The sequence below is a fragment of the Borreliella yangtzensis genome (assembly GCF_014201775.1).
In the GTDB taxonomy this organism is placed as follows: domain Bacteria; phylum Spirochaetota; class Spirochaetia; order Borreliales; family Borreliaceae; genus Borreliella; species Borreliella yangtzensis.
Genome location: NZ_JACHFG010000001.1, coordinates 404,898 through 462,568, shown reverse-complemented (window position 1 = coordinate 462,568; position 57,671 = coordinate 404,898). Strand labels below are relative to the sequence as shown.

44 protein-coding genes (2 of these 44 cut by a window edge) are annotated in these 57,671 nt (G+C 27.6%); 13 read left to right on the top strand and 31 right to left on the bottom strand.

Annotated features, from left to right (window positions below):
* From HNP68_RS02180 to arcA, 4 genes are all read right to left on the bottom strand, one after another.
* Positions 1-198, bottom strand: the start of a protein-coding gene (locus HNP68_RS02180) for an SIMPL domain-containing protein (protein ID WP_183219969.1). It extends 498 nt beyond the left edge of the window; 198 of the gene's 696 nt are visible here — the first part of the coding sequence; the start codon lies at positions 196-198; its stop codon lies beyond the left edge, outside the window.
* Positions 199-341: 143 nt separating this feature from the next.
* Positions 342-1,766: a YfcC family protein gene (locus HNP68_RS02175; protein WP_183219967.1), complete on the bottom strand. Its 1,425-nt coding sequence runs from the start codon at positions 1,764-1,766 to the stop codon at positions 342-344.
* Positions 1,767-1,828: 62 nt separating this feature from the next.
* Positions 1,829-2,812: an ornithine carbamoyltransferase gene (gene argF / locus HNP68_RS02170; protein WP_183219965.1), complete on the bottom strand. Its 984-nt coding sequence runs from the start codon at positions 2,810-2,812 to the stop codon at positions 1,829-1,831.
* 68 nt (positions 2,813-2,880) lie between these two features.
* Positions 2,881-4,110, bottom strand: coding sequence for an arginine deiminase (gene arcA / locus HNP68_RS02165; RefSeq protein WP_183219963.1), 1,230 nt, complete (start codon positions 4,108-4,110; stop codon positions 2,881-2,883).
* A gap of 183 nt (positions 4,111-4,293) precedes the next feature.
* Here arcA and HNP68_RS02160 point away from each other — a divergent pair, with 183 nt between their 5' ends.
* From HNP68_RS02160 to HNP68_RS02150, 3 genes are read left to right on the top strand one after another with little or no spacing between them, the layout of a single operon-like run.
* Entirely contained in the window at positions 4,294-5,916 is a 1,623-nt protein-coding gene (locus tag HNP68_RS02160; protein WP_183219961.1) for a hypothetical protein, read from the top strand.
* Between the two features lie 9 nt (positions 5,917-5,925).
* A complete protein-coding gene (locus HNP68_RS02155) occupies positions 5,926-6,525 on the top strand; it encodes a ribonuclease H family protein (protein WP_183219959.1) in 600 nt (199 codons plus the stop codon).
* Complete coding sequence (locus HNP68_RS02150) at positions 6,494-7,045, top strand: hypothetical protein (RefSeq protein ID WP_183219957.1); 552 nt, start codon at positions 6,494-6,496, stop codon at positions 7,043-7,045. The genes HNP68_RS02155 and HNP68_RS02150 overlap by 32 nt, the downstream gene beginning before the upstream one ends.
* Before the next feature lie 8 nt (positions 7,046-7,053).
* On the opposite strand, the gene HNP68_RS02145 is transcribed toward HNP68_RS02150, so the two are convergent.
* The 3 genes from HNP68_RS02145 to uvrB are packed head-to-tail and all read right to left on the bottom strand — an operon-like array spanning position 7,054 to position 15,327.
* Entirely contained in the window at positions 7,054-10,509 is a 3,456-nt protein-coding gene (locus HNP68_RS02145; protein WP_183219955.1) for an LPS-assembly protein LptD, read from the bottom strand.
* A complete protein-coding gene (uvrA, locus tag HNP68_RS02140) occupies positions 10,464-13,316 on the bottom strand; it encodes an excinuclease ABC subunit UvrA (protein WP_183219953.1) in 2,853 nt (950 codons plus the stop codon). Before uvrA ends, HNP68_RS02145 begins: the two co-directional genes overlap by 46 nt.
* A 16-nt stretch (positions 13,317-13,332) precedes the next feature.
* On the bottom strand, positions 13,333-15,327 hold the full coding sequence (uvrB, locus tag HNP68_RS02135) for an excinuclease ABC subunit UvrB (protein ID WP_183219951.1): 1,995 nt from the start codon (positions 15,325-15,327) through the stop codon (positions 13,333-13,335).
* Between the two features lie 137 nt (positions 15,328-15,464).
* On the opposite strand from uvrB, the gene HNP68_RS02130 reads away from it, so the two are divergent.
* Genes HNP68_RS02130 through HNP68_RS02115 form a run of 4 tightly spaced genes read left to right on the top strand, consistent with a single transcriptional unit; the run spans position 15,465 to position 23,386 of the window.
* A complete protein-coding gene (locus tag HNP68_RS02130; RefSeq protein WP_183219949.1) occupies positions 15,465-17,174 on the top strand; it encodes a phospho-sugar mutase in 1,710 nt (569 codons plus the stop codon).
* A 22-nt stretch (positions 17,175-17,196) separates the two neighbouring features.
* Entirely contained in the window at positions 17,197-19,416 is a 2,220-nt protein-coding gene (locus tag HNP68_RS02125) for an AAA family ATPase (RefSeq protein ID WP_183219946.1), read from the top strand.
* Between the two features lie 20 nt (positions 19,417-19,436).
* The gene (ileS, locus tag HNP68_RS02120) at positions 19,437-22,565 is read left to right on the top strand and encodes an isoleucine--tRNA ligase (protein WP_183219944.1); all 3,129 of its coding nucleotides are present in this window, start codon (positions 19,437-19,439) and stop codon (positions 22,563-22,565) included.
* Entirely contained in the window at positions 22,559-23,386 is an 828-nt protein-coding gene (locus tag HNP68_RS02115; RefSeq protein WP_183219942.1) for a hypothetical protein, read from the top strand. Before ileS ends, HNP68_RS02115 begins: the two co-directional genes overlap by 7 nt.
* A 33-nt stretch (positions 23,387-23,419) precedes the next feature.
* Here the strand turns inward: HNP68_RS02115 and HNP68_RS02110 are convergent, their stop codons facing one another.
* Genes HNP68_RS02110 through HNP68_RS02100 form a run of 3 tightly spaced genes read right to left on the bottom strand, consistent with a single transcriptional unit; the run spans position 23,420 to position 28,442 of the window.
* Complete coding sequence (locus HNP68_RS02110; RefSeq protein WP_183219940.1) at positions 23,420-24,337, bottom strand: ROK family protein; 918 nt, start codon at positions 24,335-24,337, stop codon at positions 23,420-23,422.
* A gap of 33 nt (positions 24,338-24,370) precedes the next feature.
* Positions 24,371-27,214 (bottom strand): AAA family ATPase, encoded by a 2,844-nt coding sequence (locus HNP68_RS02105; RefSeq protein WP_183219937.1) that lies wholly within the window; start codon positions 27,212-27,214, stop codon positions 24,371-24,373.
* Positions 27,201-28,442: an exonuclease SbcCD subunit D gene (locus HNP68_RS02100; protein WP_183219935.1), complete on the bottom strand. Its 1,242-nt coding sequence runs from the start codon at positions 28,440-28,442 to the stop codon at positions 27,201-27,203. Before HNP68_RS02100 ends, HNP68_RS02105 begins: the two co-directional genes overlap by 14 nt.
* 75 nt (positions 28,443-28,517) lie before the next feature.
* On the opposite strand from HNP68_RS02100, the gene topA reads away from it, so the two are divergent.
* From topA to HNP68_RS02080, 4 genes are all read left to right on the top strand, one after another.
* On the top strand, positions 28,518-31,067 hold the full coding sequence (gene topA / locus HNP68_RS02095; protein ID WP_183219934.1) for a type I DNA topoisomerase: 2,550 nt from the start codon (positions 28,518-28,520) through the stop codon (positions 31,065-31,067).
* 2 nt (positions 31,068-31,069) lie between these two features.
* Positions 31,070-33,541 (top strand): ATP-dependent RNA helicase, encoded by a 2,472-nt coding sequence (locus HNP68_RS02090; RefSeq protein ID WP_183219932.1) that lies wholly within the window; start codon positions 31,070-31,072, stop codon positions 33,539-33,541.
* Positions 33,542-33,669: 128 nt separating this feature from the next.
* The gene (locus HNP68_RS02085) at positions 33,670-34,185 is read left to right on the top strand and encodes a hypothetical protein (protein WP_183219929.1); all 516 of its coding nucleotides are present in this window, start codon (positions 33,670-33,672) and stop codon (positions 34,183-34,185) included.
* Positions 34,178-34,960: a phosphodiester glycosidase family protein gene (locus tag HNP68_RS02080; RefSeq protein WP_183219927.1), complete on the top strand. Its 783-nt coding sequence runs from the start codon at positions 34,178-34,180 to the stop codon at positions 34,958-34,960. The genes HNP68_RS02085 and HNP68_RS02080 overlap by 8 nt, the downstream gene beginning before the upstream one ends.
* Here the strand turns inward: HNP68_RS02080 and HNP68_RS02075 are convergent.
* Positions 34,953-35,498 (bottom strand): hypothetical protein, encoded by a 546-nt coding sequence (locus HNP68_RS02075; RefSeq protein WP_183219925.1) that lies wholly within the window; start codon positions 35,496-35,498, stop codon positions 34,953-34,955. The genes HNP68_RS02080 and HNP68_RS02075 overlap by 8 nt on opposite strands.
* An 84-nt stretch (positions 35,499-35,582) precedes the next feature.
* On the opposite strand from HNP68_RS02075, the gene HNP68_RS02070 reads away from it, so the two are divergent.
* On the top strand, positions 35,583-35,948 hold the full coding sequence (locus HNP68_RS02070) for a hypothetical protein (RefSeq protein WP_183219923.1): 366 nt from the start codon (positions 35,583-35,585) through the stop codon (positions 35,946-35,948).
* Between the two features lie 154 nt (positions 35,949-36,102).
* Here the strand turns inward: HNP68_RS02070 and miaA are convergent, their stop codons facing one another.
* The 9 genes from miaA to HNP68_RS02025 are packed head-to-tail and all read right to left on the bottom strand — an operon-like array spanning position 36,103 to position 43,483.
* On the bottom strand, positions 36,103-37,023 hold the full coding sequence (gene miaA / locus HNP68_RS02065; protein WP_183219921.1) for a tRNA (adenosine(37)-N6)-dimethylallyltransferase MiaA: 921 nt from the start codon (positions 37,021-37,023) through the stop codon (positions 36,103-36,105).
* Complete coding sequence (locus tag HNP68_RS02060; RefSeq protein WP_183219919.1) at positions 37,010-37,210, bottom strand: DNA-directed RNA polymerase subunit omega; 201 nt, start codon at positions 37,208-37,210, stop codon at positions 37,010-37,012. Before HNP68_RS02060 ends, miaA begins: the two co-directional genes overlap by 14 nt.
* Positions 37,207-37,755, bottom strand: a complete 549-nt coding sequence (gene cmk, locus HNP68_RS02055; protein WP_183219918.1) for a (d)CMP kinase — start codon at positions 37,753-37,755, stop codon at positions 37,207-37,209. The genes HNP68_RS02060 and cmk overlap by 4 nt, the downstream gene beginning before the upstream one ends.
* Positions 37,752-38,618: a YicC/YloC family endoribonuclease gene (locus HNP68_RS02050; RefSeq protein ID WP_183219916.1), complete on the bottom strand. Its 867-nt coding sequence runs from the start codon at positions 38,616-38,618 to the stop codon at positions 37,752-37,754. Before HNP68_RS02050 ends, cmk begins: the two co-directional genes overlap by 4 nt.
* A gap of 10 nt (positions 38,619-38,628) precedes the next feature.
* On the bottom strand, positions 38,629-40,035 hold the full coding sequence (gene murC / locus HNP68_RS02045) for a UDP-N-acetylmuramate--L-alanine ligase (protein WP_183219914.1): 1,407 nt from the start codon (positions 40,033-40,035) through the stop codon (positions 38,629-38,631).
* Complete coding sequence (locus HNP68_RS02040) at positions 40,025-40,972, bottom strand: hypothetical protein (protein WP_183219912.1); 948 nt, start codon at positions 40,970-40,972, stop codon at positions 40,025-40,027. Before HNP68_RS02040 ends, murC begins: the two co-directional genes overlap by 11 nt.
* Positions 40,941-41,888, bottom strand: coding sequence for a pseudouridine synthase family protein (locus HNP68_RS02035; protein WP_183219910.1), 948 nt, complete (start codon positions 41,886-41,888; stop codon positions 40,941-40,943). Before HNP68_RS02035 ends, HNP68_RS02040 begins: the two co-directional genes overlap by 32 nt.
* A 12-nt stretch (positions 41,889-41,900) precedes the next feature.
* Positions 41,901-43,232 carry a sodium/pantothenate symporter gene (gene panF / locus HNP68_RS02030; protein WP_183219908.1) on the bottom strand — a complete coding sequence of 444 codons (1,332 nt, stop codon included), beginning with the start codon at positions 43,230-43,232 and terminating at the stop codon, positions 41,901-41,903.
* A 56-nt stretch (positions 43,233-43,288) separates the two neighbouring features.
* Complete coding sequence (locus HNP68_RS02025) at positions 43,289-43,483, bottom strand: DUF997 family protein (RefSeq protein ID WP_183219906.1); 195 nt, start codon at positions 43,481-43,483, stop codon at positions 43,289-43,291.
* A gap of 71 nt (positions 43,484-43,554) precedes the next feature.
* Here HNP68_RS02025 and coaBC point away from each other — a divergent pair, with 71 nt between their 5' ends.
* Positions 43,555-44,727, top strand: coding sequence for a bifunctional phosphopantothenoylcysteine decarboxylase/phosphopantothenate--cysteine ligase CoaBC (gene coaBC / locus HNP68_RS02020; protein WP_183219904.1), 1,173 nt, complete (start codon positions 43,555-43,557; stop codon positions 44,725-44,727).
* A gap of 24 nt (positions 44,728-44,751) precedes the next feature.
* Here the strand turns inward: coaBC and HNP68_RS02015 are convergent, their stop codons facing one another.
* From HNP68_RS02015 to infB, 11 genes are all read right to left on the bottom strand, one after another.
* Positions 44,752-46,158: a HEAT repeat domain-containing protein gene (locus HNP68_RS02015; RefSeq protein WP_183219902.1), complete on the bottom strand. Its 1,407-nt coding sequence runs from the start codon at positions 46,156-46,158 to the stop codon at positions 44,752-44,754.
* A complete protein-coding gene (murJ, locus tag HNP68_RS02010; protein ID WP_183219900.1) occupies positions 46,155-47,675 on the bottom strand; it encodes a murein biosynthesis integral membrane protein MurJ in 1,521 nt (506 codons plus the stop codon). Before murJ ends, HNP68_RS02015 begins: the two co-directional genes overlap by 4 nt.
* Positions 47,668-48,795 (bottom strand): tRNA guanosine(34) transglycosylase Tgt, encoded by a 1,128-nt coding sequence (gene tgt / locus HNP68_RS02005; RefSeq protein ID WP_183219898.1) that lies wholly within the window; start codon positions 48,793-48,795, stop codon positions 47,668-47,670. The genes murJ and tgt overlap by 8 nt, the downstream gene beginning before the upstream one ends.
* Positions 48,796-48,823: 28 nt before the next feature.
* A complete protein-coding gene (locus HNP68_RS02000; protein WP_183219896.1) occupies positions 48,824-49,891 on the bottom strand; it encodes an LptF/LptG family permease in 1,068 nt (355 codons plus the stop codon).
* The gene (locus HNP68_RS01995) at positions 49,888-51,177 is read right to left on the bottom strand and encodes an LptF/LptG family permease (RefSeq protein ID WP_183219894.1); all 1,290 of its coding nucleotides are present in this window, start codon (positions 51,175-51,177) and stop codon (positions 49,888-49,890) included. Before HNP68_RS01995 ends, HNP68_RS02000 begins: the two co-directional genes overlap by 4 nt.
* Positions 51,152-52,681, bottom strand: a complete 1,530-nt coding sequence (locus HNP68_RS01990; protein ID WP_183219892.1) for a hypothetical protein — start codon at positions 52,679-52,681, stop codon at positions 51,152-51,154. The genes HNP68_RS01995 and HNP68_RS01990 overlap by 26 nt, the downstream gene beginning before the upstream one ends.
* A 6-nt stretch (positions 52,682-52,687) precedes the next feature.
* Positions 52,688-54,856 carry a polyribonucleotide nucleotidyltransferase gene (pnp, locus tag HNP68_RS01985; RefSeq protein WP_183219890.1) on the bottom strand — a complete coding sequence of 723 codons (2,169 nt, stop codon included), beginning with the start codon at positions 54,854-54,856 and terminating at the stop codon, positions 52,688-52,690.
* Between the two features lie 14 nt (positions 54,857-54,870).
* A complete protein-coding gene (gene rpsO, locus HNP68_RS01980) occupies positions 54,871-55,137 on the bottom strand; it encodes a 30S ribosomal protein S15 (protein ID WP_183219888.1) in 267 nt (88 codons plus the stop codon).
* 172 nt (positions 55,138-55,309) lie between these two features.
* Entirely contained in the window at positions 55,310-56,158 is an 849-nt protein-coding gene (gene truB / locus HNP68_RS01975; protein ID WP_183219886.1) for a tRNA pseudouridine(55) synthase TruB, read from the bottom strand.
* 2 nt (positions 56,159-56,160) lie between these two features.
* Positions 56,161-56,523: a 30S ribosome-binding factor RbfA gene (rbfA, locus tag HNP68_RS01970; RefSeq protein ID WP_183219884.1), complete on the bottom strand. Its 363-nt coding sequence runs from the start codon at positions 56,521-56,523 to the stop codon at positions 56,161-56,163.
* 22 nt (positions 56,524-56,545) lie between these two features.
* Positions 56,546-57,671, bottom strand: partial view of a translation initiation factor IF-2 gene (infB, locus tag HNP68_RS01965; RefSeq protein ID WP_183219883.1) — the 3' end only. Its footprint extends 1,391 nt past the window's final position; the window shows 1,126 of its 2,517 coding nt (coding positions 1,392-2,517); the start codon falls outside the window, past its right edge; its stop codon occupies positions 56,546-56,548.

Below are 57,671 nucleotides of genomic sequence, written 5' to 3'. Positions count from 1 at the left end.
AATAGTATTACCAATTAGACTATATCTAAATTCCCAACTAGAAGATGTTGACAAAACTTCCCTTTCACTAAGACCCTTAACTGTAATATAATTTTCATTTTTAATGCCAATGCTTTTTATTCCGTGGGAAATTATAATTGACGATATAAACAAAAGTAACGAAAATAACAAAAAATATATTTCTCTTCTCCTAAACATAGATTATATCTCCTAAAATCAACAATAAATAATATGCTGGAATTGATATATTTAAGTCCATTTTAACATATTGCTTAATATTAATGAATATTAACTTTTTAATACAAAAATATTCTTTAATTAAGCTAAAAAATTTCTCTGGTCTAAACAATTAAATATACATTAGCTATAATAACTAAAACGGAAATAAAGAACTCAATAATAAATAATGGTAAAACAAACTTAAACCAAGTACCATAACTCAATTTAGATATCCCTAATGCAGCCATTATAACTCCGCTTGTAGGTGTTATTAAATTAATAAGCCCAGATGCAGTTTGCATAGCAATAACAACAGAAGACCTTGGCATTGACAAAAAATCAGCAAGTGGAGCCATTATTGGCATAGTTAGACTAGCGTGACCTGATGAAGATGGAACAACAAATCCTATAAATATTTGAATAATTTCATTCAAAATGATAAAAAAAGGTCTTGGAAGATTATATAAAAAATTAGTAGCAGCATTTAATATAGTTGCTGTAATCAAACCATCATCACATACTATCATAACACCTCTAGCAAGCCCAATAACAAGAGCTGCTGTCACCAGGCTTTCAGAACCTTTCACAAAAGCATCCCACATTTCAGATTCACCCAATCTACAAATAAAAGCTGCTATAATAGCAACTCCAAGATATAACATTGTCATTTCTTGCATCCACCAACCAAGCTTTACAATACTAAATATCAAAAACAATATCATAGACCCAAATAAAAGTAAAACTAGTTTATGAGCAAAAGTAAACTCAAGGGCATCCTGAGCATTATCTTTAGTCGATAGCTCACTTTTTTTAACAAAATATTGATAATGTTCATTTCTTTGAGAATACACAAGCGATCTTGAGGGATCTTTTTTAATTCTAGATGCATAAACACAAACATAAATTACAGCAACTATTACTGATACAAAGTAAAGAACAACTCTAAAATAGAATCCATCCTGCAAACTAATAGAGGCTATTGCGGATGCAATTCCTGTAGCAAATGGATTTACAGTAGAAGCCAAAGTACCCACCCCAGCTCCCAAAGCAATAATAGCCGCTCCAACAAGGCTATCATAACCTAAAGCCACTATCAAAGGAATCATAACAAAATAAAAAGGAAGGGTCTCTTCACTCATTCCGGTTACAGTTCCACCAACTGAAAAAATAAACATTAACAAAGGAATAAGCAATTTATCTTTATGCCCCAACTTCTTGATTAAACGATAAATGCCTGCATCTATTGCTCCCGTTTTCATAATAATTCCATAAGCACCCCCAACAATTAAAACAAAAACAATAACTTCAGCTGCATGCTCCATTCCCTTTGACATTGCAGTTAGAATAGTCATAATAGGATGTAAAAATCCTCTAGGACCTCGATCTACAAATTGATAAGTCCCAGCAACGATTATTTCTCTTTTAGACCCATCACCCATTTGCTTAAATTCTTTATCAAACTTACCAGCAGGAATCACATATGTTAATGTGGTAACAAATACAATTAAAGAGAATATTATCGTAAAACTACTCGGCATTTTGATCATAACATTCCTCCTAAATTTCTAAATAATTAAAATTAATATGTTTATGTAAATAAAAAATGCTACTATCCCAAAGTCGATACCATAATAGCTTTAATAGTATGTACTCTATTTTCCGCAACATCAAAAACAACTGAATTTTTACTTTCAAAAATTTCCTCTGTAACTTCAATTCCATCAAGTCCATATTTATCAAAAATATCCTTACCAACCACAGTATTTAAGTCATGAAAAGCGGGTAAACAATGCATAAATATTGCATCATCTTTTGCCATACCCATTATCTCTTTATTAACCTGATAAGGCTTTAGAAGATTTATTCTATCTTCCCAATTACTCTCACCCATAGATACCCACACATCCGTATAAACAACATCAGCACATTTAACAGCCTCTTCTTTAGAATCTGTAATTGTAATTTTACCTCCACTATTTAGAGCCAAAGACCTGGCCTTAAGAATCAAATTGGAATCTGGAAAAAGCTCTTTGGGAGCAAAAATTCTCAAATCAAGCCCCATAATAGCACAGCCTTTCAATAAAGAATTGGCAATATTGCCCCTACCATCACCACAAAACACTATTTTAATCCCTCTTAAACTTCCTTTATGCTCTTCTATTGTCATTAAATCGGCTAGTATTTGGGTTGGGTGAGAAACATCTGTTAATCCATTGTAAACAGGAACATTAGCATAATTCGCTAAACATTCAACAGCTTCTTGAGAAAACCCCCTAAACCCAATGGCATCATACATGCGTCCTAACACTCTAGCAGTATCTATCATAGACTCTTTTATACCTATTTGACTACCTTTAGATCCTAAATACGTAATATTTGCCCCTTGATCATACGCTGCAACCTCAAAAGCACACCGTGTTCTTGTTGAATCTTTCTCAAAGATTATAACTATGTTTTTACCTTTAAGTTTTTGCACTTCAATTCCTGCATATTTTGATTTTTTTAAATCAATCGATAAATCAAGTAAATATTTAATATCTTTGCTTGTAAAATCCAAAAGATTTAAAAAGCTCCTATTTCGTAAATTATACATAATAACCCCCAATCTTTACAATCAGTTTAAAGCCCACTTTAAGTCATTTAATGGCTTTGGCTTAAATATTAAATATCCTCTCTTATTAAAGGCATAGACATGCATCTTGGACCACCACGACCTCTTGAAAGCTCGCTAGACGGAATTCTATGAACTTTAATACCATTTTCTTCAAGTAACTTATTAGTTAAGTGATTTCTAGAATAAGCAATTACTTCTCCCGGAGCTATAGCCAAAATATTAGCACCATCGTTCCATTGCTCTCTTGCACCATGTATTAAATCTCCACCTGCACATTTTATTAGGTCAATCTTTCTACCAAGATAAAAACTCAAAACATCTATAAGTTTGGATTTTTCTTTTTTAATATGAATTTTACCGGAACTTGAATTATAAGTTAAAACATAAATTGAAAAATACATATCATCACTAGTAAAACTTGTAAAAACACTATGATCAATTTGAGTAAAAACTGTATCTAAATGCATATAAATCCTATTTTTTGGAATTTTAAAAGCCAAAATTGTATTAAATGAAGTTTTATTTTTAAAAAGATTAATAGCTAGTTTTTCTACAGATTTAGCTTCTGTTCTTTCAGAAATTCCAATAACCAAAAGATCTTTGTTTAAAACAAGCTCATCCCCACCTTCCAAAGAAGTATCTTCCCATCTATTAAACCAAATTGGAACATTTTCTTTGTAAATGGGATGGTATTTAAAAATATACTCTGCAAATATTGTCTCTCTGCGCCTAACCTTAGTAGCCATTTTGTTTATTGTAATTCCATTCCCAATACTAGCAAAAGGATCTCTAGTAAATAAAACGTTGGGCATAGGATCAATAATAAAAAGACTTGCACCATTAACCAAATCATCAAGAGAATATGCAAAATTTTTAAACTCCTCTCTTGTAATACCCGAAATCATTTTGGAAATCATGTTCTCAATAGTTAAATTGGAAAAATAATCTTTTAAAAAATTAATTGTACTATCCGTTTCTATTTCTGCCTCAAAAATAAATTGGGATATAAATTTATTTTTGAGCTCTAAAGAAGAAACAAGAACCTCACCAAGAAGATCCTCAACATACTCAATTTCAACTGAATTATTCTTCAAGGTACTTACAAAAACTTCATGTTCTTGTTTTGCAACTTTAAGATAAGGAATATCATCAAATAAAAAATTTTTCATAATAACAGGAGTCAAATTTTCTAATTCTTCTCCCGGCCTATGAAGCAAAACTTTTTTTAAACGACCTATTTCCGAAAATATATTTATTGGATTTAAATATTCGTTCATTCATTCCTCCTTTACAAAAATTGCCATATATTAAAATATTATAGTTTACATCAAGAAAGATCAACTATTTATTAACATTTTTAAAAAAATATTATTTTGTAGAAAGCTTACTACAAATAAAAAAAGAAATTAAAACAAAACTCTAATCAAAAACATTGTCAAAAACTATGTTAAAATACTACCATGAAGAAAATTAATAGATTCGTATTCTTATTGATTATGCAAATATTAACATTCTCTTGCGCCTTAATTGGGGATAATGAGTCGAAAAATTTACGCACATCGGAAATCATATTAACACAAAAAACACCACTAGAAAGCTCTTTAATAAGGAATTCCTCTAGTACAGAATATAGAATACCAATATCTAGTATTCAAGAAATCTTAAACAATAACGACAATTCTCTTTTAATAAAAAAAACCGCAGCAAAAATAAAAATAAGTCCACAAAAACTAGAAGAAATAAAAAACTATTTAAATGCTTATAAAAATTATTTAAATAATGAAGCAGAATGGAACAAATTTATAGATCAAAGCAGCGTTAATGGTAATCTAACAATTAAAATTGATACTGCTTTTGAAAAAAAAACAAATTTTAATCATACAAATTCAGATAATAAAAAATTGACAGCATTAATAGAATCACAAATGTACCTAGAAAAAGAGATTTTAAACTTAATTGAACAAACATTCCATGATAAAAATTTAGGATACATACAATTAAGCCATATCAATTCATTCTTTCCTCAAGAAAATATAAACTCAATAACAAAAGAAATAATAGATGGAGAAGAGTATGTTGCACCTCATATAATAGCAAATCAATTATTAAAAATAAAAGACAAAAAATACTTTGAACAATTTATGTACTTTTTAAAAGTTGAAAACAATACAATAAAAACAATAATTGAAAAACAAAAAATTGTAGATATTCACAATGAATTATACTATTCAAAGCAATCACCTTCATCTAGAAGAAGAAGCAAAAGGTCAACAACTGCCGATTCCAGTAATATCAATCAAAATGATCTAATATCAAAAATAATAGATCCAAATACGGGCATTGAAATAACCCCCCAAAAATTAAGGTCTCTTTTATCAAATGGTGACATAATACTTATAAAGCCAAAAATAGACTGGACAGAGTTTTTTTATTTTTGGCAACATGTAGGAATATTTGATGAAGAAAAATATGAGGCTACTAAAAAAATTGCATTCAATGGGAATGACAGCTTTGATATAAAATCAATAATTACAAGCAATCAAATAAAATTTGATACAGCATCTACTCAAGGCTCAGGATATGAAAAACTGTCAACATATGTACAATCAAGAATATTAAAAATATTTTCTCCAATAACAGACACAAGAACAATTCAAAAAGCTATTAATTTTGGAAGAAGCAGATATATTGACAATAACTTTGGGTATATGATTCCATTAATATCTTCTAACTTGTGGACAGATTCATTTAACCTTGAAGAAATTCACAACAAAACCTATTGTTCTTTAGTAGTTGATAGAATATATAAAATAGCCGGACTTAATGTATCAAGAAATTATGAAATTTCGGGAATAATTACTCCTGGAGAAATAAATGCAGCCGCTTACAATTTTTACATGTCTTATACGATTACAGGAATACTCCCAAGCGTACTTCCAAAAAGGATCATTAAACCAAGCCTAAAAGAAAAATTCATTGGTTACAATAAAGAAATAGTAGATGCAATGGAATTTAAAAAATCAGAAGAAAAAATTTTTGGAAGAGCTTGCAATATAACAAACCTTTGGTGCTCAGGAAGTTAACACTAGTATATGGAAAAATATTATGCATGCATTTTGATCAATAGTAATGAAAAAATTATTTTCAAATCCTGGGAAGAATGTAAAGCTACTATTAAAGGAAAAAATAATAAAATAAAAAGTTTTAAAACAATAGAACAAGCTCAAAATTGGCTATTCAATAATGAGGATAAAATTTATCATAACCCAATTGGAATATATTTTGATTCCGGAACAGGAAGGGGAAAGGGCGTAGAAATTAGGGTTGTAAACGAAAAAAGGATTTCAATATTGGATAAAATTCTAGATAAATCCTTGATTAATGAATATGGGAATCACTATGTTAAAAATTTTCAAGGAATTAGCAATAATTTTGGAGAACTACTTGCCCTGTACACAGCGCTTAAAATAGCATTAAAAGAAAATATAACGAACATATTTGGCGACAGTAAATTAATAATTGACTATTGGTCAAAAGGAATTTTTAATGCCAAAAATTTAAAACAAAATACTATCAATTTAATCAAAAAAACAACTGAACTAAGGAAAAAATTTGAAGAACAAGGTGGAAAAATTTCTTTTATTCCGGGAAATGAAAATATTGCAGATCTTGGTTTTCACAAAACTAAGTAAAAATATTACAAAAAAATATATAAAAATAATATTTCTGATGTCAATGATTTATTTTTATTGTTGTACAACAATAAAAATAAATCATGATTATGAAACTGATTTTAAAGTTTTAGCATGTCCCTTCAAATACATTAACATCGATGTAATTAAAGCGACAAATGAATATATTTATATTCAAATTACAAACAATAGCTTAGACATAGTAAAAATAAATTGGCAAAACACTAGCCTTAATAACAATAAAATTGTCTTAAAAAAAGAAGATCTTACAATAAACAATGAAACGAAATACAAAAGTAAATATAGAGAATTTTTTATTGGTCCTAAAACTTCATTTAAATTTAAAGCGTATCCATTAAAAATTTTTTCTAAAAACAAAAATAATAATACCTTAAATGCAACTATTAAATATCCATCTATTTTCAAACTCAACATAACAAAAGCAACGGGGATCGAAACAAAAAAAACAATAAATATTTTAATAACAAGAACCATAAAAACTAATGTTACTAATACATGAACCCGTTATTATTTTTTTGTTTTTCTATTAATGATAAGCTCATAATTTGTATCTTTATTGTTTTCAAATGATGCTTTTACAGGAGCAAAAAAATTCCAAGAAATATAAATTGTAAAATTATTTCTCCAAATAGGAGAATAAATCCCATCAGATCCTTTTAGCAAATCTGGTTCTAAATTATATTCGCCAACAAATCTCCAATCATAAAAATTAAATTTAAAGCCTGATGAAAATTTTTTAATTTTAAAAAGTGAATTTTTTCTATCTTGGGAATTAAAGAAATTAAAAGATTTTAATAAATCAGCGAAAATATTGACAGTATCAACACCAATTTGATCCATATATCCTTTAAAGTATCTAAAAGTTTTAGTATTAATAGAAAAAGTAGAAAAGTAAATTTCTAAAAATTCTGTATATTTAAACTTAAAAGTCAATGCAGACCAAAGTTCATTATCAGTGAATTTCTGCAAATTTATTTTCCAGCCAACATCTATTCCTAAAGTAAAAGAAAGTTTTTTATCAAAAAAATTTAAAACATATAATTCCTTTTTATAACTAGAATCTAAGGAATACGGAACAAGTTTAGTTGTAGTACCAACCTTGAAAAAATCTCCTTTTAAAGAGTCGTAATTATATTCAAAGTCATCTTTCATCGCAAACAAAACCTGAAAATCAAAAATATTAAGCTTAAAAGCAAGTTCAGAAACTCTATTTATCAAAGGATCATAAGCGGCTAAAAAACTAAATTTAAAATAATCTAAATATCTTGGTTCAATTTTATAATACAAAGCAGGAGACATTTCTAAATTTTTATAAGGTGATGATGGTTTTTGGGGCTCCAAAGGATTTAATAAAGATTGAGCAACAGAAATTTTAGAATTTTTCATTTTTATAGTATCTTCTTTAAACTTTTTATGATATTTAATTCCAATCCCAGTTTCTTGCAGCAAATAAGGAAAATCTAAAGAAAGTTTGAGTTCAGAAGAAGCCTTAATATCTTCAAAACTATTTTTTAATTCACCTGAAAGTTCCGCACTAAAATAGTTATAGTCATAAATCAAAGAAGCTGTTAAAGATTGGTAAAAAGTTTCCGGATCAAAGAAAAAAATACTACTATTCTTACTAAGCAAAGATTTTGCATCGGAATCATATTTTTTATTAAATGAATATAAGGTTGACTTATTCTCAAATTTTAAAATACTTCTAGAGAATAAGGGATATCTAATAAAAGGAAGCAAGTTTAATTTTACTTGGTTAATAATAGAATGCTCACTTTTTTTATCTTTATCTTCAACTTTAAAATCTTTATTTAAAGGATTATACTCAATAGTATTAAGATATAATAAATTTTCAAAAGTAATTAAACGATTATAGAAATCAGCATGGATTTTTATATCTGTTTTATTTTTTATATCAAATAAATAATTTTTTATTTCATAATTAAAGTCTTTTGGGCTTGTAATGCCATAATTATTAAAAAAAATATTATTTCTTAAATAAGGATTAATGCCAAACCTAATAAAAAAAGAATCAAATTGATCAATATTTTTTAAAGTTATTGGTTCTGGAGGAATATATAAATTTTTATTTAAATCTTTTACTTTTTCGGTCTTTTTTCCATTCACACTCTTTTTGTCATTATCTTTATCTTCTAAATTTTTAATTTCTGGACGCATTATCATTTCTTTAGTATCAGCTGCAAATGTCCATTGATTATTATAAAGGTCTTTTTGAAAATTTAAATCAATATATGGAACATAAATTCTCTCCAAATAAAACCATTTTCTTGTAGGATCATTAAACTCTTTTGGCTTTTCTAAAGGAGATTTAAAATAAAGATTTTCATATTCTGACAATTTGAATCTAAAGCCCAAATTATTTAATTTATAATCTAAAATTAAATTATTATCAAATGTTCGACTATAAAAAGAAGATAAATTCCAATCAAAAGTGCTAATGCTAGTTTGCTCTTTAACCAAATCTTTATCTAAATTTAGAAGAGAAAAAAATGTAGCACTCTCTATTCTATCTCTAAAATCAATATTGACATATGGATCGGAATAATGCTCTAAAATAACTGAGAAAAGTGCATCTTTTAAAAGAAACTCTGTTTTTAATTTAAATAAATATCTAAAAGGAACTTCAAACCCAAATATATCTCCTTTGTTAAGATTAGAAAAACTAAAAAGAGATTGTTTTAAAGTTCTATTATTAAAAGGATAATATCCTCCATTGTAACTATAAACATTTCTAGTAAAACCTAATCCAAAATTTCCTTCTAAAGTTTTAAAATGACCCAAAGTATTGCCCAAATCAAAATCAATTCCAGAATAAAACCCTAGATTAGCATAAATATCAAAAATTACCTTGACATAATCTTTATTAGGATTAGATGCTAAATTTTCTGCAAAAAAATAAGTTAAATATCCATTTCTTATATAAGGTTTTTTACCCGAATTATAAACAGAATTGAAATCAAAATCCAAAAAAGAAGAATCTTCGCCTGAAGACTTATTGCCAAAAAGATAAATAGTATTAAAAACAGAAAAACCTTTTCTGGGATTTAAACCTAAAGATGGATTAAAAAATAAACTATCTCCCGGTCTGAAAAAAAAAGGAATATAAAATACTGGAACCCTTCCCATGTAAAATATAGCATTTAAAAACCCAAAATCTCCTGAAGGCAATACCCATATTTTAGTAGCTTTAATTGAATAATAAGGCTCTGGAATTTTACTAGTTGTTGCAAAAGCTTGTTCCAAAATAGTAACATCATTGTCTATCTTTTTTAAAACCTTTCCTCCAAACGAAAGAATATGATCTATTTGATTTTTTTGCATTTTTTTTTGCAGAATACCATCTTTTAATAAAAAATTTTGAGAATCAAAATCAACAAAAAATTCATTACCATAAAAATAAAGCTTTTCATTATTATCCATATCAAGAATATATTCGACATTCCCAATAGAATAAAGTTTTTTAGAGCCTCTATTAAGAACTATCCTGTCACCTTTAATATTATGTTTTTTATTCTCTTTAATATCTTCAACTAAGATATTAACCCTTCCTTCAAAAACAATACTTTCATCCTTAGTAAGACCATAAGTGAAATTTTCAAGATTGTCTGTAGTTTCAATTATTATTTTATATCTACCAGATCCAGCAAGTCCTTTTCCTTTGACAAAAAGCTCAGGATCTATCCCAAACTTTTTTAAAAGCAATTCTCGTATTTTTGAAACATCCGTTTCTTTTAGGCCTTCTTGTAAAGCCCATTTTTTCAAATCTTCATCGGTTGAAAGTTCAAGTTCTCTTAAATAAGATTTTTGACTTAAAGTTAGTTTATTTCTTTTTCTAGAATTTTCATCATTTACAGTTTTAGCAAAAATTACATTAGAAAATGTTAAAAAAACTAACAATATTACAAAAAATTTTTTAAAAACATCCCCGTATAGGAATTCTCGCATTTTGAAACCTCTTCAGGAATACCAGAAACAACAATATTCCCCCCTGCCAATCCACCATCAGGACCCAAATCTATTATATAATCTGCTTGTTTGATTACATCCAAATTATGCTCTATGAGTACAACTGTATTACCATTAGAAACTAACCGCTGCAAAACCTCTAACAACTTTTTTATGTCATCAAAATGCAATCCAGTTGTTGGTTCATCAATAATGTAAAAGGTTTTACCCGTGCTCTTCTTGCTTAACTCAAAAGCCAACTTGATGCGTTGAGCTTCTCCTCCCGACAAAGTTGTTGCGGATTGTCCCAATTTAATGTATTCAAGTCCAACTTCAATTAAAAATTTTAAACAATGATGGATTTTTGGGACATTCTCAAAAAATTTTATAGCTTCAAAAACACTCATCTCTAAAACATCGTGTATATTTTTTCCTTTGTACCTAACTTCTAAAGTTTCTTCATTAAATTTTTTACCCTTGCATAAATCACAAGGAACAAAAACATCTGGTAAAAAATGCATTTGAATATTAAGATACCCATCTCCTTGACATTTTTCACACCTTCCACCCTTAACATTAAAAGAAAATCTACCAGCTTTAAAACCCCTTGACTTTGCATCCGGAAGCTTAGCAAAAAGTTCTCTAATTTCTGTAAAAAATCCAACATAAGTTGCTGGGTTTGATCTTGAAGTTCTTCCTATTGGTTTTTGATTTATTTGAATAATTTTATCGACTTTTTCGTACCCAATGATGTCTTTAAAGCCATCACAATACTTTCCATTAAGCTTCAATCTGCTATCAAGAGCTGGATATAATACTTCGTTAAGTAAAGTACTTTTTCCACTACCAGAAACACCTGTTATTACAGTAAAAACTCCCAAAGGTATACTTACGTCTATATTCTTAAGATTGTTTTTATTAGAACCTAAAAGCAAAATTTCTCCCTTATCGGCCTTTCTTCTAGAGCTTGGAACATCTATTTTAAACTTGCCGCTCAAGTATTGCCCAGTTAAACTATTTTTGCTATTTAAAATATCAATTAAAGTTCCTTTTGCAACTATTTCCCCTCCAAGAATTCCAGCACCAGGACCCATATCAATAATATAGTCCGCAGTACGCAAAGTTTGTTCATCATGTTCAACAACAATTACAGTATTGCCAAGATTTTTAAGGTTAACAAGAGTAGAGATTAATTTTTCATTATCTCTTTGATGAAGACCAATACTTGGCTCATCAAGAACATAAATAACACCTGAGAGTGCTGATCCTATTTGGGTAGCAAGCCTAATACGCTGAGCCTCACCCCCAGACAAACTGCCCGATATTCTATTTAAATACAAATAAGAAAGACCAACATCAATTAAAAATTTAAGCCTACTTTTAATTTCCTTCAAAATTTCTTTAGATATTTTTTCATCCACCGAATCAAGTTGCAAATTTTCAAAAAACATATAAGAATCAAATACAGATAAATTACTAAGATCTTGAATGTCTCTTTCATTGATTTTCACAGTTAACGCTCCAACACCTAAACGCTTTCCCTTACATGAATTACAGATTTTTTTAGACATCAAATTTTCATAAAAAATTTTAGTACTCTCTGACTCTGTTGTAAGATACCGTCTTTTTAAAAGAGGCAAAAGTCCTTCAAACTTTTTAGAATAATGGAATCCTCCATCTAGCTCCTTTGCTTCCATTTCTTTAGACTGGTAAACAAAATCTATTTTTTCATTTGAACCGTATAAAATTTGTTTAAGAACTTTATCTGGAATATCTTTTACTGGGGTATTTAATTTAAAATTATAATGTTTTGCAAGTCCTTTAAAAATAGCCACAGACCAAGATGAGCTTGTCTTAAATGTAATAAAAGCATCATCATTAAAAGAAAGACTAATATCAGGACAAATGCTCTCAAAATCAAACTCAAGTGTAACGCCAAGACCAGAACACTCACTGCAAGCACCAAACGGACTATTAAATGAAAAAAGTCTGGGTTCTATTAAAGGAAGTGAAAATCCGCATAAAGGACAACTATTATGCTCTGTAAAAAATTTGTCTACTTTTTCCAAATCATTTTCAATCTCCACTCGCAAATATCCATTAGAAACTGCAAGAGAGGTCTCAACAGACTCTGCAAGTCTAACTCGAACATTATTACCAAGCTTGACTCTATCAACTATAATTTCAATGGTATGTTTTTTATTTTTATGTAAATTTAAATTAAGCGCATCTTCTATTAAATAATCTTCGGAATTTATTCTAACTCTATTGAAACCTTGATTTAATATTTTTTCTAAAACTTTTTTATGAGAACCCTTAGAACCCCTTACAATTGGTGCAAAAAGCATCACTTTAGATCCTTCAGGATAACTTAAAATAGTATTAACTATTTTATCTAAAGATTGCTCTTCTATTAATCTGCCATCATTTGGACAGTATGCTTTACCTATTTTTGCAAATATTAGTCTATAATAATCATAAATTTCAGTAATTGTTCCAACAGTAGAACGGGGATTATTGCTTATTGTTCTCTGCTCAATGGCTATGGAAGGAGAAAGTCCATCTATATAGTCAACATTGGGTTTTTTCATTACACCTAAAAACTGCCTTGCATAAGCTGAAACGGATTCCATATACCTTCTTTGCCCTTCTGCAAAAATAGTATCAAAAGCCAGAGAAGATTTACCAGAGCCACTCTTACCAGATATTACGACTAAACCATCTTTTGGAATATCCACATCAATATTTTTTAAATTATTCTCTTTTGCTCCCCTGACGATAATTTTTTTTTTCAAATTTTTCAACAAAGATTACACCTCTCTTTTATTTATTACGAGCCACACTAATTTTGCCACTAAGCTCTTTTATTTTATCTCTTAAAACAATTGCATCTTCAAACCTTTCATCATTAACAGCTTCTTCTAACTCAAATTTAAGTTTATTAATAATATTCTTTTTAGATAATCTCTTGCCTGAAATATTTTTTTCAAAATCATAGCTAATATTTTTATCTTTATTGTTAAGTTCTTTTTCTAAAATATTTTGAATCTTCTTAACAATTGTTTTAGGAGTAATACTATTTTTTTTATTATAATCAATCTGAATTTGACGTCTTCTATTAGTCTCCTCAATTGCCTCCTGCATAGCTACACTTATTTTGTCGTAATACATTATTACAAGGCCATTAGAATTTCTAGCAGCCCTACCAATTGTTTGTATTAATGAAGTAGTAGATCTTAAAAATCCCACCTTATCAGCATCTAATATTACAACAAGAGATACTTCTGGAATATCCAAACCCTCTCTAAGTAAATTAATACCAACAATAACATCAATTTCAGATTTTCTAAGTAGCGAAATAACTTCTACCCTTTCAAGAGTGTCAAGTTCTGAATGTAAATATTTTGCCTTTATACCAAGACTTACTAAATATTCAGTTAAATCTTCAGACATTTTTTTTGTCAAAGTAGTAATTAAAACCCGCTCTTTAAGAGCTACTCTTTTTTGAATCTCAACATAAAGATCTTCCATTTGACCATCAGAACGCCTAGTAATAATTTCAGGATCAACAAGACCTGTAGGACGAATTATTTGATCAACAACCACACTACTCTTTTCATTTTCTTCAAAACCTGGAGTTGCAGAAACAAATACAGCCTGATTAATTAATGCCTCAAATTCATCATATTTAAGAGGTCTGTTTTCAAGAGCTGCAGGAAGTCTAAATCCAAAGTTAACAAGATTTAATTTTCTAGAATAATCTCCATTATACATTCCTCTAAATTGAGGCAATGTAACATGAGATTCATCTACAAACAATAAGTAATCTTTCGAAAAAAAATCAAAAAGACAATAAGGTCTTCCCATTGTACTTCCACTCAAATATTTAGAATAATTTTCAATGCCCGAGCAAAATCCTGTTTCTCTAAGCATTTCCAAATCATACCCTACCCTCTGTTTAAGTCTCTCGGCTTCTACAAGCTTTCCATTATCTTTAAAATATTGACATTGAAGATCTAGATCATAAGATATTTTGGGTATCGCTTCTAATATATTTTTATAAGGAATTACAAAATAAGATTTAGCAAAAAGAGTAAAACTATTTGTAGTTCCTAAATTTTTTTTAGAAAAAGAACTGATCCTGTATATTTTAACAATTTCATCAAAATCCAAACAAATTCGATAAGCAAACTCTCCATGCTCACTGCTAGGCCAAATTTCAACAATATCCCCCTTAATTGAAAATTTATCTCTCTCTAAATTTATCAAAGTTCTCTCATAATAAAGCTCTACAAAAATATCTGATATTTCTTTAATAGAAATTTTTTGGCCTACAAAAAATTCTCGCGCTGATTTTTTGAAAAAATCTGGAGATCCAAGCGCATAAATTGAAGATACAGTTGCAACAACAATAACATCTCGTCTTTTAGCAAGAGACGTTACCGTCCTTATTCGCTTTATTTCTATCTCATTATTAATAGTAGCTTCTTTTTCAATAAATAAATCTTTTGAAGGAACATAGGATTCTGGCTGATAATAATCATAATAAGAAACAAAATATTCAACGGCATTATTTGGAAAAAAATCTTTAAACTCTCTATAAAGCTGTGCTGCTAATGTTTTGTTATGGCTGACAACTAAAGCAGGCCTGTTTAGATCTTTAATTATATTTGCAATTGTGAAAGTCTTTCCGCTTCCTGTAACGCCTTTTAATGTTTGATACTTATTCCCTAGCAAAATAGAATTTTTAATCTCTTTTATTGCTTTAGGTTGATCACCAGCGGGAAGATATTCTGACTTCAAAAAAAAATCTATCATTAATTTAACGACCAAAATTTAATATACATTCTTATAAATTATCTAATAATAAATTCTATATCAAGTATATAATTCATTATAAATCAATATAATTTAATTAATCTTTGTTTGAAAAAATAAAATAAAAAGGATAATTGATGCAAAAAATAGAAGCCAAAAGAAAATTGGAAAATTACATTCTTCTTGAAGAAGATATATATTTTCAAAAAGAAGCAATAAAAATTCAAAAAACAAATAATGAACCAGAAATTCTAAACAGATTTTACAAAGATCTAGAATTTGGCACTGCTGGAATGAGAGGAATCATTGGAGCTGGAACATGCTACATAAACACATATAATATAAAAAAAATAAGCCAAGGAATATGTAACTATGTACTTAAAATAAATAAAACCCCCAAAGTTGCAATAAGTTATGATTCAAGATATTTTTCAAAAAAATTTGCTTACAGTGCTGCTCAAATTTTTGCCTCAAATAATTTTGAAACATACATATACAAAAGATTGAGGCCCACCCCCCAACTTTCTTACACAATAAGAAAATTTGATTGTGATATTGGTGTTATGATAACAGCAAGTCACAATTCAAAAGAATATAATGGTTACAAAGCATACTGGAAAGGGGGAATCCAAATGATGCCGCCTCATGACGCATTAATAACTAAAGAAATCCAAAAAGTAAAAAACATAATAAAGACAATTACCATAAAAGAAGGCATTGAAAAAAAGATCATCAAAGAACTCGGCAATGAAATAGACAAAGAATACGTAAAAACAATAAACAAAGAATTTTCTGATTTTGAAAAGAACAGTAAAAAAACAAACTTAAAAATAGCCTACACGGCACTACATGGAACCGGTGGAACCATAATAAAAAAACTCTTTGGAAATAGTAAAATACAACTTTTTTTGGAAAAAAGTCAAATAATGCCAAACCCTGAATTTCCAACAATAAAATACCCTAATCCAGAAAAAAAAACATCAATGATTAAAGTAATAGAGCTTGCAAAAAAAGAAGATTGTGACATTGCCCTTGCAACAGATCCAGATGCTGACAGAATAGGAATTGCATTTAAAGACCAAAACGAATGGATATTTTTAAACGGGAATCAAATATCATGCATTTTAATGAATTATATACTTTCAAAAGAAACAAATCCCAAAAATACATTTGTAATATCATCGTTTGTAACAACACAAATGCTAGAAAAAATTGCAAAAAAATATGGTTCTCAAATTTTTAGAACTTACACAGGATTTAAATGGATAGGAAGCTTAATTGATGAAATGGAAAAAAATGAACCAAATAAAAAATTTGCTTTTGCGTGTGAAGAAAGTCATGGATACCTAATAGGAACAACGGTTAGAGACAAAGATGCATTTTCAGCCATAAAAGGAATTTGTTCTTTAGTACTTGATTTAAAAGCTAAGCAACAAACAATTAAAAATTATCTTGAAAAAATATACAAAGAATTTGGATATTATGAAGAATTTAATATAGAAAAAAACTTTGAAGGAGCTAACGGAGAAATTCAAAGAGAAGCAATAATGTTAAAGCTAAGAAAAGAACAAAAAATGCAATTCGCAGGAATTAAAATAATTGAAAAATTAGACTATAAAACTCTTAAAAAAATTAACTTCAAAAAAGAAATTTCAGAAATCAAAGAATATAAATATCCTATAAACGCAATAAAATTTATACTTGAAAACGAAATTGAAATAACCGTAAGACCCTCTGGAACAGAACCAAAAATTAAATTTTACATATCTGTAAAACTCGAATATAAAGAAAAACATAAAATATTTGGTATAATAAATGCAATAAAGATGGAGATAAAAAAATATTAACATAACAGAAAATTTAATAAATTTGGTAGAAATAGATTCAAAAGAAATCGCAAGAAAAAATAAAAATAAAGAAGTTTCAATTTGGCACTTATTAGTATCTATAATTACCACTCCCAAAAAATCTGAAATAAAATTTATAGATACCAAAACTCTTAAATGCATTAAACAAGAAGCTATTTGTGAAATAGATAAATTAGAAAAAATTTTAATAGAAAAAAATGAAATAATTATTCCAAAAATCAATAAAGAAATCTTTACTCTTATAAAAGAAGCTAAAAAGGAGTTTGAATCTAAATCCTTAATAGGATCAAAAGAAATTTTTTATCAAATATTAAAAAATAAAAAACTTCTAAAAAAATATAAACTAAGTAAATCTAGCTTCAATTTTAAAGATCAAAATATATTGGAATACATGGAAAAAAATAAAATAAGATTAATTGAAACTTACAAAGAATTTGATGAAGAAATACGACTTGAAAATGAAAACTTCGAAATCGGAAAGTATGTCAAAAATTTAACAGCACTTGCAAAAGATAAAAAATTAGATCCCCTGATTGGAAGAGAAGAAGAAATTAAAACTCTTACAAATATACTCTTGAGAAGAAACAAGAATAGTGCAATGCTGATAGGTGAGCCTGGGGTAGGGAAAACAGCAATAGTTGAGGGGCTTGCATCAAGTATAGTACAAAAAAAAATAAGTAGCAAACTGCAAGATAAAACAATTTTAATGCTTAAAGTTTCAAACTTAATATCGGGAACAAAATATAGGGGCGAGTTTGAAGACCGTTTAAACAATATAATTAAGTATATTGAAAAAAATAAAAACACAATAATATTTATTGACGAAATACACACTTTAATAGGAGCTGGAAATTCCGAAGGAGCTCTTGATGCATCAAATATATTAAAACCATCACTTTCTAGGGCTGAAATACAAATTATTGGGGCAACTACTTACAATGAATACCGAAAATATATTTCAAAAGACAAAGCATTCGCCAGAAGATTTCAAACAATTAGTGTAAGAGAGCCAAACGAAAAGGATACACTAAAAATAATCAAAAATATTGCAAAAAATTTCGAAGACTACCATGGGGTGATCTATGAAAAAAGTGCACTTACAAATATAGTAAAACTTTCATCTAAATATTTAATAAATAAAAGATTTCCAGATAAAGCAATAGATATAATAGATATTGCCGGTGCAATTAAAAAGGAAGAGCTTACAAAAAACAATATCATAACATCAGATGATATACAAAAAGCAATAAATGAAATACTATCTATTAAAACAGCAAATAACATAAAAGAAGAAATTTTGGAATTAAAAGAAGTGGAGAACAAAATTAATCAAAAAGTGATTGGACAAAAACATGCAGTAAGCGAATTTATTAAAGAAATTATTAAAGCTAAACTTGGACTCAATGACGATTCCAAACCTCTAACTTCAATATTGTTAATAGGATCAAATGGATGTGGAAAAACTACTCTAACTAATGAACTATCTAAAAAAATTATTAAGGACCAAAATTCAATATTAAAACTAGATATGTCAGATTACAGAGAAGAAAACTCTATTTCAAAATTAATTGGCACAAATCCAGGATATGTAGGCTACTCCGATGGAGGAATTCTAACAAACAAATTAAAACATTCATTTGAAACTTTATTATTGTTTGAAAACATTGAAAATGCCCACAACTCTATATTAAACTTAATAAACCAAATGCTTGAAAATGGGGAACTTATTGATAGCAAAGAAGATAAAATACTATTTAAAAACACAATTATAATAATGACTACAAACGTTGGATCTCGAATGCTTCTTGGAGAAAAGAATATTGGGTTTAACAAAAATCAACAAAAAAACGCAGAAACAAAAAATTTTAAAGAAGAAATAAATCAAGATCTTGAAAAAAGATTTAAGTTGTCCTTCTTAGACAAAATTCAAAAAAAAATTATCTTAAATGTTCTTACGAAAGACAATATAGAAGAAATTTGCAAAAACTACTTAAATACAATTAAAACAAAATTTTACTCTAAAGGAATTGAAATAGAAATACAAAAAGATGTTAACAAATTCATAACCACAAAATACTATAAAAAAAATTCAGGAGCAAGAAGCGTGATTGCTGCAATAAAGGAAAAAATAGAAGAAAATATTATCACCAAAATATCTGAAAATCAAAACATAAATAAAATAACCATTCATTTAGAAAAAGAAAAAATAATAATAACATAAAGGAGAATTATAATATTAATATGTTTAAAAAAGTAGAAAACAAAGCAAATTTTCCTAAAATAGAAGAAAAAATATTAAATTTTTGGGCTGACAACAAGATCTTTGAAAAATCCATGGAACAAAGAGAAGGATGTGAAGAATTTACATTTTATGACGGACCTCCTTTTGCAACAGGACTTCCTCATTTTGGACATTTTGTTCCAAACACAATAAAAGACATAATTCCAAGATATCAAACAATGCAAGGTAAATATGTTAAAAGAAACTTTGGATGGGACACTCATGGACTACCCGTAGAATACGAAGTAGAAAAAAAATTGGGAATTTCTGGCAAATACGAAATAGAAAATTATGGCATTGAAAATTTTAACAAAGAATGCAAAAAAATAGTACTCAGATATACAGAAGAATGGAAAAATATAATCTTGAGGCTTGGGAGATGGGTAGATTTTGAAAAAGGCTACAAAACTATGGACATAAATTTCATGGAATCTGTATGGTGGGTATTTAAAAATCTTTACAACAAAGGTTTAATATATGAAAGCTATTATGTACTACCCTATTCTCCAAAACTTGCAACTCCGCTTTCAAACTTTGAAGTGAATCTTGGAGAATATAAAGAAGTCAATGATCCATCGTTAACAATAAAATTTAAAATTAAAGGCAAAAACGAATACTTACTAGCATGGACAACCACCCCTTGGACATTGCCCTCAAATCTTGGAATTGCAGTAGGACAAGAAATAGAATATTTTAAAATTTTTGACAAAATAAAAGAAGAGATTTTAATACTTGGATCAAAAAGGCTTAATAGTTATTATGATAATGAAAATTCATATACTATTATAGAAAAATTTAAAGGAAGTAAGCTTGAGGGAATAGAATATGAACCTATTTTTAACTACTTTTTAGAACAAAAAGATAAAGGGGCTTTTAAGGTTCACACAGCCGATTATGTTACAATTGAAGATGGAACAGGAATTGTTCATATTGCTCCTTATGGAGAAGAAGACTACAGAATACTTAAAAAACACACAAATGTCGATATAATAGATCCTTTAGATGCTGAATGTAAATTCACAAATCAAGTAAAAGATTTTAAAGGACTTTTTGTAAAAGATGCTGACAAAAAAATAATAGAAAACCTAAAACTCCGCAATTTTTTATTCAAAAGAGAAAATTATCTGCACAGATATCCATTTTGTTACAGAACAAACTGCCCAATTATTTACAGACCAATAAGCTCATGGTTTGTAAATGTAGAAAAAATAAAAACTAAACTATTAAAAATAAATGAAAAAATTAATTGGATGCCAGCTCATTTAAAAAAAGGAAGATTTGGGAAATGGCTAGAAAATGCAAAAGACTGGGCAATAAGCAGAAACAGATTTTGGGGGAATCCAATTCCAATTTGGATATGTTCAAAAACAGGAAAAAAAATTTGCATTGGATCAAAACAAGAGCTTGAAGAACTGTCTGGTCAAAAAATCGAAGACTTACACAAAGACATCGTAGATAAAATAACCTGGTCAAGCAAAAACGGCGGCACGTTTATCAGAACAAGCGAGGTTTTAGATTGTTGGTTTGAATCTGGAGCAATGCCTTACGCAAGCAATCATTACCCATTCAAAAATAAAAGTAATTTTAAAAATGTATTTCCTGCTGACTTTATTGCAGAAGGTCTAGATCAAACAAGAGGGTGGTTTTATACTCTTACAATCCTGGGAGCTTCTCTTTTTGAAGACACAGCATTCAAAAACGTAATCGTAAATGGTCTTGTTCTTTCAGGCGATGGAAGGAAAATGTCAAAATCCTTTAAAAATTATACAGACCCAATGAAGGTAATAAACACCTTTGGGGCTGATGCTTTAAGACTTTATTTAATAATGAGTCCTGTAGTCAAGGCTGACGATTTAAAATATAGCGACAATGGGGTAAGAGACGTTCTTAAAAACATAATAATACCCATTTGGAATGCTTATTCATTTTTCACAACTTATGCGATAATTGATAAATTCAAACCCCAAAAAAATCCCAACTTAGCTAAAGACAACACCCTTGACAAATGGATCATAAGCGAAATTGAAAGCCTAAAGAACACACTAAATAAAGAAATAGACAAATATAATTTAACAAAATCAATAGAATCTTTACTTGAATTTATAGATAAATTAAATAATTGGTATATAAGAAGATCAAGAAGAAGATTTTGGAAATCAGAAAACGATAAAGACAAAAATGATGCTTATGAAACATTATATTATGCAATCAAAACTTTAATGATTTTACTTGCGCCTTTTATTCCATTTATAACAGAAGAGATATATCAAAATTTAAAAACCAATGAAGACAAACAATCAATACACCTTAACGATTATCCAAAAGCAAATGAAAATTTCATCAATAAAACAATTGAAGAGAAAATAAATCTTGCAAGAAAAATAACTTCAATGGCAAGATCGCTCAGATCATTACATAATATAAAAATACGCATGCCTATTAGTACAATATACATTGTCACAAAAAATCAAAATGAACAAAATATGCTAATAGAAATGCAAGAAATAATATTAGATGAAATAAATGCAAAAGAAATGAAAATAAAATCTAACGAAGAGGAGCTCATAACTTACAAAGCAAAAGCAAACTTTAAAGAACTTGGAAAAAAACTTGGCAAAGATATGAAATCGGTATCTATTGAAATTAGCAAGCTAAAAAATGAAGACATAATAAAAATAATAAATGGAATATCTTATGAAATAAAAGTAGCTAATACCAAGTATTGCTTATCATTAAATGATATAATATTAGAAAGAAAAGAAAAAGATAACTTAAAAATAATAAATGAAGACTCCATTACAATAGGAATAGACTCACTAATAACACAAGAATTATGCTTAGAAGGACTTGCAAGAGAATTTGTAAGGCAAGTCCAAAATTTAAGAAAAGAAAAAAATTTTGATGTTAGTGATAGAATCAACTTATACATAGAAAATAATACAAAATTGAAAAAAATACTAAATAAATTTGAAAAATATATTAAAACTGAAACATTAACCTTAAATATCATTTCAAACGAAGGTAAGTTAGAAAAAAAAATAAACCTTAACGATGACATGTTCACAATAATAGGAATTGAAAAATGTTAAAAATATTAACAAAAATAATTGCCATTTTGTACCTTACTATGGTGGGATGCACTAGTCTACCTTACAGCCCTCCAAAGCAAAATCTAAATCACTTAATGGAACTTTTGCCTGACGCAAATTTATATGCCCATGTGAATTTAATCAAAAATAGATCTATTTACAACTCCTTAAGTCCTAAATATAAATCCATTCTGGGACTTATAAGCGATTTATACTTTAGCTATAAAAAAGAAAATAATGACTTTGCTCTACTATTAATGGGTAATTTCCCAAAAGATATTTTTTGGGGAATTCATAAAAATAGAAATACAGAATCAATAGGCAATATACTTACAAATCCCAAATGGAAACTCAAAAATTCAAACATATACATTACCCCAAACAGAGCTAGGACCAGTATTACAATAACCCAAAAAGACAAAACCTTAAAAAACAGCAATATACTAACAACAAAATATAATAAAGAAATAGAAAAAAATGAAATGTTTTTTTGGGTACAAGATTCAGCATTACTGCTTACAGATCAAATAGCAAGTAGTAAAAATTTAATCCCCTTTAGCAGTGGAACCCTATCTATAAACAGTCTAAATAAAAATGAATATATTTTCAAATCTTTGATTAAAACAACCAACCCATCAATAGTAAAAGTATTGTCAAAAAAGCTACTTCCAACTGTCTTTGCGGGCACAACTAATTTAACAATATCAAGTCACATAAAAGCCACAATAAAAGACTCAAACACAGTAGAAATAGAATTTAATATTCAAAAATCTAGTGTTGAAAAACTTATAGCAAAATTAGCTTCAAATATTCAAACTTAAAATTCTTATCAACCCCTAAAAAAAGACATTATTTTACTTTTTGCAAGTAAAATAATGATATAAAGCTCCAATTTTACCAGATTCATTATTAAATTTAGTAGGCTCAAGTGTTACAAGATTTTTTATATTATTATCATTAATAAAAGCCATTTCTAAAGACCATAAATTTTCTAATTTTTCATATATTCTATCTATTAGATCAGGCCTTGCACTTATTCCTCCTCCAATCAAAATTTTTTCAGGATTTAAAATAAAAGTTAAGTTAAAAATGCCAAATGATAAATTCTCAAAAAATCTGTCAACTTCATTTTTGGCATGAATATTTCCATTCTCAGCAAGATCAAAAACATATTCTCCTGAAACCTCCTTTAAAGGCTTTTCTAAGCGCATAGCGACTCTTTTTCTTAAGGCTAAAACAGAAGAAATGGATTCCCATCTACAATTAAAAGGAATATTATTGCTAATGCCTCTAGTAATCATAAACCCGACCTCTCCAGACATAAAAGAATTTCCTCTCAAAAGTTTACCATTTGTAAAAATTCCAGCACCAATTCCTGTGCCAAGAGTTATAGCAATAAAATCATTAGAACCAACAGCATTTCCCTTAAATTTTTCTGCTAAAGCTACACAATTAGCATCATTCTCAATCTCTACATTTATTCCAGTTAAAGATTCTAATTTTTCTTTTAAAGGATAATTAACAAAGCCAGAAATAGCATTTACTCTAATAACATTTCCCTGAAGATCAACAAACCCAGGAATACAAATTGCAACCCCAGCTATATCGCTTGATTCTTTGTAAGAATTAATAAGATTAACTAAAATATTTACTTGTTCGTCAGAAGTAGCACCTGTACTTATTTCATTTTTATCAAAAAAACCACCGCTTGAATCTGCTAGCGAATACTTAGTACTAGTTCCACCAACATCAATTGCTAAATAACGTTTCATATTTATCCTTAAAATCTAATTCTACATAAATGATCATAAATTTTCCATAGTAATATAAGAAATTTTAGAAATCTTGTTTATAACTATTTGTGCTTTAATCATCTCCTTCAAATAAGATACATGAGAAATTATGCCAATTTGCCGTCCGGTCATTATTTGAAACTTAGAAAGCTTAGGCATAACTTGAGCCAAAGTATCCTCATCAAGATTCCCAAACCCTTCATCTAGGAAAAAAGCTTCTATTTTCAGCTCACTATCTCTTATTTTATCAGATAACGCCAAAGACAAAGCTAAAGATACAAGAAATTTCTCACCCCCAGACAAAGTTTTTACCGTTCTTATTTTATTAACATCTTTTTTGTCTTCAATTAAGAAATCAAACTCCTTGCTCTCTTTGTTAGTTTTAAGCTCAAAATCAGGAAAAATCCACCTTAAATACTTCTCATTTGCCAGTCTTAAAATATCATTAATCAAAAAAGTTTGAACATAATATTTTAATCCAGATGATCTAACAACCACCTTCCTTAAAACATCTAACTTATCTTTCCTTTCTTTAGCAAGATTTAATTCTTCTCTTAGCATCTCTAAATTAATTTTTTGTTGATCAATCTTTTTTTGAAGAGCTTGAAAATTTAAAAACTTTATTTTATACTTTTCTAACCCTCTAGATAAAAATTCAAGCTTAGAACTAATTGACAAGCTCAATTGTTGCAAGAAGCGTAGACTATTCTTATTAATGTGTTCTAAAACAATTTCTGACTCAAAAGAAAATGAACTACAAAAAACATTTTTTAAAGTTGAAACTATATTAATAAAACTATTTTGCTCTTCATTTAACCTCGACTTTAAAGTTAATATAGATTCCTTTATAAATTTAATTTGAGTTTCGGTTTTAATTTTTAAATCTTCTAAATTTTTAAGATTCAAAACAAGCGTATTCCATTCATTTTCTATACTTTTCTGCCTAGCCAAAATAACGTTAAACTCTCTTTCTAAAGAAGAATAGTCATTAAAACTTAAATTTAAATTAAGTTTTAATGATAAACCTTTGATCTTTAAAAGATTTTGATTAAACTTTTTATCTTTTAAAGAAATCTCAATTTTTAAATCTTTTTTCTTAATCTTGAATTGTTCAAGCTTTTTCAATTTATTCTCAAATGCTAAAATTTTTTCTCTATCAAAATAATTTATGTATTTATCAAATAAATTTTTTCCAATCAATCTTAAAATTTCAGCATTATTTTTTTCAAACTCCAAAGCATTAATTTTTTGTTTAGATATTTCTTCTTGCATACAAGATAGCTGATATTTAAGCTCATCAATTTGATTTTGTAATAAATGAAGTTTTGAATTTAAAACATAAAGCTCTTTTAAACTACAAACTGTTAATTTATCTTTATGTTGATAATTTTTATATTCAATTTCAATATATTTTAGTTTCTTTTTATCATTCTCAATAGAAAAATTTTTATCATCCAGGCACTTCAACAGCTCTTTATACAAATTAATTTTAATATTTTTTTCTTTACTTTCATCAAAACTTTCTTTGCCAGCGGATTTTAATAAAAATTCTAACTTATCTTTATATTTTGAAATCAACTCATCGTTAAAAGTTTTAAGCAATTTCAATGCTTGATAGTAAACATACTTGTCAAAATTAAAATTAGATTTTTCAGACGAAATACTTTTAATCTCATCATTTTTTTTAATTTGAGACTTCAATAATTCTTTTTTTTCATCTTCAAGACTATTTTTCCTTAAAAGCAAGCTTTGATAATCATTCTCAACAAACTTCAAATTAAAAATATTGCAATTTTTATTATAAAGCTCTTTAACATAATTAAAATTAAAATTATTACTATCTAAATCTTCAATTTCTTTTAAATTATTTATCACTTTTGAAAGTTCTAAATCAAGTAATCTGTTATCATTAAATAATTCGCCTTGCATAACAACAAGATTTTTTAAATTCCAAAAATCCGAACATAAATAAATTTTTCGATCCAAATCCAAATTTTCTTTTAATTTCTTTTGAAGAGCATAATCTATCTCTAAAGAATCTTGATATTCAATCTGAAAAGACAATTGATTTTCTAAAGAAGATAATTCAATTTCTAAACCTAAATATCTCTCATTAGACACTATTGCCTTATTACATAAAGAAATGGCTCTTTTAATATTTTTAAGATCAATTTCTAATTGATCAATATCAATTAAATCTAAATAATCCTTAAGGGATTTATACTCCCTCTCATCATAATCAAGAATTGATTTTTCATAAGATTCAGAATTTAATAATTTATCTATATTAAACTTTGTACGCTCAAAGTCACTTTTTAAATAGAATTCCAAATTATCATATTTTTTCAAATTAAAAATATTATCAATTATTGCGGCTTTCTCTTTAGGGGTTGATGTTAAAAATTCTTGGAAATTACCTTGTGGCAAAATTACAGTTTGACAAAATTGATTAAAGTCCAATCTACAAAGACTTTTAATATACTCTAAAACATCAGTTCGGCCCTCAATAATCCTATTATCAAAAAAACAACTAAGCAGCATACTCTTAGGGGTCTCTATATTTTTTACATTAAGCTCAACAAAAGATTCATAAATCCTTTCAGAAATAGTAAATGTTAATTTAACATAAGCACTAGTCTCACCTTTTGATATAACATCTACAATTTTTTTTCCAAGTCTATAAACACGAGCATATAGCGCTAAAGTTATGCAATCTAAAATAGTACTTTTACCTGATCCAGTATTACCAGAAATCAAAAAAATACCTGATTGCCTTAAAAAAAGCGTATCGAAATTTAATTCATGCTCCCCTTTATATGAAGCAATATTTTTAAATATGAGCTTATTTATCCTCATATTCGCCTAAGTATCCTTTAGCTAAAACCTCGTTAAAAAGAGAAATAAGCTCTTCTTCTTTAAATTTTACATCCTTAATAACACCATTTTCAAAATCTCGTCTTAACTTTTTCTCAAAAAAATATTTTTCATCCATTTCAAGCACTTCATGTTCTCCAATAAAGCTGAAATCGTCTTGAAAATGTTGGTTTGAAGATAAAGAATAAGAAATAGAAGCTAAATTCATATAATTAAGCCTTGCTAAATTATAAATGGTTTCTTCAGCACTAGTATCAACAGCCTCATTAAGTTCAATTTTTAAATAAATAGTAAAAGACTCTTCTTTTTTAACATTAGTTAAAAAATCAAGAACTTCTTTTAAAGAACCTTTAACAAAGATTAATTTATTAAAAACCGGCACTGGAAATGCTTCTTGTAAGATCAATTTATTGTCATTAAAATGCAAAACATTTATGTATTTATCATGGGTCTCATTAAATGAATATTGCATAGGGGCTCCTGAATAAACAATATTCTCCCTTAGCTTCATAAATTTATGAACATGTCCAAGAGCAACATAAGAAAAACCATTTCCAAAAACATTAAAAGGAATAATATAACTACCTCCCAAAGTATCAATCTTTTTACGACTGCTAAAAAAAGAATGCGCCATTAATATTTTTGGAATTCCTTTATACTTATTTTTTAATAAATTATATAAACTTGATATCTTTTTTCTATAAGCACTCTCTAAGCTTTTAAGAAATAGCTTACTAGAAGATTGATCTTCTAATTCAAAAAAATTATCAAAATTTTGCCCTAAAACAAGCCTTTCATTTATATGTGGAATACAAACAACAATAAACTTAAGATCACCATTATCTTTTAAGAAAACTATTTGCTCATCAGAATCATATTCTGTTATTAAAAAAAAATTAAACCGTGAAAGAAGTTTTTTATTGATACTTAAATAATCTTTTTTATCATGATTTCCAGAAATAACCACACACCACTTACAAGAAGTAAAAGAAAGCTCGTAAAAAAAATTATTAACCAATCTTTGCTCTTCAAACCCAGGCCTCTTGGAATCATAAACATCTCCAGCAACAAGTAACAGATCTATTTTTTCTTTTTTAAGAAATTCCAAAAGAAAAGATAAAAATTTTTTTTGTTCCTTAAGTATTGAAAAATTTTCAATTTTTTTCCCAATATGCCAATCTGAAGTATGAAGAATTTTATAATTGTTCACAAAAATACTCTCACTTTTTTTAATTCTTAAATTATATTTATATATTATAATACAATATATAAACATAAGGAATTTATGCAAAATAAAAAGTTGATAATAGTTGAATCACCAACAAAAGCCAAAACAATAAAAAAGTTTCTTGATGACTCGTTCTTAGTAGAAGCATGCATTGGACATATAGTAGATCTACCAAATAATGCAAAAGAAATTCCCAAAGAATATAAAAAATACGAATGGGCAAATATTTCTATAGATTATAATAATGGATTTAATCCAATTTACATTATTCCTGGCAATAAAAAACCAATTGTATCAAAATTAAAAAAATTAGTTAAAACAACCAATGAAATATATCTTGCAACCGACCAAGATAGAGAAGGAGAAACTATAGCATTTCACTTAAAAGAAGTATTAAAAATTAAAAATTATAAACGTATGATCTTTCATGAAATCACAGAAACTGCAATAACTAAATCACTAAAAAATACTAGAAATATAGACATGAACCTTGTTAATGCTGGAGAAGCTCGAAGAATATTAGACCGACTATACGGATATACCATATCTCCGCTACTTTGGAAAAAAATAGCTTATGGACTTTCTGCTGGACGAGTACAATCTGTTGGATTAAAATTATTAATAGAAAAAGAAAAAACTAGAATAAATTTTAAAAAAGCAAATTATTATTCAATTTCACTTCAATGCAAACACGAAAAAAAAGATTTGCTGCTTGAAACAAAATTAGAAGAAATTGACGGCAAGAATATAGCAGAGGGTAAAGACTTTATAAATGAAACTGGAAAACTTAAAAATAGCACCAAAACAATATTAATAACCCAAGATTTAATGGTCGAGCTTGAAAAAGAATTAGAAAATGGGCAAAAACTTGAATTAATCTCAATAGAAACTAAAAAAATAAAAACATCACCTCCAAAGCCATTTACTACATCCACACTTCAGCAAGAAATAAATAAGCGCCTTAAAATCGGAACAAAGCAAATCATGCAACATGCTCAAAAACTTTACGAGTACGGATACATCACCTATATGAGAACAGATTCTCATAATATTGCTAAAATTGCAAAAGACAAAATAATAAAAATAATAAAACACAAATACGGAAAAGACTATATAGAGAAAGAAGATAGAATTTATGAAAAAGAAAAAATGGCTCAAAATGCACATGAAGCAATAAGACCTTCTGAAATGTTTATCCCAAACGAAAACATAGAAATAGAAAGCACAACCGCTAAAGAAATTTACAAAATAATATGGGATAGAACCATTATTTCTGGAATGAAAGATGCAATAAAAGAAAATATAAAACTGACTTTTAAATATAAAAACTTAATTTTCAAATCAAGTTTTACAAAAATAATTTTTGATGGATTTCTTAAACATACCAAAGAAAAAGATGAATATCTTAATGTAAATTTAAACTTAATAAAAAAAGGAGATATATTTTCTATAGTTAAAATGAGAAAAAGTGAGCACGAAACAAAAGCTCCATTTAGATACACAGAAGCATCTCTTGTACAAAAAATGGAAAAAGAAGGAATAGGTCGCCCTTCAACCTATTCTACAATTATATCGACACTTTTAGAAAGAGAGTATGCATTCAAACTTAACAACACATTAATACCAACTATAAAAGGAGCTGCTGTAATAAATCTTCTTGAGAAATATTTCCCAGTACTAATTGAACTAAATTTCACATCCAATATGGAAGAAAAATTAGATAAAATAGCAATAGGACAGCTAGATAAAATAAAATATTTAAGTAAATTCTATAATGGTAAAAAAGGACTAAAAAATACAGTAATGCAACTAGAACCTAAAATTAATTCCTCTGAATTTAGAACTGTTATTGAAAGTCAAAACATAAAAAATAAAAATAATAGCATTAATTACACAATAAACATTGGCAAATATGGACCTTATTTGATATTCAAAGAACATAACTATTCAATTAACACAACAACTCCATTAGAAAATTTGTACAAAAAAGATGAAATAGAAAAAATAATAAATGAAAAAGAGTCAAAACCAAATATACTAGGTACTGACCCTTTAACAGGACTTAATGTAATTTTTAAAAGTACAATTTATGGAAACATTGTACAAATTGGAGAAGATACTTATGCTCCTCAAGAATATACAAAAAAGGGAAAACCTAAAAAATTAAAAATAATAAAAGCAAAAAAAGCATCAACTAAAAATATTGATCCTGAAAGCATGACATTAGATCTTGCTTTAAAATTACTCTCGCTACCAAAATCGATTGGCAAACATCCCCAAACCAATGAACAAATCATTGCTGCAACTGGTGTTTTTGGGGATTATATTAAAACTGAAAGCGGAAGTATTGCTTGCTCGCTAAAAAAAGATGTAAAAGCATATAACATAACACTAGAGAAGGCCATCAGCCTACTCAACGAAAGAGCTAATAAAGTAGGTATAATCGTAAAAATGATCGCATTTTCTAAAAACAAAATCGGCAACAAAATATATATTTACAAAAAAAACGACAAATTTTATGCTAAAATTAAAAGAAAGAAGATTGATTTGCCTGATAACATTAGTCTTGATGAAATAAATGAGAAATATGTATTCAGCTTGTTATAAATATGAATGATTTCAAACTCCCAATTTATAAATACAAAGATGAATTAATTAGGGTATTAGAAAAAAATAATGTTTTAATTGTTGAAAGTCCAACAGGCAGTGGGAAAACTACCCAATTACCAAGAATAATATATGAAGCGGGTTTTGCAAAATTAGGAAAAATTGGAGTAACTCAACCAAGAAGAATAGCTACAATATCAATAGCTGAATATATTGCCAAACATATTGGTGTAAACCTTGGAGAAGAAGTTGGTTACAAAATAAGATTTGAAGAAATTACAAGCCCAAAAACCAAAATCAAATTAATGACAGACGGAGTGCTTCTGCAAGAACTGAAAAAAGATACATTGCTTTATGAATATGATGTAATCATAATAGACGAAGCACACGAGAGAAGTTTAAACATCGATTTTATATTAGGCCTTATTAAAGACATTTCAAGAAAAAGGGATGATTTTAAAATCATAGTTTCATCTGCTACAATAAACACAAAGGTATTTTCAAAATATTTTAACAATGCACCGGTTGTTAGCATCGAAACTATCACATACCCGGTACAAATAATATACAATCCTCCTCCTTTAAACACGTCAAAAGGAATGATATTAAAAATAAAAGAAATTGTCTTAAATGTAATAAAAGAAAAAAAAACAGGAGATATTCTTATATTTTTATCTGGAGAGAAAGAAATAAAAGAAACTATAAAAGAATTACAAGAATTAAACTCAAAAAAAAATTTAATAATCCTTCCTTTATACGGTCGAATGCCCAAAGAAGCTCAAGAGCAAATATTTATAGCTACTCCTAAAAATAAAAGAAAAATAATAGTATCAACAAACATAGCAGAAACTTCAATCACAATTGAAAATATTAAAATAGTAATCGATAGTGGAAAAGTTAAAACCAACAAATTTCAAACAAAAACTCATACCTACTCGCTCCAAGAAGTTCCAATTTCAAAATCATCAGCTACCCAAAGAGCTGGTAGAGCAGGAAGAATTTCAAAAGGAACCTGCTATAGACTTTACAAAAGAGAAGATTATCAAATAAGAGAAGATTATCAAAAAGAAGAAATATATAGAACAGACCTATCTGAGGTAATACTGAGAATGGCAGATATTGGAATCAAAGATTTTACCCACTTTGACTTTATTTCAAAACCATCAACACATTCCATTCAAACTGCAAGCAACATATTAAAATCTCTAGATGCTATAAACAATAAAAACGAACTTACAGAAATTGGGAAATATATGATACTATTTCCATTAGTGCCAGCACATTCAAGAGCATTGGTTGAATCAATGATAAATTATCCACAAGCAATCTATCAAACTACAATAGGTCTATCATTTTTATCTACAAGCGGAATTTTTTTACTACCTCAAAATGAAGAAATGGAAGCTAGACAAGCTCACTTGAAATATAAAAATCCAATGGGAGATTTAATTGGGTTTGTTAATATCTTTGAAGATTTTAAAAAAGCCGCGAATAAAGAAGCTTTTACAAAGGAAAATTATCTAGACCTACAAGGCCTTGAAGAGATAGTAAATGTACAAATGCAGCTTGAAAACATTGTTAGCAAATTAAATATACCAATAATACAAAAAGGTGTTTTTGATAATGAAGGATATTTAAAATCAATAATGAGAGGAATGAGAGATTACATTTGCTTTAAAACCTCAAAAAAGAAATATAAAACCGTCAAAGCTCAAAATGTAATAATTCATCCCGGCTCACTTATTAGTAACGACTCTGTAAAATATTTCGTTGCAGGAGAAATTATAGAAACTACAAAAATGTATGCAAGATCCATTGGAGTCTTAAAAAAAGAATGGATTGATGATATTAGCCTCAATGAAGAGCTTAAAAATAAAAACATGCCTGATAAAGAGAAACAAATAATAAATGCCAAGCAGACAAAAATTATCAATGAAATCAAAATAGGAAGAAAAATTTTCAAAGCAGAATACAAAAACAACATTTATGTAGTAAAAATTAGCCTAGAAACACTAAAAGAAATGATTTCAAAAAACGAATTAAATAATCAAAATAATGAAGATTTGAAAAAAATTAAAATACAATTGATGCATAAAAATATAACGATTTTCAACAATAAAAAATTTTCAGAAACTATTGAAATAGTCAAAGGCATGGGAAAAGATTGGCACTTTATAAAAAAATATGAAACAAGCAATGTAAACATTGATGAGCCTGAAAAAATGAAAAATCTTTTAGAGTGTACAATGCAGATTATAAGCTCTCCTCCCAAAAAATATGCTCTTTTTTTAGCATTAGAAACAGATTGCTTTGGAAATTTTCGATTAAAACCCAAACAAAATTTCATAATGGCAATAGAAGAATCTATGGAAAGCATAAAAAGCCTAATAGAAAACGAAGAATACATACAAAAGCTACATTTTATAAAAAAATTAATAAATAAAGTTTACAAAAAATTAAATTACTTTTTTTAAAAACTGGACATTGAAAACCTTATTATAATAGAAAAGATAATAATCAAGTATTATTCAAAGTTGAAAGTAATAGTAACAATAATTTTAAATTATTTTCATTATTCTTAAATCAAAGTTTATAATAAATTATGAAATGGCTATCCTTTTTTTATGTTTTATTATTTCCAGCAATTGCTCCTTTTGCATTACAAAGCAATAATAAAGAAAATACAGAAAATTTAATAAAGCTATATATGCTTTATGATTTAACTAATAACTTGCCAAAAGAATTAGAAACAATAAATAAAATTAAAAATTTTGACCTAGAACAATATTATCTGCTAATTACAAAATACTATATAAAAATCAAAAAATATAAAGAAGCTAATAATTTTTTAAACAAAATAAACAAAAAAAAGATTAAAAATCCAAAAATAAAAAACGAAATCATTTCACTAAAATTAAGAATAAATCAAGATAATATTAATGAAGAAGAAATTAAAAAAATTTTAAATAATGAAAAAAATATAGATGTCAAAATAATTTATCAAATATTTAGTATCATAAAATTTAAAAATAAAAAATTAGCAATACAGGTTAAAAATTTCATCCTAACAAACTATCCCAAAAGCATTTATTCTTATAAAATAAAAAGAAATGAATAAAAAAATATTAACACTCCTAATATTGATTTTAAGTATTGCATCAGGGCTAATGCTGTCCAAAGCAATCACTAAAAAAGCCAAATACAACATTATTAAGGGTTATTTCATAAATAGCAATTATGTTCTAGTAAAAATTGAGAATAAAGATCTAAAATTCACCATATCAAAACCTATTTACGACAAAAAACTAAATAACTACTATTTTAAAGGACAGACAACAAGCCATTTTTTAATTTCCAATAATGTTGACATTGCGATTAACACAAGCCCATACGAAATTAAACAAAACATGTTTTTCCCAAAAGGACTATACATATATAATAAAAAAATGATTTCAAAACAAATAACTAACTATGGAGAAATTGTAATAAAACACAATAAAATTATATTAAACCCCAAAGAAGACGAAATAAAAACCTCCGATTACGGATTTAGTGGATTTTTTGTTTTAATTAAAAACGGAAATTATAAAAAAAACTTCAAAGAAACAAAGCACCCAAGAACAATAATAGGAACTGACAAAAATAACAAGTATTTATTTCTTGCCACAATAGAAGGAAGGGGTGTTAACAATAGCAAAGGAGCTTCTCTTAATGAAGCCATTGATTTTGCATTAAGCTACGGCATGACTAACGCCATTAATCTAGATGGGGGGGGATCAAGCACTCTTGTTATAAGATCAAATAACACTCCTTACAAATTAAACTTCACTGCAAACATCTTTGGACAAGAACGATATGTTCCATTTCATTTAGGAATAAAACTTCCTAGTTAGAAAATCTCCACCCAATATTAAATCCAAGCATAATCTCAGTTGTTAACCCAGAAAAATTTTTATAATTAGAAAATGGAGAGATAGAAAGCATAAACAAAGGCCTAATGTATAAACCCGCAAAATCGGGAATAAAAAGATCGGCAGCAAGCCCCATGCTTAAAAAAAATAGATTTGGGTTATTATAAGTCAAATCAAAGGCATATTTAAATCCAATCAATGGAAACAACATTCTAATCTGTTCTTTGAAAATCATTGGATATGTTCCATAAAGTCCAAAAGAGAAATATCTCCCATTATGGGTAGTAACAAAAGCCTCTTTGTAAGACATTTCAAAAAGCACATAATTTGCATCAAAAAATAAATTTAAATTAATCCCATGATCAGCCCTAGTAAAATTTGCTCCAAATTTAGTGAAGCCTGTTTTATCGGTATAATTAGTAAATTGATAAGAAAAACCTCCACCAAAAGAAAGTGGATAAGAAACAATTAAATTATTAGAAGAGATGAGAAATAAAATAAAAAAAAGATATTTCTTCATTAACAATCCTTAAAAATTCTAAAAAATACTATATTATTATAGTAACATACTAAAGTAGTATGTTACACAAAAATCAAGGAAATTATGAATACAAAGACATTATATTTAATATCCTTAATTCTCTTTGCTTGCAATAAAAACAACAAAATTCCTCTTATTCAAAAGTTGAACTTACCCAAAAGCAGCATTCTTGGCTTTAGCAATAAAACAGGTTTAATAATAAAAGACTATGCTTTTCTTAGCAAAAGCACCAAGAAAATTAGCGAATTAGATTATGATTACGAAATCCTACTTAGAAAAGATGAAATCGTAAAAATTGAAAAAACATTGGAAAAAACAGAACGCTATGGAATTAAAGGAAATTGGATCCTGGTCAATTATAAGGGAACTAAAAGATACATCTTTAGCAAAGACATAAATATAATTAACAATCTAATAATTGAATATTAATAGCCCCAGCCCCTCTCACTAAGCAACTGGAAAAAAGTTCTATCAATGCAACAAATTACTTATTTTTTTTCTTATGTCTATTTTTTCTTCTTTTTTTCTTTCTTTTATGAGTAGAAATTTTTTTTAATTTTCTCTTTCTTCCGCAAGGCACTCCCTAAATCTCCTTATTAACTTTAAAAATTAAATTCAAAATGTCATCTAAGTCATCCTCTGGATGAAACCATAAAACATTAGAAATTTTAGCAAAAAAGGTCATTTGCCTTTTTGCATATAAAAACGAATTTTGGTTTATTAAACTTATTATATCATTTAAACCATAACAAGGTCTACTTTTCCATAACAAAAACTCGTTATAGCCTATCCCTTTAAAAGCCGGGGTATTTTCATTGTATCCCTTAATAAACAAACCTTTAATCTCGGAAAGTAATCCACTATCAAACATTTCATTAATTCTTATTGATATTCTAGTTTTTAAATCTTCAAAAGATCTTTTAAGACCTATAATTAAAATATTTTTAAATTCGCTATTTTGTTTTTTTTGAAATTGACTAATAGGAATTCCTGTTTGGTAGTAAACCTCAAGCGACCTTTTAATACGGTAAATATCATTCTTATTTAACATATTAAATCTGATGGGATCTACATTTTTCAATTCTTTTAAAAGGTGAGATTTGCCTTTAAAATCTAAAAGATTGTTTACATAAATTCTTATTTTAGAAGTAACCAAAGGCGTTGAAGGAAATCCATATTTTAAATGCTTGAAATAAAAAGCAGTACCTCCCACAAATATAGGAATTTTTTTTTTCTGCCTTATTTCTTTTACTATTCTTAAAGCTTGCTCATAAAAAATTCCAAGGGTATACTCTTTTTCGGGATCTAAAAAATCCACTAAATGATGCTTTATATGTTTCATTAAACTTTTACTCGGCTTTGAAGACGCTATATTAAACTCTTTATATACTTGAATAGAGTCAACATTAATAACTTCCGCTTTATTTCTTGGAAAATGAAACAAAATATTGCTTTTGCCCACAGCTGTAGGCCCAAAAATAAAAACTATTCTATCTTCCTTCAATTGAATAACTAAACTTACCAGTCAAAACGTCATTAAAAGCTTGTCCTAGTATTTTATCATCAAAAATAACATGCTCTGCCAAAGAAATATTGTCTATGATTTGCTCTGTGCGCATTATAGTCGCAACAACAAGTTCATAAAAATTTCCATCAAAATCTTGTATTTTTTTTAAAGGTACCTTAGTCATTTAATCTCCTTTTTTTTTAAGTTTCTTTTATCAATCTCATCTCGAATTAATTCAAAAACTTCATTTGGATTAATATTTGTAACATCAACCACCAAATCGGTCTTTGAAGAATAATCATCAATATCTATGTTATAAATAGCCAAATATCTTTTCTTATCATTTTCATCTCTACTAAAAGTACTACTTAAAACATCAGAATACATCCCCCCCTCTCTTGTCATTATTCTCTCAGCTCTTACTTCCATTTTAGCATAAAGATATATTTTTAAATCAGCGCTCTTAGAAATCCAAATAGCAAGACGAGAAGCAAGCACTGTATTATTTTTTTTAGAAAGCGCAGACAATCTCTTATCAAGATACCTATCCCAATAATAATCATTTCGTCCTATTATCTCTTTTTCATAAAACTCCGAAAAAGGCATTTCATGCTCTCTTGCAATATCATGAAAAGTATAATTAATAAACTCAAGACCGTAATGTTTTGCAATCATACTACTTACAGTAGTATTACCACAACCACTCTTACCAGAAAGTGCTATTTTCATTCAACGTTCCTTATTTGTTCTTTTATTTTTTCTAAATTCAGCTTCATATTTAAAATCAAATTCTTAATATCAAGATCAACTGCCTTATTACTCATAGTTGTTATTTCTCTATGCATTTCTTGAGAAATAAATTCGAGAACTTTGCCACATATATCATATTCAAGATTTTTATAAAAAGTTTCTATATGAGAATCTAAACGCATGATCTCTTCATTGATGTCTAGACGAATTGCCATTTTAGCTGCTTCTTCTGCAATGCTTAAATCTCTAAATTCATCCATTAATTTAGAGATATTTTCTTTAATACTTGCGAATAATTTTACATTTATATCATTACAAGCATCCTTAACAATTTTAAGATCTCGCTCTATTAGCACAAGAATTGACACTATGTCCGATTTAGTATTTTCCCCTTCAAAATTTCTACCATTATTGTAATGAAATAACGTTTCCTCTAAAACACCTTTAAATAAACCATAAATTTCCTCTTGATGCTCACTATCCTCATCAATTATCAAAGCTCCTTTCAACGATAAAAAATCTCCCAAACTTAATTCGTTCTTAATATTAAGATTGGTGTGTGCCAAAGAATCTTTAAGCCTAGAAATAGCTTCAATATAATTAGGATTAACTGTAAAATTCATACGAGGAACCAATTCTTTATATCCTACATTTAAAAAAACATTGCCTCTGCTAATATATTTTGAAATCAAATTTCTTATATCAAGATCATAACCAGAAAAAATTTCTGGTAACTTAAGTTTAAATTCTAAAAATTTCCCATTATAAGATTTTAAATTAACACTAAACATATAGTTACCAATTATCTTTTCTAAATAAAAAAATCCCGTCATGCTTTTCACTATAATACCCTTACAAAAAATCATGCAAAATAAAATTATTTCCAGCACCCATTGTAATAAACAAATCTCCTGATACTAATAAACTTTTTATAAAATTAATAGAGTCTTTAACATCTTTAAAAAAATAAGTATTTTTATTTATTTTTTTAATATTTAAAAACAAATTAATAGAAAGTTCATCTGGATTAAAATTTTCCCTATTAGAAAGATATATATTGTGCAAAATTAATATATCAACATCACTTAAAACCTCCACAAAATTATCAAAAAATTCTTTTGTTCTTGTGAAGGTATGGGGCATAAAATCCAAAATTATACGCTTGTTTTTATAAAAATTTTTAATACCTAAAAGAGTATCTCTAACTTCCCGAGGATGGTGAGCATAATCGTCCATGTAAACCACTCCCTTTTCCTCTTTAATAACTTCAACCCTTCTTTTTATACCACTATAATTTTTTGCAACTCTCTTTATAGCATCTTCAAAATCAAAAATTGATTTTCCATTGCTTTCTAAAAAAAGATTTAAAGCTAAAAGCGCTGCTGAAAAATTTAATATGTTATGAAATAAAACTGTCTTAAGTTCAACATTACGCAAGCCTAAAAAAGAAAAACAAAAATATTCATTCTTAACTACAATGTTACTTATTTTAAAATCTGACAAATCTTTAGATCCAAAGCTAAAAATATTTATATCCTTTCTACTGATCTGCTTTTTAATTTTAAGCAAATTATTATCATCAGAATTAATTATTAATATCCCATTTTTCTTTAAATTATTAATATATTGTAAAAAAGCATCTTCAAGAGACTCATAATTTTTGAAAAAATCAACATGCTCATAGTCAACATTGGTTAAAATAAGCATATTAGGACTAAAATGTAAAAAATGTTTTTTATACTCACAAGTCTCAACAATAAAAATATTGCTAATACCAGCTATTGAAGAATTATCTCCAAAATCTTTAACACTTGATCCAACAACAACATTAGGATTTAATCCTAATTTGTTAAAAAGAACACCTAAAAATGCCGTAGTGGTGGTTTTACCGTGAGAACCTGCAATCCCAATACTATAGTACTTTCTAGAAAGCTCGCCAAGAGCTTCAGAATAAGATAAAATAGGTATATTTAATTCTTTTGCTTCAAGTAAAACTTGCAAACCATTCTTATCATAAGCTGAAGAATATACTATTAAATCAAAAGATTTATTAAGCTCTTTTAATGAAAATTCATAAATATTCTCATAATAAGATATTTTATTATTATTTAAAATTTTATCAGTATAAAATTTATCAGAAACATCTACCCCTTCTACATAATACCCTTTTGCATTTAAAAAACAAGCCAGAGAACAAACCCCACTTCCCTTTATTCCTACAAAAAAAATATTATTCACACTATCAAAATCAATCTTCATAGCTCTCTTCTAAGTAATCTTTTTTGTCATAAAATTTATGTATAACTATATCAATAGATAATATATTGATTATTGTATACTTAAGTACATTAGTAATAATGTAAGTTCTAAGCATTTCTGTATTATTAAATAAATTATTTCCAAGAGGAATATTTAAAAATAGCTTAAAAAGATAATTACCCCCGTCTTTTTTGATTTTAAGATCATAAACAATATAATTTCTATCATACTCAGAAACACAATGTTCAATAATTTGCCTTACAGCTCTTTTAGAAATAGATAAAACCCCTTCTTCATAAAAATGCGGCCTTACAACAGATCGAATATAATTTTTCTTCCTAGTAAAAAACCATCCACTTTTAAAAAAAACTTTGATTGGATTTAATAACAAATTAGGCCTAACGGACTTTATTTCAAAAGCTGCGGCTGGTACAACATGCTCCCCCATTTGCCTTGAAATTTTTGCTTTTTCTATTTCCTGCTTAGTTGAAACATCTGTTATGTAAATAATCTTAAAAACATTTGGCAACAAAAGTCTTGAGATTATTTTATCTATCATTTTAAGACTTGTTCCCAATATTAAAACTTTATTAAATTTTTCTCTACCAAGAACTTCAAGCATTTCACTGCAATGAGCATCATCTTCGAATACAGATCGCTTTACTGCCCTGAAAACATTATCCTCAAACTTAGCAGAACTCCCAGCAATAATTTTCATATTTTTAATTAACACGCCATCATCAATGATTAAGGGTATTGAATATTTATCTGCTACCAAATGCGACCTAAAACTCTTACCAGTGCCAGCAGATCCCACCAATGCATACACCTTAACTCTAACAAATTTATGCTTAATACTAGTTGTAAAGTTTTTAACCTTGCTTAATATTTTTTTTAAAAAAAAATTATTTGAAAAATTCTGAAAATTCATAAACATCAAAAATATCTTTTACTTGCTTTAAAAATTCTAAACTAGGCTTAGCGTAAAATGCATTCTTTTTAAAGAATGCTCCATTAAATTTTACCAAAAAAGCATGTAAAAAGTAATTGCTTTTATTAAATTTATCATGATATTTTCTATCATTAATTAAAGGATGATTGTTAAAAGAACATTGGGCTCTTATTTGATGAGTAAAGCCTGTTTCAATAACAATTTCAGCAAGAGTAGCTTTCTTGGAAGATAATATTGGATTAACCTTTGTAATTGCATTAATAAGCTCTTTATTATCCAAAACAAAAGTTTTTTTCAGTCTTTTATTTCTAAATAAATGATTTTCATAAACAACAGTTGACTTAACCTCACCTAAAAGTATTGCAAAATATTTTTTAGTTATAGTTCCACTATTAAATGCCACACTTAGCTTTCTTGCAGCATTTATATTTTTTGCAAAAATAATAACACCAGAAGTATTCCTGTCAAGTCTGTGAACTGCGGAAGGTTTAAAGCTTAGAGATCTTAAATTTTCTCCTAAAAGATAAGCATTCACTAAAAAATCAAGAGAGTTTTTGCCCCCATGAACTAAAATGCCTCTTTGCTTATCCACAACAAGTAAATCACTATCCTCATAAATTATTCTTTTTTGAATACTTTGAAAATCAACATGGCTTTTATAATATTCATCCATAGTTAAGTTTAAACTTTGAGCTAAAGATTTATACAAATAAATTTTATCACCTTTACAAACTCTACATGAAAAATGTGATTTCAGGCCATTAAGTCTAATATCACCCTTTCTAATATGTTTTATTATCCCAACTTTAGACAAATTCAAAATTTTAATTAAAATTGAATCTAATCGCTTGCCATTGTCATTGGCAAGAACTTCTAAAAGAATATACTTATCTAAACACAATAATTAATCATCCTAATAAACTTTGTGATATTTTTTACAAAAAAAATTAACTATTAAAAATGTTAATATAGAAATAAAAAATGATGGAAAAACGGGGTGAAAAAACCAAATATTCAAACCAAAGCATAAAATGCACAAATAAAATATCAAGCCTAAAAACATAGAAGCAAATGCTGCTATTTTGCTTACAAAATTAAAATAAAGTCCAAAAACAATAATAGAAAAAAATGAAACCTCTAAAGCTCCAAAAGCAAAAATATTAACAAAGAATAAAAAATTGGGAGGAAAAAAAGAAAATACAAGTATTATTAAAATAAAAAACACATTAGAAACCATTATCACTCGTTTAATCTTTACATCTTCTTTTAAATTTTTTTTATAAATTATTAACTTCATTAAAACAGACGTCATTAAGAGTAAATTTGAATCTACTGTGGACATTATTGCAGATAAAAGACCCATAAAAAACATAGAACAAGAAAAAGGATTTAAAACTTTTAAAGCTACATTTAAAACAACTTTATCATTTGGATTTAAATCTGGAAAAAGAATAATAGCAAAAAATCCTATTAAATGCATCAAAATAATTAAAAAACTGATAATAAAAGTAGAAATAGGAAGAGAAAATTTTATAGAATTTTCATTTTTAAATGCTATAAAATTATTAATAACCTGAGGCTGACCTAATATTCCTATTCCTATTAATATCCAAAAAGAAATTATATATTGTGGCTTTAAATCAACATTTGAAGGAATTAAAAAGTTTTTATCTAAAATAGACATTGCTGTCTTAAACAAATTATTAACGCCCCCTCCCAAATCTAACATTTTGGAAAACAAAATAACAGATGAAACTATCATTAAAAATCCTTGAATCAAATCTGTATAAGCTACTGCCTTAAATCCACCAAAGAATACATAAATAAAAATTAAAAAAGCAAAAAGTAAAAGACCGGCTACATAATTAATGCCTAAAAACACTGCTATAAGCTTAGCACCACCTATTAATTGGGCAGAAATCAAAAACATTGAAAAAAAAATTAATACACATCCACTAATTAATGCTAAAAAATTACTCTCATATCTATATCTAATATAATCAATAATATTGATTGCATTAATTTTTTTTGACTCACGATTTAATCTCTCCCCAACAATAATAAAAGCAATCAAAGTTGTAGGAATTTGTATAGTGGCTAATAATATAAAAGATAACCCATACTTGTAAACAGCAGAAGGACCAGAAATAAAACTACTAGCACTAATATAGCTAGAAGAAAATAATAAGGCCATAACAATAAAATTAATATTTCGATTTGCAAGAAAATATTTATTTAACAACAAAAAACTACCTCTATTCCTTTTTTAAGGATATAAAAATAAAAAAGATTAATAATGTATTAAATTTTACTAATTACTAAAATAAAAAAACAAACCAAAAAAAAATTTATACTGGGAAACAAAATTCCTGACCCAAAAAACCACAAAGGGATATTAAATATAGTAGCTGATGTGTCGATAAAATAGGCAAAATAAATCCATATAAAAAATATACAAACATACAATAATATAGCATACAAAATTCTATTTTTCATTTAAAACAACCTTAGTAAAAGGGCATCAAAACTTACAAATTCAAACTCATGCATATTATATAATATATTATATGAATAAAAATAAACATATATTAATTGGCATATGTGGGGGCATAGCCTCTTACAAGTCCGTTTATATAGTTTCTAGTTTAGTTAAATTAGGATACAGTGTTAAAGTTGTAATGACAAAAAATGCAACTAAATTTATTACTCCTTTAACTTTAGAAACCATTTCTAAAAACAAAATAATTACTAATTTATGGAACTTAGATCATAACGAGGTTGAACATATAAAAATTGCAAAATGGGCCCACCTAATTCTTATTATTCCTTCTACCTACAATACAATATCTAAAATTGCATCGGGAATTGCTGATGATGCATTAACCACAATAATATCTGCAAGCACAGCACCTACTTATTTTGCAATAGCAATGAACAATGCAATGTATTCAAACCCTATTTTAAAAGAAAATATAAAAAAACTCAAAAAGCATCATTATAAATTCATTGAACCTGATAAAGGATTTTTAGCATGCTCATCAAATGCTTTAGGACGCCTAAAAAATGAAGACAAAATTATAAAAATAATATTGAATGAATTTAATCAAAAAAATTACCTAAAAAACAAAAAAATACTAATAACAGCATCCAGAACTGAAGAATCAATAGACCCAATTCGCTATTTTTCAAATACATCAACTGGAAAAATGGGATTTTGTTTGGCACAAGAGGCTGTCAAACTAGGAGCTCAAGTTACAATTATCACAGGTCCAACTAATGAAAATAAACCTGAAGGGGTCAATATTATAAAAATAAAAACTGCAATGGAAATGTACAGGGAAGTCCTAAAAATATATAATAAATTTGAAATAATAATTGGGGCTGCAGCTGTTGCAGATTTTAAGCCCAAACGCATTTTTAATAATAAAATCAAAAAAAACAAAACCGACAAATTATATATAAAATTAGTAAAAAATCCTGACATAATACAACACATAGGAAACAATAAACTTAAAAACCAAATTGTTGTTGGATTTTGCGCCGAAAATTCTAAAAATTTAATTCAAAAAGCCAAAGAAAAATTAAAAAAGAAAAATTTGGACTTTATCATTGCAAATGAACTTAAATATTTTGGTTCAAGCTTAAACAAAGTTTACATAATAAATAAACAAAGTATAAAAGAACTCCCAGAAATGAAAAAATCAGAAATAGCTAAAGAAATTTTAAAAATTTTGTACTAATACTGCTTAACGGTTTATTAACAATCAATAATCTTTTAAAAGCATTTTAATATATTCAGAGTTTGTTTCACTTTTAATTTTTTTAAGTTTATCAGAAAGTGATGAAGATTTATTATAAACAGCTCCTTTTAATGCAAAATGCCTTAAATCAACATTTTTACTGTCAATGGTTTTAGAATAAAAATTATCAAAATTACCCTTTTTGGCAGCCAACATTGACGCAATACCTTTTAAAACATTTGAAGGTCTATTAACATTTTCTTTGTTAATAATTTCTAAAGCAATTGACAATGCTTTTAGAGAATCCTTATCTAAAAGGTAACTAAACATTGAAATTTTAAAATTATTGTCAATCTTCAAATTAAACATAATATTCTTTATCTCAATATCCCCAAGATCCATATCAATTAAAGCCTTCGCTGAAGCCTCCCTAACTTTAAGAGATGGATCGCTTTTAACCTTATAAATCAAAATATCCTTTGCTGAAGAGTCTTTATGTTCTTTAATTGCATTAATAGCTTTAAATCTAATATTATCATCAGAATCTCTTAAAAATCCTTGTAAAATCTCTTTGGACTTTAAAGAAGGATCTTTAGACAAAGAAGCAATAATAGCCAATTTAACATTTAAATTATTGTTATTACTCTGAAGATACAAATCAGCATTTGTGGTTACTTTATCTGGAGCAATATATGACAATGCTTCAATTGCAGCAGCCTTAATTGATGGATTCTCATAATTATCTAACGAAATTTCATAAATTCTATTTTGATAATCAACAGCGGCCATTTTTCCAAGAGCAATAAGTATTTCTCTTCTAGCCCCATCATTTCCAGAATATTTTTCAAAAACTTCCATCATATTTTTAGAATACTCAAGAGAATTGAGCTCTCCTAAATAATAAGCTGCAATAGATACCACATTACCCTCTTTATTTTCAAGAATCTCAACAAGAGTTTTTTTTAATTTCTCTTTATCATCAAATTCCTTAAGATACAAAATTGCCAAGCCAAATAAAGCATTTGAATATCTTTTACTCTCATAATTTTCAAGAATATAATTTGCTGTATCAATACCTCCTGAATACTTAAGAGAAATAAACAATTCAAGTATTTCCTTTTTAATCTCAGCATTAAAGGTTTTTTCAAGTCTTTTTTTAAGAGAAAAATTATATTGACTATCACTTGACTTTTTAAGAGCTTTTATAATGCTTGTAACTTGACTATCAAGTCCATAAAGAATTGTATCATTAACATACTTAACATCTAAACTAATATTAGAAAAATTATTACCCTTAGGAAAATTTTCCTCCTCAAGCTTATTTTCTGTAATTTTGGGCAACAAAGGAGGATTAGGGAGAGCTGGAGAATTAACATTTTGAGCATACATATTTAAAATAAATAAAAAAAATAAAAAATTAAAATATTTCATAAAGTATCCCTCCTAATAAACCTAAAAAGTTTATTTATTCCTAAAACAGAATAACAAATAAACAAAATAAAAATACTAACAATTCCTGCTGCAATTAAAAAATAAAGATTTTTAAAACTAAAACCTACATCCCACTGAAACTTTTGAAAAAAGAAATAAATTGCGTATAAAGGGAAAAGTGTAATAATTGACTTTAAAAGGACAAATAAAATCTCAATTAAATCAATTTTAACTCCACTTTTTAATATTATAAAATAAAAAACAACCACACAAATCATAAAAGAAATAGATTGAGCCAATGCCAAAGCATTCAAACCATAATAATTAATACTAAAAACAGAAAGTACAATATCAAGAATAGAAAATAAAACACTCAAATAAAATGGTGTTTTTGCATCGCGAATAGAAAAATAATATTTTTGGAAAAAACTAAACATTGAATAAAAAAGCAATCCTAAAAGAAAACACCTTAAAACACCTGCTGTTTTTTGAGTATCATAAATAGAAAACTTGCCCCCCATAAGAAATAAATTTAAAATATGATCAGACCAAATAAACATCAAAAAAGACACTGGAATAAAAATTAATAATAAAATTTTAATTCCATCTACCAAAAGGGTATTTAATTTAAAATTATTCCCTAAAACAGCATATTCTGCCATTTTAGGGAAAATTACTGTTGCAATAGAAATATAAAAAATTCCTACAGGAAGCTGATAATAAACTATAGCATTACTAAGAATAGAAACACTTCCTATCTCAAGAGTAGATGCTAATGCAAATGAAATCTGCTGAGTAATAATTGAAATAGAAAATCCAAAAATCATGCGAACCCATCTACTTAAAAAATTTAAAAATACTTTTTCTCTAAAATAAAATGTTGGTTTCCAGACAAAACCAATAACAAGACAATTTACAAACGGAATCAAAAATTGTAAAAAACCTCCGAAAATCACACCAATAACAGCACTATATATTCCAAAATGGCCATACAATAAAAATATGCTTAATATTATCCCAAAAGAAAGCATAATGGGTGAAAATGAAGGGATAAAAAAAATTTTATATGAATTTAGAACAGATATGAAGATTGATGATAGACTTATTAGTAAAATATATAATACTAAATAACTAAATACAGAACTTGCAAAAATTAAGTGTTCTCCTCTATAATAAGATAGAAAATAAATAATAGACCTTGCAAAAATAATCATAACTAAAACAATTAGACCAATAGAAATGACATTAAAGGTTACAACCGTTCTGAAAAAAGAAACTGCTTTTTCATGCGATTTGTCTTTTTCATATGTAAATTCAGGCAAAAAAGCTGAAGTCATTGCGCCCTCTGAAAGAATTTTGCGTAAATTATTAGGAATATTGAAAACATAGTTAAAAATATCAGCATCAATACTTGCACCAAAGTAATAAGAGAAAATCTTTACCTTTGCAAACCCTATTATTCGTGAAAAAAAAGTAGAAATCATAACCAAAACTGTTGAAATAACATATTTATTCATCGAAGTTTCCCTCTTCATACTTTTTTAAATATGAAGTTCTAAAGTTTAAAAAATTATCATTTAGAATTGCAGTTTTGATCTTTGAAATCAATCGAAACATATAATAAATATTATGCTCACTTGCCAAAATTATTCCAAAAAGCTCTCTAGATTTTATTAAATGTCTTAAATACCCTCTTGAATACCTTGTACATAAAGTACAGCCACAATTTTTCTCTACTGGAGAAGTATCGTCTTTATACTCCTTTCTACTAATGCGCATCATTCCATTATCTGTTAAAAGAGCCCCATGCCTAGCAATTCTTGCGGGATTAACACAATCAAAGATATCAATGCCATAGTATATGGCATCAAGTATGTAGTGAGGAGTACCAATGCCCATCACATATCTTGGTTTTTCTTTTGGTATCAACAAAGAACTGTATTCAAGAATTTCCAAATATTTTTCTCTAGGCTCACCAACAGAAATACCCCCAATGGCAATACCTGGACTGTCTAATTCTAATATATCATTGATGCTTCTTTTCCTCAAATCTTTAAAAAAATTTCCTTGAGTTATTAAAAATAAAAGCCCCTTGTATCCCTCTTTTTTATTTTTATAGGATTTGAATGTACTACGAGCCCAATTGGTTGTAATATTTGTATATAAATTGGCTTCATTATAATCAATCCCATAAGAACTGCAAATATCAAGTGGCATAATAATATCACTGCCAAAAATTTCTTGCATAGCAAATACTCCTTCAGGAGTAAAATAATGATACGATCCATCTAGATGAGACTTAAAATGCACACCTTTTAGATCAATTTTTCTTAGACCAGAAAGAGAAAATACCTGAAATCCACCCGAATCGGTTAAAAAATTTTTATTCCAAGTTGTAAAATTATGTAAACCACCATATTTTTCAATAGTTTTAATACCCGGTCTTAAATATAGATGATAAGTATTTGCAAGCATCAAATTACATTCTAATTTCTCAAGAACAGAATGTTTTAATCCCTTCATTGCCCCCAAAGTACCAACTGGCATAAAACAAGGAGTATCCACCCCACCGTGAGGAAGATTTAAAAATCCAATCCTTGCACTAGAATGTTTGTCATTCTTAATTACGCTAAACATATAAACATCCTAAATAATCATTAATATATTATTTTCTAACAACCCTATAAACAAAAAAATTAATAATCAAAAAAAATATAGTTGTAAACGAACTTGCTACATATATATGTAAATAACCAAGATCCGCTAAAAAATTAAAAATTACAATAGAAATAACATAAACAACAGCAAAAGCAATGCTATTTAATAAACTGAGTATAAAAATATTTTTTTTAAGAGCAAGAGCAATAAACCCAACAGTAAAGCTAAGAAGAATCAATCTAAATGAAAAGAATATCCTATTTAGCAAATCAAACAATGCATCAGAATAATTTAACTGCTCAATTTTTAGAAAATTTATCCAATTAATAAGTTTGGTGAAATTTAATGCCTTTGACGAGAGCATCACAGTTCTTATGTAATCAGGCTCTAGCTTAATAATTCCTGTTCCATCAAGAACATCGTAGGCATTTTCCTTAATTTTTTTACCAACCTTAACAAACTCTCTAATATTATGAAGCTTCCATTTATTATCCTTCCATTCAGCCTTATTTATATCATACCTTTTTTGGAACTCATCTTTACTGTCCTTAATTATAATCATTAAGTTAGAAAAAGTATTCTCATCAATATCATAAGATTTAATATTATAAATTTCCCTAGCAAGATCTCTAATTATTATGGTTTTATCAACAGATCTACTATCACCAATGCTATTCTTAATAAGAATATCTCTTCTTGCTACAGTATCTATTACTAAATAATTATCAAAAAAGAAAAGAGCAACCGAAATAAATACACTAATCAAAATGATTGGCCTTAATATTCTGGTAAGTGAAACTCCACAACTAAAAAGACCTATTATTTCATTTCTCATAGAAAGATTACCAATAAGATTAGAAATAGCAAAAAGAAAAGATAAAGCAACCCCATCTGAGAAAGCTTTTGGCAAATACAAATAATAAATATAAAGAATATCTTTAAAAGATATATCCTTTTCAAGATAATTCAGAAGATTAACAAATAAATCACCAAGCATAATTAAAACCATGAAAAGTAAGTTCATGGATAAAAAAGTAAGAATAATGCTTCTTACAAAAAGCTTATCTATTTTCATTTTTTTAATAATCTCAAAAAGAGAATTGCTCCTGCAACAATTAAAATCAAATTGGGCAAAATAGTAACAACAATAGGATTTGGTGCATACTGCACAGTATAAACCTTTCCACCAATAAACATCACCCAATAAAAAACACAAACAATAATTGAAATTACAAGCTCAAGAATAATAGAATATTTTCTATTAGAATACATTCCCATTGGAAAAGCCAAAAAAATGAAAAATAAAACTGAAAGCGGCAAACTAATTTTTTGATAAAATTCAAGATTAAACAAAGCCAAATTTTGAATCATACTTTTATCTTGATAAGGTTTAAAATTTAAATTTAAATTATACATATAGTTTAAATTTTCAAAGAAATAAGATTCATCCACGTAATAATTTTGATTGTATAAATAATTCAAATAAAGATTTGAAAAATTTAAACTTAAAAAATCCCCTTCTAGATTATTTTTTATATTTGAATCTGCAATTAAATTGTTTTGCTTTTTAATTAATTTTATAACATCTCTCATACTCATTTGCGAAGGAGTTACATAATTTAATAAAAAACTATCACTAAATGTAACCTGATCAATTGAATATTTCATCTCATCAGCATAAAAATAATCATAAAACCCACTCTCACCGTCTGTTAAAGCAATAGATAGAACATCATTTAAAATAAAATAAACTTGAAAATTTTCTTTTCTAATATCAAGATTTTTTGCCATAAATATTCTATCAAATCCCTTAAGTCCAGTATTATCAAAAAAAGTTACATTTTTATAACCATTTTCCGATTTTTCACCAGAAACAAAAATTAAATCTCCATACTGTTTGCTTGAATAAGGTTTTAATACTAAATGAGGAATTTCTTCTTTTATTTCATTAAAGATTTTTAACCTACCAATAGATCCAAGTGGAAGTAAGATATCATTAGATATAAAAGATATAAAAGCAATAATTACTCCTAATTTAAAAAATGGGACAAGTAAATCAAAAATTGATATACCAATTGAACGAAAAGCTAAAATTTCATTGTGAATCTTAAATTTATGAATAGTAAGAATTACTGAAATCAAAGAAGCAAAAGGGGGAGAAAGCGCAATCACCATAGGTAGAGAATATATAATAAAAACAAAAGCTTTAAAAAAGGGAACATAATTTTGAAGAAGTATTCTCATAAAAAATAAAATTTGATTTATAAAAAATACGAAAAAGAAAAATAAAAAAGTAATTAAAAAATATTTAAAAAATTCAGTAATTATGTAAGACTCATAACTGTTTTTTAATATTTTCATCTACAAAAACCAAGCCATTATTAAGAGTGCCCAATATAACATAATTTTCAAATTTAGAAACTTTTATTAAATTTAAATTAAGAAGCCCATTATTAGGACCAAAATAATCCCAATTGTCATTTTCATAATCATAAATCAATAACCCGTGATCAAAGGTTGCAAACAACAATTTTTTATCTTTAATCTCCATATCCATAAAATAATTAACATCAATATTATTAGCAATAACATGCTTTTTATAATTACTTTTATTTAAATTTAATTCAAAAAGCCCCCCTCCATATGTCCCAACAAAATAATTACCTTTATATCCTTTTATAAAATTAATATTTTTTTCATTATCATTCTTACTAAAAAAATCCAAATGTTTAATCTTTTTCAAATTATCGACATTAATACTATAAATAGCCTTATCAACCGTTCCAACCAATAATAAATTTTTTAAACTATCAAGACACATCGAAGAAATTTTATTAGATCCAAGTGGTATGTTTTTCCAATTTTTAAAATCATAAAACCATAACCCAGAATTTAAAGTACCAACAAATATTCCATTTTTAACACCAAGTAAAACTTGTATATTACTAAAATCAACACTATCAGGAGCCTTGATTTGCTTTAAATCTCCATCAGCATCATCTATATAATAAACAACATTTTTACCCCCAATATAAATTGTTCCATTATAATCAGCAAAACCCCTAATACCATTTAAAAAAATACTTTTTTTGTCTTTAAGGTAGATTTTACAATCATTTTTTTTAATATTATATCTTAAAAGACCACCCAATATATTAGTTACAAATATATTCTCCTTAAATACAAATACATCAAAAACGCTATTGTCAAGAAATCCTAAAGATTCTAAGTTTAAATGACTTACCCCAAGCTTATTACTTAAAAAATCATAAATCTCTTTGTCATAACCTGATATAGAAAATTCATTAATCTCTTTAAATGCAGAAATTGCATCTGATTTTTCTTTAATAAGATATTTTAATTCGGCTGATCTTAAACTAGCATGAGAATATTTATAATCTTTTAAAAATAGGTCAAAATTATATTCAGAAAGATCGTAAAAACCATTCTCATAATTCACATATCCAAAAAACAAATTTGCCTTAGCCAGTAATTCTCTGCCATGTTGCTTCTCATTAGTTATTATTTTATTCAAATAATAGTTTGTTAAACCAATATCTTTCTTAGCATAACTTTCTCTAGCTTTTTTAAAATAAAGATTATCTTCTTTTAAAAAAGCATTACTAAGAAAAAAAGATTCATTATCTTTTAATCCTATCAAATAGTCTCTTTTAAATTCGCCGTCTCTTTTAAATTCACCCTCATTGACAACATTATTATTTCCAATAATAACTATTTCCTTTTTCTTATCTGTAAGATCACTAATATGAGAATCTTGAATAGATTCGCTTGTAGTAAGACAGGAAAAAAATAAGACAAAGCATATAAGGCGACCTTTAAATAAATTACTCAAAACAAATTTCATATTATTTTAATAATCTTTATCTCTAACAATTTCAAGATCAATTTTTCCGAATTTATCTATATCAATTATTCTAACTTTAACTCGTTGACCTTCTTCTAATTTTGGGGGTCTAACTAACCCTGCGTTACCCCTTATATTATCTCCGCCACCACCAAATCTTGAATACCTATTGCTATTTCCAAATCTTCCAGAACCATACTTATTGTCTCTAGATTTTAAACGAGTACTTAAAAATCCTTCCTTTGTGGGAGTAAGTTCAACAAAAGCTCCAAAGCTATTAATCTTTTTAACAATTCCTTCATAAATTTCACCTACCTTTGGTTCCCTTACAATACTTTCTATTTTTTCTTTAGCCTTTTGCATTTTAAAATCATCATCGCCGAAAAGAATAATTTTTCCATCTTGCTCAATTTGAACCTTAACTTCAAATTCATCTGTTATGGCTTTAACAGTTTTTCCAGTAGATCCTATTACAAGAGATATCTTATCAATATCAATTTGTAACTGAACAATTTTTGGAGCATACTTAGATATGCCAACTCTTGAATTTGAAATTACAGCATCCATAATAGACAGTATGTGTATCCTACCTACTCTTGCCTGCTCAAGGGCATCTCTCATTAAATTTTTAGTAACATTTTCAATTTTAATATCCATTTGAAATCCAGTAATTCCATTTTTTGTACCAGCCACTTTAAAGTCCATATCACCTAAATGATCCTCTTCCCCAAGAATGTCACTTAAAACAACATATTTATCCCCTTCGCTAATAAGCCCCATGGCTATTCCCGCAACTTGCCTTTTAACAGGAACCCCTGCAGACATCAAAGACATACTTCCAGCACAAACAGTAGCCATTGATGAAGATCCGTTAGACTCCAAAATCTCAGAAACTACTCTAATGGTATACGGAAAATCGTTTTTCCCAGGAACCATTGATTCTAAAGCTCTTTGGGCTAAATGCCCATGACCAATCTCTCGCCTACCAGTCATAAGTCTGCCAGTTTCACCAACTGAATATGGGGGGAAATTGTAATGAAGCATAAAATTTAGACGCTTATCGCCATCAATATCATCCATTATTTGCTCATCAATGCTTGTACCAAGAGTAGTTACCGCTAAAGCTTGCGTCTCCCCTCTTGTAAAAAGTGCAGATCCATGCGTTCTACTTAAAATATCAACTTCCGCAATAATATCCCTTATCTCATTAGGAGTTCTACCATCTGTTCTAATCTTATCGTTAAGAATAGAATTTCTAACAATTTCCTTCTCAAAGTCATCAAAAGCTCTATTGAAAAGGGGTTCATTACTATCGGTCAATTTTTCAAGGGAAGAAAAATGCTCATAAGACTTATTTCGCAGCAAAGTTATAGCCTTATCTCTGTTAAGCTTTCCCTTAACAAAACAAGCTTCTTTAAGATCAGTATAAACAAAATCTCTAAGCTCTCCTTTAAATTCAAATATTTTTTCTTCAAAAGCTAAAGGAAGTTTTTCCTTTTTACCTACAATATCTAAAAATTCTTTTTGAGCATTACAAATTTGTTTAATATACTCATGTGCACCATCTATTGCTGATAGCAATATATCCTCACTAACCTCATTAGCTCCACCCTCTACCATTGTAATGCCATTTAAACTTCCCGCAACAACAATATCAAGATCAGAATCATGAATCTCTTCGAAAGAAGGATTTACTATAAACTTACCATTCAAATAAACCATTCTAACAGCTGCAATTGGACCATTAAACGGAATATCTGATAAAAAAACTGCCGTAAAAGCAGCATTCATTCCAACAATATCAGGGGGATTGAGCTGATCTGTGGCTAAAGTCGTAGGAATTACTTGAATTTCTCGACCAAATCTTTTATCAAAAAGAGGCCTCATTGGCCTATCTATTAATCTAGAAACAAGTATTTCTTTATCCTTTGGCTTTCCCTCTCTTTTTATAAATCCTCCTGGAATCTTGCCAGCTGCATAATATTTTTCATTATATTCAACAGAAAGAGGGACAAAATCTAAATCTTCTCTCACATTGCCTGAACAACAAACAGTCGCAAGAACAGAAGATCCTCCATAAGTTGCAAGAACCGCCCCATTAGCCTGCTTAGCCATAAGCCCAGTCTCAAATACTAACTCGTCTCTGCCTACTTTTAACTTTAATATTTTCCTCAAAATTCAACCTCTTTTTATTTTCTAAGACCAAGTTTAGATATCAACATCCTATAAGCTTCTAAATCTTTTTTTTGGTAATACCGCAATAAACTTCGTCTTTGCCCTACCAACTTTAACAAACCCCTTTTTGAGCTATGGTCTTTTTTATTTATCTTTAAATGTTCAGTTAAATACTTTATTTTACCTGTAATAAGTGCAATTTGAACCCCAACAGAACCAGTATCACTTTCATTTTTCCCAAATTCAGAAACTATTTTTTGCTTTTGCTTCTTATCTATCATAAGCAACTCCTATACCATTATAGCAAAGCTCTAACAAACCTCTTGCTATAATTTAAACTAACTACTACGATAGATTATAATATTTTTTGTTAAAAATCACAAAAACAATTTACCCTTTTCGGGTTATGTTTAATAATAAATTATTAAATTGTTTAAAAAAGCAAATATAAAATTAAAATATAATAACATATTTATATTTATTCAAACCTATTCCTTCAATAACCGCTAATATTTCCTCCGTTCTGGATTTTAAAATCTTAAATTCATTAATATTGATTTGAATTTCAACATAAACCCCATTTTTAACAAGATTTATCTTGCTAGAATCAATGTAAACTTTTTCAAAACTTTTTAAAGATTCTAAACTAATCAAGGAAGTTTTACTCAAATTTTTACACAGGGTGGAATCTTTTAACTTAAACATACCTATTTTGGTTCTTTTTAAATTGGTAACATACGCGCAAGAATTTAAAGAATATGCTAAATCTCTTGCAATGCTCCTAATATAAGTACCTTTTGAACAACTAATTTTCAAGCTAAGTAAAGAAGAGGTAAAATCATAATCTAATATTTGAATATCATAAACATTTACTTTTCGTTTTTTAATTTCAAAAATCTTTCCATTCAAAGCAAGTTTATAAGCTCTACTACCATCAATATGAACAGAAGAAAATTTAGGGGGACTTTGATAAATTTCTCCCACAAAATCTTTAAGCTTTAAATCTATATCCTCTAAACTAGGAACATAATCTGTTTTACAAACTATTCTTCCATTTGGATCAAGAGTATCTGTTTCTATTCCAAATCTAAATTCTGCTACATATTCTTTATCCAAAGAAATAAAATAGTTTGCAAGCTTGGTATATTTTCCTACAAGAGCAATCAAAATTCCACCTGCAAATTTATCAAGTGTACCAGCATGTCCAACACGATTTGTATTAAAATATCTTTTTATAGGGAAAAGAGTTTCAAAAGAAGTTTTGCCTTGTTCTTTATCAATTAAAAGGAATCCATTTTCCAAATTTAATTCTCTCTTGAAATATTTAATCCTTCAATTATTTTATTAACATAAAATGATTTAGAAAGAGAATTATCCTTGACAAATAATAACTTTGGAGTACTTCTAACTTTAATTCGCTTAACAATTTGACTTTGAATAAATCCTTTAGCATTATTTAAAGCTTTAACTGCATTGTCCAAAGACGCACCTTCCTTAATTGAGCCTATAAACACTTTAGCATTTATTAAATCTTTTGAAAATTCTACTTTAACCACAGTTAAAAATGAATGAACCCTGGGATCTTTAATTCTCCTACTCACAATCAAATTGCCAATTTCTTGAGCAATTAAACTCTCGAGTTTAAACTTTTTTATATTTTTATACATAAAATATATAAATAAAACAATACTAAGTTTTAAAAGATTTTCTTATCTTTTTTACCTCAAATGCTTCAATTACATCTCCTTCTTTAATATTAGCATAATTATCAATCATAATTCCACACTCATATTGCTCAGCAACTTCTTTAACATCATCCTTAAATCGCTTTAAAGATGAAATTTTACCAGAATGAATTTGTAAACCATCCCTCATCACATTAGTAATCGCATCTCGTTTTATTAAGCCTTGAGAGACATAACAACCAGCTATTACCCCAACTTTAGGAACATTGATTACAGCCCTCACCTCAGCAAATCCAATAAATTGCTGTTCAATATCTGGTTCAAGCAAACCCTCAAGAACTGATTTAACATCACTTATAGCATCATAAATAACATTATACTTTCTAATTTCAACTTTTTCCTGATCTGCGAGTATCTGGGCTTTTACAGTGGGTCTCACATGAAATCCAATGACAATAGCATCGCTTGCTGAAGCAAAGCTAATATCTGTTTCAGTTATTACACCCGCTGATGAATGCACAACTCTTACTCTAACTTCATCGTTTGTTAATTTTTCAAGAGAATTTTTTAAAGCCTCAACTGAACCTTGAACATCTGCTTTTAAAATTATTTTAAGCTCCTTAAGTGTTCCTTCTTTGATTGAATCATAAAGATTTAACATCGTAACTTTCTTTACATTTTTAGAAGATTCATACTTTTTAAGATCTTGTCTTTTAGAACTAATCAATTTTGCTTCTTTTTCAGTTTTCGTTACTTGAAAAGGATCTCCAGCTTGAGGCATTGAAGAAAATCCCAAAACACTAATAGCTTTAGCGGGTCCAACGCTCTTAACAGAAACACCCTTATCGCTAATTAATGCCTTAACTTTACCATAGCACGCGCCGCCTACAAAAGAATCTCCGACATAAAGGGTTCCATTTTCAATAATAACAGAACAAACTATTCCGCGCCCCAAATCAATTTTGGCATCAAGAACTTTTCCAATAGCTCTTTTAGATGGGTTTGCCTTTAATAACATCATATCTGACTGCAAAAGAATCATATCAAGAAGTTCAGAAATCCCTATATTTTTAAGAGCAGAAATCAACACAAAAATAGTGTCTCCCCCCCAATCTTCAGGTACCAAGTCG

Bases quoted from the DNA above. Each gene is read 5' to 3' on its own strand.
- HNP68_RS02130 (WP_183219949.1), top strand. From the start codon at position 15,465: ATGCAAAAAATAGAAGCCAAAAGAAAATTGGAAAATTACATTCTTCTT.
- HNP68_RS02015 (WP_183219902.1), bottom strand. From the start codon at position 46,158: ATGAAATATTTTAATTTTTTATTTTTTTTATTTATTTTAAATATGTAT.
- cmk (WP_183219918.1), bottom strand. From the start codon at position 37,755: ATGAAAATAGCACTTTCTGGTAAGAGTGGTTGTGGTAATACTACTGTA.
- murC (WP_183219914.1), bottom strand. From the start codon at position 40,035: ATGAAGATTGATTTTGATAGTGTGAATAATATTTTTTTTGTAGGAATA.
- coaBC (WP_183219904.1), top strand. From the start codon at position 43,555: ATGAATAAAAATAAACATATATTAATTGGCATATGTGGGGGCATAGCC.
- HNP68_RS02085 (WP_183219929.1), top strand. From the start codon at position 33,670: ATGAAATGGCTATCCTTTTTTTATGTTTTATTATTTCCAGCAATTGCT.
- murJ (WP_183219900.1), bottom strand. From the start codon at position 47,675: ATGAATAAATATGTTATTTCAACAGTTTTGGTTATGATTTCTACTTTT.
- HNP68_RS01990 (WP_183219892.1), bottom strand. From the start codon at position 52,681: ATGAAATTTGTTTTGAGTAATTTATTTAAAGGTCGCCTTATATGCTTT.
- HNP68_RS02160 (WP_183219961.1), top strand. From the start codon at position 4,294: ATGAAGAAAATTAATAGATTCGTATTCTTATTGATTATGCAAATATTA.
- HNP68_RS02075 (WP_183219925.1), bottom strand. From the start codon at position 35,498: ATGAAGAAATATCTTTTTTTTATTTTATTTCTCATCTCTTCTAATAAT.
- HNP68_RS02090 (WP_183219932.1), top strand. From the start codon at position 31,070: ATGAATGATTTCAAACTCCCAATTTATAAATACAAAGATGAATTAATT.
- HNP68_RS02080 (WP_183219927.1), top strand. From the start codon at position 34,178: ATGAATAAAAAAATATTAACACTCCTAATATTGATTTTAAGTATTGCA.
- HNP68_RS02155 (WP_183219959.1), top strand. From the start codon at position 5,926: ATGGAAAAATATTATGCATGCATTTTGATCAATAGTAATGAAAAAATT.
- rpsO (WP_183219888.1), bottom strand. From the start codon at position 55,137: ATGATAGATAAGAAGCAAAAGCAAAAAATAGTTTCTGAATTTGGGAAA.
- HNP68_RS02110 (WP_183219940.1), bottom strand. From the start codon at position 24,337: ATGAAACGTTATTTAGCAATTGATGTTGGTGGAACTAGTACTAAGTAT.
- HNP68_RS02060 (WP_183219919.1), bottom strand. From the start codon at position 37,210: ATGACTAAGGTACCTTTAAAAAAAATACAAGATTTTGATGGAAATTTT.
- HNP68_RS01995 (WP_183219894.1), bottom strand. From the start codon at position 51,177: ATGAAAATATTAAAAAACAGTTATGAGTCTTACATAATTACTGAATTT.
- topA (WP_183219934.1), top strand. From the start codon at position 28,518: ATGCAAAATAAAAAGTTGATAATAGTTGAATCACCAACAAAAGCCAAA.
- HNP68_RS02175 (WP_183219967.1), bottom strand. From the start codon at position 1,766: ATGATCAAAATGCCGAGTAGTTTTACGATAATATTCTCTTTAATTGTA.
- HNP68_RS02105 (WP_183219937.1), bottom strand. From the start codon at position 27,214: ATGAGGATAAATAAGCTCATATTTAAAAATATTGCTTCATATAAAGGG.
- HNP68_RS02040 (WP_183219912.1), bottom strand. From the start codon at position 40,972: ATGTTTATGAATTTTCAGAATTTTTCAAATAATTTTTTTTTAAAAAAA.
- ileS (WP_183219944.1), top strand. From the start codon at position 19,437: ATGTTTAAAAAAGTAGAAAACAAAGCAAATTTTCCTAAAATAGAAGAA.
- rbfA (WP_183219884.1), bottom strand. From the start codon at position 56,523: ATGTATAAAAATATAAAAAAGTTTAAACTCGAGAGTTTAATTGCTCAA.
- tgt (WP_183219898.1), bottom strand. From the start codon at position 48,795: ATGTTTAGCGTAATTAAGAATGACAAACATTCTAGTGCAAGGATTGGA.
- HNP68_RS02025 (WP_183219906.1), bottom strand. From the start codon at position 43,483: ATGAAAAATAGAATTTTGTATGCTATATTATTGTATGTTTGTATATTT.
- HNP68_RS02115 (WP_183219942.1), top strand. From the start codon at position 22,559: ATGTTAAAAATATTAACAAAAATAATTGCCATTTTGTACCTTACTATG.
- HNP68_RS02070 (WP_183219923.1), top strand. From the start codon at position 35,583: ATGAATACAAAGACATTATATTTAATATCCTTAATTCTCTTTGCTTGC.
- HNP68_RS02000 (WP_183219896.1), bottom strand. From the start codon at position 49,891: ATGAAAATAGATAAGCTTTTTGTAAGAAGCATTATTCTTACTTTTTTA.
- uvrB (WP_183219951.1), bottom strand. From the start codon at position 15,327: ATGATAGATTTTTTTTTGAAGTCAGAATATCTTCCCGCTGGTGATCAA.
- arcA (WP_183219963.1), bottom strand. From the start codon at position 4,110: ATGAACGAATATTTAAATCCAATAAATATATTTTCGGAAATAGGTCGT.
- argF (WP_183219965.1), bottom strand. From the start codon at position 2,812: ATGTATAATTTACGAAATAGGAGCTTTTTAAATCTTTTGGATTTTACA.
- HNP68_RS02145 (WP_183219955.1), bottom strand. From the start codon at position 10,509: ATGCGAGAATTCCTATACGGGGATGTTTTTAAAAAATTTTTTGTAATA.